The sequence below is a fragment of the Nocardia sp. CA-145437 genome (genome assembly GCF_050956485.1).
In the GTDB taxonomy this organism is placed as follows: domain Bacteria; phylum Actinomycetota; class Actinomycetes; order Mycobacteriales; family Mycobacteriaceae; genus Nocardia.
In genome coordinates, this window is sequence record NZ_CP191204.1 from 1,205,502 (window position 1) to 1,261,316 (window position 55,815).

At 69.2% G+C, this 55,815-nt stretch carries 53 protein-coding genes and 2 pseudogenes (2 of these 55 running past the window's edge); 35 read left to right on the forward strand and 20 right to left on the reverse strand.

Features of this window, described 5'->3' with window-relative positions:
- Positions 1-1,045: the 3' portion of a M20 family metallopeptidase gene (locus tag ACQPYY_RS05280; protein WP_379105700.1), read on the forward strand. 143 nt of this gene lie to the left of the window's left edge; 1,045 of the gene's 1,188 nt are visible here — the last part of the coding sequence; its start codon lies beyond the left edge, outside the window; it ends in the stop codon at positions 1,043-1,045.
- A 206-nt stretch (positions 1,046-1,251) separates the two neighbouring features.
- Positions 1,252-2,370: a M20 family metallopeptidase gene (locus ACQPYY_RS05285; protein ID WP_433594568.1), complete on the forward strand. Its 1,119-nt coding sequence runs from the start codon at positions 1,252-1,254 to the stop codon at positions 2,368-2,370.
- A 93-nt stretch (positions 2,371-2,463) separates the two neighbouring features.
- Here the strand turns inward: ACQPYY_RS05285 and ACQPYY_RS05290 are convergent, their stop codons facing one another.
- Positions 2,464-2,877, reverse strand: a complete 414-nt coding sequence (locus tag ACQPYY_RS05290; protein WP_379105467.1) for a PPOX class F420-dependent oxidoreductase — start codon at positions 2,875-2,877, stop codon at positions 2,464-2,466.
- A gap of 98 nt (positions 2,878-2,975) precedes the next feature.
- Positions 2,976-3,455, reverse strand: coding sequence for a gamma-glutamylcyclotransferase (locus ACQPYY_RS05295; RefSeq protein WP_357282179.1), 480 nt, complete (start codon positions 3,453-3,455; stop codon positions 2,976-2,978).
- A 303-nt stretch (positions 3,456-3,758) separates the two neighbouring features.
- On the opposite strand from ACQPYY_RS05295, the gene ACQPYY_RS05300 reads away from it, so the two are divergent.
- From ACQPYY_RS05300 to ACQPYY_RS05315, 4 genes are all read left to right on the forward strand, one after another.
- Entirely contained in the window at positions 3,759-5,162 is a 1,404-nt protein-coding gene (locus ACQPYY_RS05300) for an NAD(P)H-quinone dehydrogenase (protein WP_433592941.1), read from the forward strand.
- Positions 5,163-5,357: 195 nt separating this feature from the next.
- A complete protein-coding gene (locus ACQPYY_RS05305; RefSeq protein ID WP_433592942.1) occupies positions 5,358-6,578 on the forward strand; it encodes a hypothetical protein in 1,221 nt (406 codons plus the stop codon).
- 103 nt (positions 6,579-6,681) lie between these two features.
- Positions 6,682-7,821, forward strand: a complete 1,140-nt coding sequence (locus tag ACQPYY_RS05310; protein WP_433592943.1) for a hypothetical protein — start codon at positions 6,682-6,684, stop codon at positions 7,819-7,821.
- A gap of 133 nt (positions 7,822-7,954) precedes the next feature.
- Complete coding sequence (locus ACQPYY_RS05315; RefSeq protein ID WP_433592944.1) at positions 7,955-9,136, forward strand: PLP-dependent aminotransferase family protein; 1,182 nt, start codon at positions 7,955-7,957, stop codon at positions 9,134-9,136.
- On the opposite strand, the gene glpK is transcribed toward ACQPYY_RS05315, so the two are convergent.
- Complete coding sequence (gene glpK, locus ACQPYY_RS05320; RefSeq protein WP_379105480.1) at positions 9,121-10,617, reverse strand: glycerol kinase GlpK; 1,497 nt, start codon at positions 10,615-10,617, stop codon at positions 9,121-9,123. The genes ACQPYY_RS05315 and glpK overlap by 16 nt on opposite strands.
- A gap of 93 nt (positions 10,618-10,710) precedes the next feature.
- Between glpK and glpD the strand changes: the two genes are divergently transcribed.
- Positions 10,711-12,459 (forward strand): glycerol-3-phosphate dehydrogenase, encoded by a 1,749-nt coding sequence (gene glpD / locus ACQPYY_RS05325; RefSeq protein ID WP_379105482.1) that lies wholly within the window; start codon positions 10,711-10,713, stop codon positions 12,457-12,459.
- A gap of 50 nt (positions 12,460-12,509) precedes the next feature.
- On the opposite strand, the gene ACQPYY_RS05330 is transcribed toward glpD, so the two are convergent.
- From ACQPYY_RS05330 to ACQPYY_RS05345, 4 genes and pseudogenes are all read right to left on the reverse strand, one after another.
- On the reverse strand, positions 12,510-13,148 hold the full coding sequence (locus ACQPYY_RS05330) for an NADPH-dependent F420 reductase (RefSeq protein WP_379105484.1): 639 nt from the start codon (positions 13,146-13,148) through the stop codon (positions 12,510-12,512).
- A gap of 104 nt (positions 13,149-13,252) precedes the next feature.
- Positions 13,253-14,023 (reverse strand): DNA-formamidopyrimidine glycosylase family protein, encoded by a 771-nt coding sequence (locus tag ACQPYY_RS05335; protein WP_433592945.1) that lies wholly within the window; start codon positions 14,021-14,023, stop codon positions 13,253-13,255.
- A gap of 174 nt (positions 14,024-14,197) precedes the next feature.
- On the reverse strand, positions 14,198-14,941 hold the full coding sequence (locus tag ACQPYY_RS05340; RefSeq protein WP_433594569.1) for an Lhr family helicase: 744 nt from the start codon (positions 14,939-14,941) through the stop codon (positions 14,198-14,200).
- 531 nt (positions 14,942-15,472) lie between these two features.
- Positions 15,473-19,303, reverse strand: a pseudogene (locus ACQPYY_RS05345) (ATP-dependent helicase); the annotation flags it as partial.
- Between the two features lie 112 nt (positions 19,304-19,415).
- On the opposite strand from ACQPYY_RS05345, the gene ACQPYY_RS05350 reads away from it, so the two are divergent.
- A complete protein-coding gene (locus ACQPYY_RS05350) occupies positions 19,416-19,958 on the forward strand; it encodes a histidine phosphatase family protein (protein WP_357282165.1) in 543 nt (180 codons plus the stop codon).
- Here the strand turns inward: ACQPYY_RS05350 and ACQPYY_RS05355 are convergent.
- Entirely contained in the window at positions 19,906-20,541 is a 636-nt protein-coding gene (locus ACQPYY_RS05355; RefSeq protein ID WP_379105490.1) for a TetR/AcrR family transcriptional regulator, read from the reverse strand. The two genes, ACQPYY_RS05350 and ACQPYY_RS05355, sit on opposite strands and share 53 nt — an antisense overlap.
- Before the next feature lie 69 nt (positions 20,542-20,610).
- Between ACQPYY_RS05355 and ACQPYY_RS05360 the strand changes: the two genes are divergently transcribed.
- Together ACQPYY_RS05360 and ACQPYY_RS05365 are read left to right on the forward strand one after the other, a co-directional pair.
- Complete coding sequence (locus tag ACQPYY_RS05360; protein WP_433592946.1) at positions 20,611-21,570, forward strand: patatin-like phospholipase family protein; 960 nt, start codon at positions 20,611-20,613, stop codon at positions 21,568-21,570.
- Positions 21,567-22,412: an SDR family oxidoreductase gene (locus ACQPYY_RS05365; protein ID WP_433592947.1), complete on the forward strand. Its 846-nt coding sequence runs from the start codon at positions 21,567-21,569 to the stop codon at positions 22,410-22,412. Before ACQPYY_RS05360 ends, ACQPYY_RS05365 begins: the two co-directional genes overlap by 4 nt.
- On the opposite strand, the gene amaB is transcribed toward ACQPYY_RS05365, so the two are convergent.
- Complete coding sequence (amaB, locus tag ACQPYY_RS05370; RefSeq protein WP_433592948.1) at positions 22,413-23,942, reverse strand: L-piperidine-6-carboxylate dehydrogenase; 1,530 nt, start codon at positions 23,940-23,942, stop codon at positions 22,413-22,415.
- Positions 23,943-24,001: 59 nt separating this feature from the next.
- Between amaB and ACQPYY_RS05375 the strand changes: the two genes are divergently transcribed.
- The 6 genes from ACQPYY_RS05375 (at position 24,002) to ACQPYY_RS05400 (ending at position 30,275) form a co-directional block, all read left to right on the forward strand.
- The gene (locus tag ACQPYY_RS05375; protein WP_040855781.1) at positions 24,002-24,454 is read left to right on the forward strand and encodes an Lrp/AsnC family transcriptional regulator; all 453 of its coding nucleotides are present in this window, start codon (positions 24,002-24,004) and stop codon (positions 24,452-24,454) included.
- A 100-nt stretch (positions 24,455-24,554) separates the two neighbouring features.
- Positions 24,555-25,895, forward strand: a complete 1,341-nt coding sequence (lat, locus tag ACQPYY_RS05380) for an L-lysine 6-transaminase (RefSeq protein WP_433592949.1) — start codon at positions 24,555-24,557, stop codon at positions 25,893-25,895.
- A 193-nt stretch (positions 25,896-26,088) separates the two neighbouring features.
- Positions 26,089-27,279, forward strand: coding sequence for a hypothetical protein (locus tag ACQPYY_RS05385; RefSeq protein WP_433592950.1), 1,191 nt, complete (start codon positions 26,089-26,091; stop codon positions 27,277-27,279).
- Positions 27,280-27,531: 252 nt separating this feature from the next.
- On the forward strand, positions 27,532-29,169 hold the full coding sequence (locus tag ACQPYY_RS05390; RefSeq protein ID WP_379105503.1) for an acyl-CoA carboxylase subunit beta: 1,638 nt from the start codon (positions 27,532-27,534) through the stop codon (positions 29,167-29,169).
- Positions 29,170-29,315: 146 nt separating this feature from the next.
- Positions 29,316-29,627 (forward strand): acyl-CoA carboxylase subunit epsilon, encoded by a 312-nt coding sequence (locus ACQPYY_RS05395; protein WP_433594570.1) that lies wholly within the window; start codon positions 29,316-29,318, stop codon positions 29,625-29,627.
- 6 nt (positions 29,628-29,633) lie between these two features.
- Positions 29,634-30,275, forward strand: a complete 642-nt coding sequence (locus ACQPYY_RS05400; RefSeq protein ID WP_357098483.1) for a Maf family protein — start codon at positions 29,634-29,636, stop codon at positions 30,273-30,275.
- Here ACQPYY_RS05400 and ACQPYY_RS05405 read toward each other — a convergent pair.
- Positions 30,201-31,016: a helix-turn-helix transcriptional regulator gene (locus tag ACQPYY_RS05405; protein WP_379105507.1), complete on the reverse strand. Its 816-nt coding sequence runs from the start codon at positions 31,014-31,016 to the stop codon at positions 30,201-30,203. The two genes, ACQPYY_RS05400 and ACQPYY_RS05405, sit on opposite strands and share 75 nt — an antisense overlap.
- 166 nt (positions 31,017-31,182) lie before the next feature.
- Here ACQPYY_RS05405 and ACQPYY_RS05410 point away from each other — a divergent pair, with 166 nt between their 5' ends.
- The 6 genes from ACQPYY_RS05410 to ACQPYY_RS05435 all read left to right on the forward strand — a co-directional run bounded on the left by ACQPYY_RS05410 (position 31,183) and on the right by ACQPYY_RS05435 (position 36,263).
- Positions 31,183-32,082, forward strand: a complete 900-nt coding sequence (locus tag ACQPYY_RS05410; protein ID WP_433594571.1) for a sulfurtransferase — start codon at positions 31,183-31,185, stop codon at positions 32,080-32,082.
- Positions 32,083-32,278: 196 nt separating this feature from the next.
- The gene (locus ACQPYY_RS05415; protein ID WP_357282153.1) at positions 32,279-34,072 is read left to right on the forward strand and encodes a biotin carboxylase N-terminal domain-containing protein; all 1,794 of its coding nucleotides are present in this window, start codon (positions 32,279-32,281) and stop codon (positions 34,070-34,072) included.
- Between the two features lie 65 nt (positions 34,073-34,137).
- Entirely contained in the window at positions 34,138-34,563 is a 426-nt protein-coding gene (locus ACQPYY_RS05420) for a DUF1707 SHOCT-like domain-containing protein (RefSeq protein WP_379105511.1), read from the forward strand.
- The gene (locus tag ACQPYY_RS05425; protein WP_379105513.1) at positions 34,563-34,907 is read left to right on the forward strand and encodes a hypothetical protein; all 345 of its coding nucleotides are present in this window, start codon (positions 34,563-34,565) and stop codon (positions 34,905-34,907) included. Before ACQPYY_RS05420 ends, ACQPYY_RS05425 begins: the two co-directional genes overlap by 1 nt.
- Before the next feature lie 245 nt (positions 34,908-35,152).
- A complete protein-coding gene (locus tag ACQPYY_RS05430) occupies positions 35,153-35,398 on the forward strand; it encodes a hypothetical protein (RefSeq protein WP_433592951.1) in 246 nt (81 codons plus the stop codon).
- A 64-nt stretch (positions 35,399-35,462) separates the two neighbouring features.
- A complete protein-coding gene (locus tag ACQPYY_RS05435; protein WP_433592952.1) occupies positions 35,463-36,263 on the forward strand; it encodes a biotin--[acetyl-CoA-carboxylase] ligase in 801 nt (266 codons plus the stop codon).
- A gap of 32 nt (positions 36,264-36,295) precedes the next feature.
- Here the strand turns inward: ACQPYY_RS05435 and ACQPYY_RS05440 are convergent, their stop codons facing one another.
- On the reverse strand, positions 36,296-37,705 hold the full coding sequence (locus ACQPYY_RS05440; RefSeq protein ID WP_433592953.1) for a protein kinase domain-containing protein: 1,410 nt from the start codon (positions 37,703-37,705) through the stop codon (positions 36,296-36,298).
- Positions 37,706-37,764: 59 nt separating this feature from the next.
- Positions 37,765-38,718, reverse strand: coding sequence for an acyl-ACP desaturase (locus ACQPYY_RS05445; protein WP_433592954.1), 954 nt, complete (start codon positions 38,716-38,718; stop codon positions 37,765-37,767).
- 151 nt (positions 38,719-38,869) lie between these two features.
- On the opposite strand from ACQPYY_RS05445, the gene ACQPYY_RS05450 reads away from it, so the two are divergent.
- The 6 genes from ACQPYY_RS05450 to ACQPYY_RS05475 all read left to right on the forward strand — a co-directional run bounded on the left by ACQPYY_RS05450 (position 38,870) and on the right by ACQPYY_RS05475 (position 44,091).
- On the forward strand, positions 38,870-39,391 hold the full coding sequence (locus tag ACQPYY_RS05450; protein ID WP_379272303.1) for a PH domain-containing protein: 522 nt from the start codon (positions 38,870-38,872) through the stop codon (positions 39,389-39,391).
- Positions 39,392-39,424: 33 nt separating this feature from the next.
- Positions 39,425-40,102 (forward strand): response regulator transcription factor, encoded by a 678-nt coding sequence (locus ACQPYY_RS05455; protein ID WP_040805082.1) that lies wholly within the window; start codon positions 39,425-39,427, stop codon positions 40,100-40,102.
- Between the two features lie 87 nt (positions 40,103-40,189).
- Complete coding sequence (locus tag ACQPYY_RS05460; RefSeq protein ID WP_379105526.1) at positions 40,190-41,500, forward strand: sensor histidine kinase; 1,311 nt, start codon at positions 40,190-40,192, stop codon at positions 41,498-41,500.
- A gap of 113 nt (positions 41,501-41,613) precedes the next feature.
- Positions 41,614-42,021, forward strand: coding sequence for a hypothetical protein (locus ACQPYY_RS05465; RefSeq protein WP_433592955.1), 408 nt, complete (start codon positions 41,614-41,616; stop codon positions 42,019-42,021).
- Positions 42,022-42,058: 37 nt separating this feature from the next.
- Positions 42,059-42,751, forward strand: a complete 693-nt coding sequence (locus ACQPYY_RS05470) for a response regulator transcription factor (RefSeq protein ID WP_433592956.1) — start codon at positions 42,059-42,061, stop codon at positions 42,749-42,751.
- Between the two features lie 623 nt (positions 42,752-43,374).
- Complete coding sequence (locus ACQPYY_RS05475) at positions 43,375-44,091, forward strand: sensor histidine kinase (RefSeq protein ID WP_433594572.1); 717 nt, start codon at positions 43,375-43,377, stop codon at positions 44,089-44,091.
- On the opposite strand, the pseudogene ACQPYY_RS05480 reads toward ACQPYY_RS05475, so the two are convergent.
- Positions 44,072-44,605, reverse strand: a pseudogene (locus ACQPYY_RS05480) (GtrA family protein); the annotation flags it as partial. The gene ACQPYY_RS05475 and the pseudogene ACQPYY_RS05480 overlap by 20 nt on opposite strands.
- Before the next feature lie 138 nt (positions 44,606-44,743).
- On the opposite strand from ACQPYY_RS05480, the gene ACQPYY_RS05485 reads away from it, so the two are divergent.
- The 4 genes from ACQPYY_RS05485 to ACQPYY_RS05500 all read left to right on the forward strand — a co-directional run bounded on the left by ACQPYY_RS05485 (position 44,744) and on the right by ACQPYY_RS05500 (position 48,475).
- Entirely contained in the window at positions 44,744-45,949 is a 1,206-nt protein-coding gene (locus ACQPYY_RS05485; protein WP_379105532.1) for a 5-(carboxyamino)imidazole ribonucleotide synthase, read from the forward strand.
- Positions 45,942-46,445, forward strand: coding sequence for a 5-(carboxyamino)imidazole ribonucleotide mutase (gene purE, locus ACQPYY_RS05490; RefSeq protein ID WP_357097664.1), 504 nt, complete (start codon positions 45,942-45,944; stop codon positions 46,443-46,445). The genes ACQPYY_RS05485 and purE overlap by 8 nt, the downstream gene beginning before the upstream one ends.
- Positions 46,446-46,480: 35 nt before the next feature.
- Complete coding sequence (locus ACQPYY_RS05495) at positions 46,481-47,176, forward strand: TetR family transcriptional regulator (protein WP_379105535.1); 696 nt, start codon at positions 46,481-46,483, stop codon at positions 47,174-47,176.
- A 141-nt stretch (positions 47,177-47,317) separates the two neighbouring features.
- Positions 47,318-48,475, forward strand: coding sequence for an acyl-CoA dehydrogenase (locus ACQPYY_RS05500; protein WP_357097668.1), 1,158 nt, complete (start codon positions 47,318-47,320; stop codon positions 48,473-48,475).
- A 104-nt stretch (positions 48,476-48,579) separates the two neighbouring features.
- Here the strand turns inward: ACQPYY_RS05500 and ACQPYY_RS05505 are convergent, their stop codons facing one another.
- Positions 48,580-49,104, reverse strand: a complete 525-nt coding sequence (locus ACQPYY_RS05505; RefSeq protein ID WP_433592957.1) for a hypothetical protein — start codon at positions 49,102-49,104, stop codon at positions 48,580-48,582.
- A gap of 318 nt (positions 49,105-49,422) precedes the next feature.
- On the opposite strand from ACQPYY_RS05505, the gene ACQPYY_RS05510 reads away from it, so the two are divergent.
- Positions 49,423-49,743 carry a hypothetical protein gene (locus ACQPYY_RS05510; RefSeq protein ID WP_357097672.1) on the forward strand — a complete coding sequence of 107 codons (321 nt, stop codon included), beginning with the start codon at positions 49,423-49,425 and terminating at the stop codon, positions 49,741-49,743.
- A 4-nt stretch (positions 49,744-49,747) separates the two neighbouring features.
- Here ACQPYY_RS05510 and ACQPYY_RS05515 read toward each other — a convergent pair whose 3' ends face one another.
- Together ACQPYY_RS05515 and ACQPYY_RS05520 are read right to left on the reverse strand one after the other, a co-directional pair.
- Complete coding sequence (locus ACQPYY_RS05515; protein WP_379105541.1) at positions 49,748-50,038, reverse strand: GNAT family N-acetyltransferase; 291 nt, start codon at positions 50,036-50,038, stop codon at positions 49,748-49,750.
- Positions 50,039-50,083: 45 nt separating this feature from the next.
- Positions 50,084-51,403, reverse strand: a complete 1,320-nt coding sequence (locus ACQPYY_RS05520; protein WP_433594573.1) for an FAD-binding oxidoreductase — start codon at positions 51,401-51,403, stop codon at positions 50,084-50,086.
- Positions 51,404-51,527: 124 nt separating this feature from the next.
- Here ACQPYY_RS05520 and ACQPYY_RS05525 point away from each other — a divergent pair, with 124 nt between their 5' ends.
- Positions 51,528-51,848, forward strand: coding sequence for a GroES family chaperonin (locus tag ACQPYY_RS05525; protein WP_379105543.1), 321 nt, complete (start codon positions 51,528-51,530; stop codon positions 51,846-51,848).
- 1 nt (position 51,849) lies between these two features.
- Here ACQPYY_RS05525 and ACQPYY_RS05530 read toward each other — a convergent pair whose 3' ends face one another.
- Both ACQPYY_RS05530 and ACQPYY_RS05535 read right to left on the reverse strand, forming a co-directional pair.
- Positions 51,850-52,638 (reverse strand): oxidoreductase, encoded by a 789-nt coding sequence (locus ACQPYY_RS05530; protein ID WP_379105545.1) that lies wholly within the window; start codon positions 52,636-52,638, stop codon positions 51,850-51,852.
- 72 nt (positions 52,639-52,710) lie between these two features.
- Positions 52,711-53,286 carry a TetR/AcrR family transcriptional regulator gene (locus ACQPYY_RS05535; protein WP_379105547.1) on the reverse strand — a complete coding sequence of 192 codons (576 nt, stop codon included), beginning with the start codon at positions 53,284-53,286 and terminating at the stop codon, positions 52,711-52,713.
- A 41-nt stretch (positions 53,287-53,327) separates the two neighbouring features.
- Here ACQPYY_RS05535 and ACQPYY_RS05540 point away from each other — a divergent pair, with 41 nt between their 5' ends.
- Positions 53,328-54,035, forward strand: coding sequence for a polysaccharide deacetylase family protein (locus tag ACQPYY_RS05540; RefSeq protein ID WP_433592958.1), 708 nt, complete (start codon positions 53,328-53,330; stop codon positions 54,033-54,035).
- 55 nt (positions 54,036-54,090) lie between these two features.
- On the opposite strand, the gene ACQPYY_RS05545 is transcribed toward ACQPYY_RS05540, so the two are convergent.
- The gene (locus ACQPYY_RS05545) at positions 54,091-55,506 is read right to left on the reverse strand and encodes an NAD(P)(+) transhydrogenase (Re/Si-specific) subunit beta (RefSeq protein ID WP_379105551.1); all 1,416 of its coding nucleotides are present in this window, start codon (positions 55,504-55,506) and stop codon (positions 54,091-54,093) included.
- A gap of 3 nt (positions 55,507-55,509) precedes the next feature.
- A protein-coding gene (locus tag ACQPYY_RS05550; RefSeq protein WP_379105553.1) for an NAD(P) transhydrogenase subunit alpha crosses the window boundary here: on the reverse strand, positions 55,510-55,815 show its 3' portion. The gene runs 36 nt beyond the window's last position; 306 of the gene's 342 nt are visible here — the last part of the coding sequence; its start codon lies off the right edge, out of view — the gene reads right to left on this strand; it ends in the stop codon at positions 55,510-55,512.

Consider the following 55,815-nt stretch of genomic DNA (forward strand, 5'->3'; position numbering starts at 1 on the left):
ATTCCGCATCGAATCGGGTGTGGCGGATCTGCCGACCGCATTCACCGCGGAATTCGGCAGCGGTGAACTCGTTGTGGGTATTTGCGCCGAATATGACGCTTTGCCCGAAATCGGTCACGCCTGCGGCCACAACATCATCGCCGCGTCCGCGGTGGGCGCGGCGCTCGGGCTGGCCGCCGTCGCCGACGCCTGCGACATCACCGTGAAGGTGCTGGGCACCCCGGCCGAGGAGTCGGGCGGCGGCAAGGTGCTCATGCTGGACCGCGGCGTGTTCGACGACCTGGCCATGGCCATGATGGTGCACCCGGGCCCGGAGGACATCGCCGGCGCGCATTCGCTGGCCCTCGCCGATCTCTCGGTGGTCTACAGCGGCCGCGAATCGCATGCCAGCGCGGCGCCCCAATACGGCCGGAACGCGCTCGACGCCGTCACCGTCGCGCAGGTTGCCCTGGGTTTGCTGCGTCAACATCTCCTCCCCGGGCAGCAGCTGCACGGTATAGTCGGGTCGGGCGGCGTCGCCCCCAATATCGTGCCCGGTCACGCGGAACTGCTGTATTACCTACGTGCGGTCGACTCCGCGACCCTCGACGATCTGATGCAACGAGCATCGGCTTGTTTCGAGGCAGGTGCCCTGGCAACCGGATGCACCCACGAAATCCGGAAGCTCGCGCCGACATATACCGAGCTCACTCCCGATAGCGCACTACTGTGTGCCTATCGCGAGCAGATCACCGCGCTCGGCCGCGAGCCCATCGCCCCGGAATTCGAGGCGGCACGGCCGCTGGGCAGTACCGATATGGGCAACGTCACCAACGTCATCGCCGGTATTCACCCGGTCATCGGCATCGATGCCGGAGGCGCGGTGACCCATCAGCCCGCCTTCGCGGCGGCCGCGGTCAACGCCTCGGCCGACCGTGCGGTGCTGGACGGGGCAACGGCGTTGGCCCGCACGGCGATACATATCGCAGGCGACAAAATGCACAGGGACAGGTTGTCGGAGAGAGTCGGTCAACGGCAGTTTCAGCGACAGGAGGACATTCGGTGAGCACAACCGGCCGGTCCCGGGCGGGAGCGTCAGGCCCGGAGGCGGCAGCTCGCGCGACCACACAGGGCCCCGCGAGCGCCCCGACGTACGCCGCGCGGGTCAACGGGCCACTCGCGGCGTCGTGCGTGACCACGCAGCCGCCGTCGGGCGTCGCGGGCGAACCGGTGTCCGGGCACGAGGCGGTGGAGTCCTGGCTCGCCGAGCACATGGACGACCTGATCGCGTGGCGTCGCCACATCCACGCCAACCCGGAACTGTCCCGAACCGAGTTCGCCACCACCGAATTCGTGGAGTCCTGGCTGGTCAAGGCCGGTCTCGAACCCCGCAAACTACCGAGCGGCACCGGCCTGATCTGTGACATCGGCCCCGACGGCCCGCGCATCGGCCTGCGCGCCGACATGGACGCGCTGCCGCTGCAGGAGTACACGGGCCTGCCGTTCGCCTCCACCGTGCCGGGCGTCTCGCACGCCTGCGGGCACGACGCGCACACCACGATCCTGCTCGGCACCGCGCTCGCGCTGGCCGAGATCGAGGACCTCCCGGTCGGCGTGCGGCTGGTGTTCCAGCACGCCGAGGAGGTCATGCCCGGCGGCGCCGTCGACATGGTCGCCGCGGGCGCCATGGAAGACGTCTCGCGCATGTTCGCGCTGCACTGCGACCCGCGGCTGGAGGTGGGCCGGGTCGGCATCCGGACCGGCGCCATCACCTCGGCCGCCGACACCGTCGAGCTGGTGCTCGATTCCCCCGGCGGCCACACCTCCCGCCCGCACCTGACCAGCGACCTGGTCTACGCCATGGGCACCGTCATCACCGGCCTGCCCGGCCTGCTCTCGCGCCGCATCGACCCGCGCACCAGCACGGTCATGGTGTGGGGCGCGGTGTCGGCGGGCAAGGCGCCCAACGCGATTCCGCAGACCGGCATGCTGACCGGCACCGTCCGCACCGGCGATCACGCCACCTGGTCCCTGCTCGAGCCCATGGTCCGCGAGATCGTGGAGGGGCTGCTCGCCCCGACCGGCGTGCGCTACCAGCTCAACTACAAGCGCGGCGTGCCGCCGGTGGTGAACGACGAACAGGCCGTGCGCATGTTCGAGGACGCGATCCACGGCCTCGGCCCGGACGGACTGGCCGACACCCAGCAGTCCGGCGGCGGCGAGGACTTCTCCTGGTACCTGGAGGAGGTGCCCGGCGCGATGGCCCGGCTCGGCGTCTGGTCCGGTTCGGGGGAGCAGCTCGACCTGCATCAGCCGACCTTCGACATCGACGAGCGCGCGCTCGCGGCGGGTGTCCGGGTGTTCACCAATATCGTGCTGAACGCCCGCTGACTTCGGGCGTTGCCGAAACGTTGAAGCCGGTCCGCACTGAAAAGTGCGGCCCGGCTTCATGTTCGGAGACTGCCGCGACCGCGCACGGCCGGTTTACTCGGCCTTGGCCGCGATGTCGCCCCAGGCGTGCCAGCGGTCGATCTCGATCCAGACCGAGACGCGCTTCTGATCGCGGACCGGGTACTGGCCGCCGGTGTAGTGCTCGGCGATGCGGTCGATGACCGAGGAGTCCGGGTCGTTCTCGATGGAGGCGATGCGGCCCTGGATGCTGACGTGGCTGTACCAGTTGTCGCCTTCCAGCACGGTCAGCGTGACCCGCGGGTCCTCGCGCAGGTAGTCCAGGCGCTTGCGGAAGTCGGCCAGGTTCACCAGGATTCGGCCGTTCTCGTACAGGTACCAGGTGGCGACCGACACCGGCTGCCCGTCCGGGCGGTTGGAGGCGAAGACGGCCGGGTTGGGGCGGGCCAGGAATTCGGCGATCGGGGCGGGGACGGGCGTGGCGGGCATCGGCTTCCTCTTTCGACGGTTCGAAGATCGTTCCGATTCCCGCAACACCGCTGCCGCGCCGAATCTTCCGGCACGGTGCGCGGCGCCCGATCGGATACTTACATACCGAAGGTGCCGGGGCCCACGTTCTTGCTGTTGCGGGTGCGTAGCGCGTGCACGTAATCGCCTGGCGCGCCCGCCTTCTCCGCGGCGTCGGAGATGACGCCGATGTAGCGCGCGGACGGCAGGCCGCCCTCGTAGGCGTCCAGGACGTAGAGCCAGGCCAGGACCGGTGTGGGCGTGGGGCCCTGGTTCGTGGTGACGCGCAGGCGGATCTTCTTGTGGATACCGAAGTCCGAACCCTCCCAGCGGTCGAGGCTGAGCTCGTCGTCGTCGGGCACGTCGTAGAGGACTACGAAGACGCGTTGCCCGGGCTCTTCGACCACCGTCGCCAGCGGTCCCTCCCAGCCGATGTCGTCCCCGGCGAAGGTGAGTCGCCACCCTTCCAGCCAGCCGGTTCCGTACACAGGGGAGTGCGGACAGCGCTTGAGCATCTGCTCGGGATCCATGTTGGACCCGTAGGCGGCGTAAATCGGCACCATAAGAGCCTATCGAACATTCGCCCTAAGGCTCCCCTGATCCCGATCACAAGGCGGTTCGTCCCCGAATGACCGATTGCCGCGCGATCGCCGGATTGCGTAAAACTGCCGTTCGGAGGTGATTCACCGGGCTGCCGCATCGGGTTCGCGCGACTCTCCGGCCATGACGGCCGACGTTCACGAATGGGATGCGCCACAGTGACAAAATCATCCGGAGATGCGGTGATAGCGGCACGGAGCTGGGCGGATAACGTTAAGGACCGGCATCGGAGATCCCGAGGCCGGAGCTCGAGCGGAGGAACAATGACCCGCATTGCGATCATCGGTGGCGGTCCCGCCGGTTACGAGGCGGCACTGGTAGCGGCGCAACACGGCGCGCCGGTCACGCTGATCGACAGTGACGGCATCGGCGGCGCGTGCGTGCTGTGGGATTGCGTGCCGTCCAAGACCTTCATCGCCTCCACCGGTGTGCGCACCGATCTGCGCCGCGCCCGGGACCTGGGCATCACGGTGCATCCCTCGCAGGCGCAGGTGCGTCTCGCCGAGGTGAACTCCCGGGTGAAGGCGCTGGCGCAGGCGCAGTCCTCCGATATCCGCGCCAAGCTGATGACCGCGGGCGTGACCGTGCTGTCCGGCTACGGCGAACTCATCGACCAGGCCCCCGGGCTGGCCACCCATCTGGTGAAGGCCACCCTCGAGGATGGTCAGCAGCGGGTCATCGAGGCCGAGGTGGTGCTGATCGCGACCGGCGCCAGCCCGCGCGTGCTGCCCGGCGCGGAGCCCGACGGTGAGCGAATCCTGAACTGGCGTCAGCTCTACGACCTCGAGGAACTGCCCGAGACCCTGGTGGTCGTGGGTTCCGGTGTCACCGGCGCCGAATTCGTCTCCGCCTATACCGAGATGGGCGTGCAGGTGAAGGTGGTCTCCAGCCGCGACCGCGTGCTGCCCGGTGAGGACGCCGACGCCGCGCTGGTGCTGGAGGAGGCGCTCGCCGAGCGCGGTGTGGAGCTGGTCAAGCATGCCCGCGCGGACGCGGTGGAGCGCACCGCCGAGGGCATCGTGGTCAAGCTGTCCGACGGCCGCACGGTCACCGGCACCCACGCGCTCATGACGGTCGGTTCGGTCCCGAACACCAACGGGCTGGGCCTGGATCGGCTCGGCATCGAACTCGACAAGGGTGGTTTCCTGCGCGTGGACCGGGTGTCGCGGACCACCGCGCCGGGCGTGTACGCCGCCGGCGACTGCACGGGCTTGCTGCCGCTGGCCTCGGTGGCCGCCATGCAGGGCCGCATCGCCATGTATCACGCGCTGGGTGAGGGCGTGCAGCCGATTCGCCTGAAGACCGTTGCCTCCGCGGTGTTCACGCGCCCGGAGATCGCGACGGTCGGCGTCGCGCAGACCGCCATCGACGAGGGCGAGGTCCCCGCGCGCACGGTCATGCTGCCGCTGAACACCAATCCGCGGGCCAAGATGTCGGGCCTGCGACGGGGTTTCGTGAAGATCTTCTGCCGTCCCGCCACCGGTGTGGTGATCGGCGGCGTGGTGGTCGCGCCGATCGCGTCGGAGTTGATCCTGCCGATCGCGCTGGCGGTGCAGAACAACCTCACGGTGAACGATCTGGCGCAGACCTTCTCGGTGTATCCCTCCCTCACCGGATCGGTCACCGAGGCCGCGCGGCAGCTCATGCGGCACGACGATCTGGACTAGCCGCAACGTGTTTCGCACCCCTTTGTCACCGGCCCGTCTTGCTGCCTTGTCTCCCTTGTGATTAAGTTCGCGGCGGAAGCGATCGGCAGGGCGGTCGCGAGTGTTACGTATCGGGGGTGATCGTTTCCCTCCGTTCGGTGCTCTTCGATGCCCAGGCTGATCGTGCCGCCGAGGGACGAAGGAATTGAGCGAAACGTGAAGCACCGCAAGCCGAGTCGGATCAAGGCGAGCACCTCCCTGACGCTGGCCGGTGCGGCCGCGGTGGTGTCGCTGCTGTCCGCGCCCGCCAGTGCCGCCCCCGCCGACCCGGGCGCCGTACCGGCCGATCAGCAGCAGCCCGACGGCGCGCAGCCGCCCGCCGACACTCCCACCCCGGACCCGAAGGCGCAGTCGGTTCCCGCGCCGAAGCCGGAGAAGACGCAGCCGGGCACCACCAAGCCGCAGCAGAGCCAGCCGGGCGTCACCACACCCACCACGCCGAACAACTCCGCGCCGGACAACGGTGCGGACAAGCCGGATTCGGGTCAGCCGCAGGGCGCGACCCAGCCCGACGGCACCACCACCCCGAAGCCGGACGCCAACGCGCCCAAGCCGGATGCCAACGCCCCCAAGAACGATCCGGGCGCGCAGCCCGCGGGCACCAACCCGGGTCAGCCGAAGTCGGTGCGCCCGTCGCAGCCGGGCGTGACCGTGCCGCGTGTGGCGCCGCTGCCGGTGCCGGGCCAGTCGACCCCGGCCCAGCCCGCGGTCGTCACCCCGCAGCAGGACGCGGCCACCCCGCCGTCGACCCAGCCGGGCACCACCGTGCCGGCGCAGCCGGGCACCCAGCCGGTCAAGCCGAACGACCGCAGCGCGGACCCGGCGGTCACCACCCCGGCGCAGAACCCGGACGCCGACACCATGACCGGCCCGCAGACGGTCACCCCGCAGGCGAAGCCGCAGTGGCAGTCGCCCGCGGTGGACGCGGCTCCGGCCGCCCCGGTGGTCGCCATGGCCGGTCCGCACTCCGAGCTCGGCGTCAACCTCGACGGCGGCGCGGTGCTGCCGGGCTGGGCCGCCAACACCCACCACTTCAGCAACCTGGACGGCTACGTCGGCACCATCGGCTACACCACGCCGGGTGGGCTGGGCGAGGCCGGCATGTCACTGGACTTCACCACGGTCAACCAGATCAAGGTGACGGCGTTCGCGGGCAGCGGCCCGGACAACGACCAGAAGGTCGAGTTCGTGCTGGACACGGCCGCGGCCAATGCCGCCAAGGCCAATGCCGAGAACTTCATCCGCCTGCTCCCGGGCGGAGCCACGGTGCTCGAGGCCGCCGCTCAGATTGGTAGGCTCCCCGAAGGTGACCGGCCGTCGCAGTCGATCGACATCGGTGGCGTGACCGCGCAGACGGGTGGTTCGGTCCAGTACTGACCGGCCGTTCGAATACACCGGGAACGGTGCCGGTAGGAGCAGTGTCGTCGCGTGGGGCGGTCGGTAGCGACCGCCCCACGCGTCTGTGGCGAAAGGACGGGTGATGGTTTCGGGCAAGGACGAACCCGCGGACCGTCAGGCATCCGAGGGGGGAGCGCCGGAGTCCGAGTTCGGGCCCTCGCTCAATGATTTCGGGCCGTCCCTCAACGATTTCGGTCCGGCCCCGGTCGCCGACGGCCCGGGTTGGAGTCCGGCCCCGGGTCCGCAGAGTCCCGATCTGGCCTGGCGCCCCGCGGGCGCGCCGCCGCAGTATCGGGCCCCCGACGCGTGGCAGCCCGCCACCGGGCAATATCCGGCGGCGACCGGACCGTCCACGGGCCAGTATCCGGCCGTGAACCCCGCGGCGCAGGTTCCCGCCACCCCCGACGTCGAAGAGACCGTCAAGATCCCGGCCGGCGGGCCGCAATCGGCCGCCGTGGACGTGGAGCGGACGACCAGGATCCCCGAGGCCGATTCGGTGGCCGCGGAACGGAATTCGGCCCCGGCCGAGACCGACGGGTCCGCCGACTCCTGGTGGCGGTCCGCACCCAGCGGTTTCCCGCCCGCGCCGCCGGCGGAATCGGCCGCGGGGCAGGAGGAGTCGCTGTCCTGGGCCGACGATCCGATCGCCAAGGCGCTCGCACCGAAAACTACTGTCCCGCAGCGTAAACCGGAACCCGAGCCGCGGTCGTGGCGCAAGATCGGGCTGATCGCGGGAGCGGCGGTGACGGTGCTCGCGGTGGCCGGCGGCGTCACCTTCGCGCTGACCCGGGGCGGCGCCGACACCGCTCCGACGGCCGGGGTCACCACCGGCAAGCCCTCGCCGACCGTGGCGGCGCTGAGCTGTCCGGCCAAACGGGACGGCAAGCTCACCATCGGCAACGGCGCGGGCGGCACCGGCAGCGGCGTGGACGCGATTCTCGGCTTCCAGTACGCCTTCTACGTGGACCGCAGCGGCGCGAAGGCGCACTCGTTCGTGGTGCCCGGCGCGACTACGGTGGCGCCCGCCGAGGTCATGCAGGCCAAGGGCATCGATCCGCTCAAGGCCGGCACCACCTACTGTCTGAAGATCGTCGAGACCGGCCCGGAGGCCTATGACGTGGACATCACCGAGCACCGGGTGGACGGCACCACCGAGGTGTACGTGGAGCACATCAGAACCACGGTGGTCGACGGCAAGCATCTGATCCAGTCGATCGAGTAGGCCGGGGCCGGCCGGGTCCAGGCCCTGGAAACTGGACCCGACGTCTCAATATATGGGATATCGATTTCATATCCTGGTCGCCGTGTGACATGGTGGGATTTCGCATACCCCGGCGTTCCCTCGGAGGTGGTTCATGTCCGCGACCTTCCCGCCCCTCGCGCGGCGGCTCGACGGCCTGCAGAGCTCGGCGATCCGTGACCTGCTCAAACTCACCTCGCGCGCGGACATCATCAGCTTGGCCGGAGGTCTGCCCGACGCCGAACTCATGCCCCGCGACCGCATCGCCGCGGCCGCCGACGCCGCCCTGTCCGACCGCGCCCGGTTGCAGTACACCGAGTCGCCCGGCTGGGGTCCGCTGCGCGAGGTGCTGGCCGTCCGCGAGTCCGCCCGGCTGGGCCGTCCGGTGCCGGTCGAGGAGATCTTCGTGACCCACGGCTCGCAGCAGGCGCTGTCGCTGCTGTCGGAGGTGCTGCTGGATCCGGGTGCGCTCGTCGTGGTCGAGGATCCCGCGTATGTCGGTGCGCTACAGGTCTTCCGGGCCGCCGGGGCTCGCATCGAGGCTGTTCCCTTGGATGCCGAGGGCATGCGCATCGACGCCCTGCGTGAGCTCCTGGACGCCGGTGAGCGGCCCGCCGTGGTGCACACGGTCAGCAACTTCCACAACCCGGGCGGGGTCACCCTGGTCCCGGAGCGCCGCCGTGAGCTGGCGGAGCTGGCCGAGCGGTACGGCTTCTGGATCATCGAGGACGACCCGTACGGCGAGCTCTGGTTCGATCGGCCCTCACCCGCGCCGGTCGCGACCTACTCGCCCAACGTGATCCGCCTGTCCAGCGCGTCCAAGATCCTGGCCCCCACGCTGCGCGCGGGCTGGATGATCGCGCCGACCCAGGTCTGCCGCGCGGTGGAACTGCTCAAGCAGGGCGCGGACCTGTGCGGTTCGGCCCTCACCCAGCAGATCGCCGCCGATCTGCTCGCCGACACCGATTGGCTTGCCGCCCATGTGGATTCGGTGCGCCAGGTATACGGCGCCCGGGCCGAGGCGCTGGTCGGCGCGGTGCGGTCCCGCTTCGGGGACCGCGTGGTCAGCACCGACGCCTCCGGCGGCATGTTCGTCTGGGTCGACTTCACCGACGGCACCGACACCGCGGCCCTGCTGCCGCGCGCCCTGGACGCGGGCGTCGCCTACGTGCCCGGCAACGCCTTCGCCGTCTCCACCGACTACACCCGCTCGATGCGCCTGTGCTTCACCACCTCCGGGGAAGCCACCCTCGAGCAGGCGGTCGATCGGCTGGCGGCGGCTCACGCCCAGTCGTAGGTGCGCTCCACCGCCTTGTTCCACTCGCGCAGCAGGTGGTCGCGGTCGGCGGCCGGCATGTTCGGGGTCCAGCGCTTGTCCTCGGCCCAGTTGGCCCGGATGTCGTCGGTGGAGGACCAGTAGCCGACGGCCAGGCCCGCCGCGTAGGCCGCGCCCAGCGCCGTGGTCTCGGTGACCACCGGGCGCACCACCGTGGCGTCCAGGATGTCGGACTGGAACTGCATGAGCAGTTCGTTGGCGACCATGCCGCCGTCCACCTTCAAGGTCACCTTCTCGACGTCGAGGCGCTGCGCGTCGGCGTCGGCGCGCATCGCGTCGATGACCTCGCGGGTCTGGAAAGCCGTGGCCTCCAATACCGCTCGCGCCAGATGACCCTTGTTCACGAAGCGGGTCAGGCCCGCCACCACGCCGCGCGCGTCCGGCCGCCAGCGCGGGGCGAACAGGCCGGAGAAGGCGGGCACCACGTACGCGCCGCCATTGTCGGCGACGGTGCGGGCCAGCGGCTCGATCTCCTCGGCCGAGGAGATGATGCCGAGATTGTCGCGCAGCCACTGCACCAGCGAACCGGTGACGGCGATGGAGCCCTCCAGCGCGTACACGGCGGGCTGGTCGCCCAGCTGATAGCAGACCGTGGTGAGCAGGCCGTGCTCGCTGAACACCGGGGTGGTGCCGGTGTTCATCAGCATGAAATTGCCGGTGCCGTAGGTGTTCTTGGTGTCGCCGGGGGACAGGCAGGCCTGGCCGAAGGTGGCGGCCTGCTGGTCGCCGAGAATGCCCGCCACCGGGACCCCGGCCAGCGCGCCGGCGGTGATGGGCGCGTAAACCTCTGAGCTGCTGCGGATCTCGGGCAGCATGGCCATCGGGATGTCGAACTCGGCGCAGATCCGCGGGTCCCAGCGCAGGGTGCGCAGATCCATCAGCATGGTGCGCGAGGCATTGGTGACGTCGGTGATGTGCTCGCCGGTCAGGTTCCACAGGATCCAGCTGTCCATGGTGCCGAAGCACAGTTCCCCGGACTCGGCGCGCAGCCGGGCGCCCGGCACGGTGTCCAGGATCCAGCGCAGCTTGGGTCCGGCGAAGTAGGTGGACAGCGGCAGTCCGGTGCGGTCGGCGTACCGGTTCGGGCCCTGGTCGCCGGCCAGCAGGGTGGTCAGGTCGGCGGTGCGGGTGTCCTGCCAGACGATGGCGTGGTGGATCGGCTTGCCGGTGGCGCGTTCCCACACCACGGTGGTCTCGCGCTGATTGGTGACCCCGGCGGCCGCCACGTCCGACGCCCCGATTCCACAGGCCTGGAGGGCCTCGGCGATCACGGATTCGGTATTGCGCCAGATGGATTCGGCATCGTGCTCGACCCATCCGGGTTTCGGGAAGATCTGCTCGTGTTCCCGCTGGGCGACTCCGGCGATTCGGCCCTGCTGATCGAAGACGATGCAACGACTCGACGTCGTGCCTTGATCGATGGCGGCCACATAGCGACGCATTGATCGAGGCTAACCGACGACAGCCCGGCCGCCGGGCTAGTGTGGGCTACGGTAGCGCTGGGTAGCCGAATATTAGCCCGGAGGAGTCTCCGTATGACGAATCAACCGCGATCGCAGTTCCTCGGCCCCGAGCAGCGCGAAGCTGCGTGGGGACAGCTCGGCAAGGACACCTTCGACGTCATCGTGATCGGCGGCGGCGTGGTCGGCGCGGGCATCGCCCTGGACGCGGCCACCCGGGGGCTGGAAGTCGCTCTGGTCGAGGCCCGCGACCTGGCGTCCGGCACTTCCAGCCGGTCCTCGAAGATGTTCCACGGCGGCCTGCGCTACCTGGAGATGATGGAATTCGGGCTGGTCCGCGAGGCGCTGAAGGAGCGCGAACTGGCGCTGTCCACCCTCGCGCCGCACCTGGTCAAGCCGCTCAAATTCCTCTACCCGCTCACCCATCTCGGCTGGGAACGCCCCTACGTCACCGCCGGTCTCGTCCTCTACGACACCATGGGCGGCGCGAAATCGGTTCCCGGACAGCATCATCTGACCCGGTCCGCGGCCCTGCGCCAGGCGCCCGGCCTGAAACGGGACGCCCTCACCGGCGGCGTCAACTACTACGACACCGTCGTCGACGACGCCCGCCACACCATGACCGTGGCCCGCACCGCCGCCCACTACGGCGCGGTCATCCGCACCTCCACCCAGGTGGTCGGATTCCTCAAGGAGGCCGACCGGGTCGTCGGCGTCAAGGTGCGCGACAGCGAGGACGGGCGCACCGCCGAGGTGCACGGCAGCGTCGTCATCAATGCCACCGGAGTCTGGACCGACGAACTCCAGGCCCTCGCGAAGCAACGCGGGCGATTCCATGTGCGAGCGTCCAAGGGCGTGCACATCGTGGTGCCGCGCGACCGCATCGCCAGCGACACCTCCATCATCCTGCGCACCGAGAAGTCCGTGCTCTTCGTCATCGCCTGGAGCACCGACCACTGGATCATCGGCACCACCGACACCGACTGGAACCTCGACCTCGCGCACCCCGCCGCCACCAAATCCGATATCGACTACCTGCTCGAACGCATCAACTCGGTGCTGGTCACGCCGCTCACCCACGCCGACATCACCGGCGTGTACGCGGGCCTGCGGCCGCTGCTGGCCGGGGAGAGCGACCAGACCTCCAAACTCTCCCGCGAACACGCCGTCGCCCGCATCGCGCCCGGCCTGGTCGCCATCGCGGGCGGCAAGTACACCACCTACCGCAATATGGCCTACGACGCCGTAGACGAAGCGGCACAGTATATTCCGCGCCGGGTGTCGCCCACCATCACCGAGAAGGTGCCGCTGCTCGGCGCCGACGGCTACCACGCGCTGATGAACCAGACCCCGCACCTGGCCGAGAAGTACGGCGTCCACCCGTACCGGATCCAGCACCTGCTCAACCGGTACGGCTCCCTCATCGACGAGGTGCTCGGGCTGGCCGCCGGGAAACCCGATCTGCTGCAACCGATCACCGACTCACCCGGCTACCTGCGGGTCGAGGCCGTCTACGCGGCCGCCGCCGAAGCCGCCCTGCACCTGGACGACATCCTGGCCCGGCGCACCCGGATCAGCATCGAATACGCCCACCGCGGCGTGGATTCCGCCGACGAGGTGGCGCGGCTGGTGGCCCCGGTGCTCGGCTGGTCCGAGGCCGACATCGAACGCGAGGTGAGCGTGTACCGGGCCCGGGTGCGGGCCGAGGTCGAATCCCAGACCCAGCCCGACGACGCCTCCGCCGACGCGCTGCGCTCGGAGGCGCCCGAGGCGCGGCGGGAAGTGCTCGACCCGGTGCCGATCAACCAGCCCGAGTCGGTCTGAGCCCGATCGGATGAACCGGCGCCACGGATTCCGCGGCGCCGGTTCGCCGTTCAGCGCATCAGTTTGTAGTTGAACTCCGTGGTGCCCAGCGCGCCCATGAGCCGCACCCACAGCGGCAGCATCATCTCGGTGCCGCGGGCGGTGGTGATGTCGCCCAGATCGACGATGTCGTCCCAGCCGAACTCGCGCAGCAGATCGGTGACGACGCCCTTGGCGGCGGCATCGTCGCCGGACAGGAAGATGGTGTGGTCGCCGCTCGCCACCCGCTCCGGATGCACCATCACCTCGGCGGTGACGGTATTGAGCGTCTTCACCACCCGCGCCTCGGGGAACGCCCGCTGCACCCGCTCGCCGACCGAATCGGTATTGCAGACCGCGAGGAACGGCGGGAACCCCTCCGAGAAGTCGAGGGGGTTCGACACGTCGATCACCACCTTGCCCGCCAGATTCGAGGCCCCCGCGCCGTCCAGGGCGACCACGCTGGCCTGTCCGGCGGTCGCATTGATGATCAACTCCGCGCCCGCGGCCGCCTCCGCCGCGGTGGCCAGCGGGGCCGGGAACGGATCCTCCGACCGCGCCTCGGTGGCGGCCACATCGCGGGTGCCGATCACCACATCGTGTCCCAGCTCTGCCAACCGCGCCGACAGGGTGCGCCCGACCGCCCCGGTACCCAGGATTCCGATTTTCATGCCGCCCACCCTAGGCCCGGAAGCCCAGCCCGGGAACACCTTTCGGGGCCATTGAAACCCGGTCGTCACAGTGCGCGCCGGGTCACCCGCCCGGTACGAGCTGGTCAGCTGTCCGGTGGGAGCTGGCAGCGGGGACAGAAATAGATGCCCCGTTCGGCCCGATCGGCCCGCGCGTCGTCACCGAGCAGATGCACGACCAGGTTGGTGCCGCAGCGCCGGCACGGGCGCCGCTGACGACCGTAAGCCAGTGCCCGCCACGGCGGTTCGTGCGCCGCCTTCGTCAGCACCCGATGCGCCTCGTCGACCAGACCGGGCAGATCGTCGACCGCGCCCACCGGCGTCACCGGGTGGACGCGCCGCAGAAAGCAGATCTCGCTCCGGTAGATATTGCCGATCCCGGCCAGATTGGTCTGATCCAGCAACGCCACCCCGATCGGTGCCGAGGGCTCGCGCAGCAACCGGCGCACCGCCTCGGCGGCATCCCACTCCGGCCCGAGCAGATCCGGCCCGAGATGGTCGGTGACGGTGTGCTCCTCACCCCGCCGCAGCACCTCCACCAGCCCCAGCGAGAACCCGACCGCCTCCGCGTCCTCCGTGCCCAGCACCAGCCGCGCCGTGAACCCGGGCCGATTCCACCGCTGCCCGGGCGTGAACACCCGCCACTCACCCTCCATCTTCAGATGCGTGTGAATGCTCAGCTCGGGTGTCCGGACGAACAAATGCTTGCCGTAGGTTGCGACGCTCTCGACCCGCTGCCCGCGCAGATCCAGCGTCGCGTACCGGGGCACCCGGAAGTCACTGCGCGTCAACACCTTGCCGTCGAGCGCCTTCCGCAGCCGTGCCGCGGTGAGGAAGACGGCATCGCCCTCAGGCACGGCCGACCCCGCCGCGGTCCGAGGGCGGCGTGTGGTCGCCCGGGGTGGGCACAACCGGGCACGAAGCTCGGGCTGTGGCGGCGACCGAGGCCCCACGCCGGGTGTCCGATCGCCGTCGGAGGGCTGCCTTCCGCCGCCGGACCGCGGCCCGCGGTACGCGGGGCGACATGCGACTCACGGTCGGCTCCGGAGCCGGAAGCCCTTCGGCGTGGCGGCGAAACCGGCCTCGGCCAGGAAACCGGCGAAGGTGTTGCCGTGCACCGATTCGCCGTTCACCCGGTCGATGACCAGCGAATCGACGCGGCGATCGTGAACCAGCCCGGCCAGCGCGGCGGCCGCGGCCGTCCGCACAGCCGGATCCTCGGTGAAGGTCAGCAACGTCTTGCCGCCGCGTTCCAGATACAGCGCCAGCTCGCCGTCCACCAGCACCACGAGTGCGCCCGCCTTGCGACCCGGCCGATGTCCCGCGCCCTCGGCCGCGGCCTTGGGCCAGGGTAGCGCCGCGCCATAGGGATTGGCCGGATCGCAGGAGGCCAGCACCACGGCCTTACCCACCGGCTCGTGCGAGAAGCCGTCTCCGACCGACCGATTCCGATCGGTGTCGAACGACCGCAACCGATCGACCACATCGGTGGTCGAGAACTGCGCACCGCCCAGCGAATCCACGAAGTAGCCGCGACGGCAACGCCCCCGGTCCTCGAACTCGGTCAGCACCCGGTACATCAGCGCGAACCCGCCCGGCACCCCTTCGCTCTGCACCGAACCTCGAGTCAGCACGCCGTAGCGCTCCAGCAGCACATCCGCGGTGGCATGCGCGCGAACCGTCGGGTCGGCCACCCGCTCCGGCAGCAATGACCAGCGCCCGGCCACCTGCGGGGAGGACGTGCGCGCGGGCATTCCACCGCGCGGCAGGTACATCCGGCCGCGTGGCGCGCGCCGGGGAGTCCGATGCGCGGTGGTGGTGCGAGCGGTCCCCGCCAGCAGGGCGCGCACGGGGGCGAAGGTGTCGCCGCCGATGTGACCGGCCCACACCAGATCCCACAGCGCCGCCGTCACCGCGGCCTCCTCGACGCCGCTCGCCGAATCGAAACCACCACCGGGACCGACATCGCCGCCGGAACGAATGAGGCCACGGTCGCTCGCACCCCGGGGGCCGATGCCACCGGCCGACCCCGCGGAGCTGACGCTGTCCAGCAATTGCCGGAAGAAGTACGCGCCCCCGGTGCCGCCCGCGACGACCTGGTACTCGCCCTTCGGCAGCGCGACGCCGATCGGCTCGGAGTCCTCGCCGCCGACACCTGCACTGTCGCGGTGGCCGGACACATTGTCGTTCGCACCGGCGGCGGTGGTCGGGTCGTCGCGTCCGGCGTCGTCCGGGCTCGCCGCACCGCGCACACCGGCACGGCCCGCTGAGCCTCCGGCCGGGGGCAGGGTGCCGCCGATCACCGTGGCGCCCAAGGCCGTCAGCAGGCTGATGTGCCGGTCGGACAGGTCGATGTCGTCGGGCGGGGGCAGGGTCAGGCCCGCGTGCTCGGCGGGGTGCAGCGCGATCCAGCCGTCCTTGGCGGTGATGGAGCCGTGGCCGGACCAGATCACCTCACCGGTGGCCATGAGTTCGTCGAGCATGGCGGGGGAGTAGTCGCGGACCCGGAGCGGAAGGATGAGGGATTCCCAGGCGGAGGCCGGGATCGGCACGCCCGCGAGCTGTTCCACCACGGCCGCGACGCCGTCCACGCCGCGGAGTTCGCCGGTGCCGACGTGCTGCCAGGACGGGAGGAAGCGGCCCAGGGCGGCGGTGGCGACCGGTTCCACCTCCTTGCGGGCGGCGGCCAGGGAGCGGCGGCGGAGGCGGCGCAGGACTTCGCTGTCACACCACTCGGTGCCCGCCGCGCCGGGCGTGAATTCGCCTTCCACCACACGCTTTTCGAGGGCCAAGCGGTGCAGGGCGGTCGCCGCCACAGCCGGACCGAGACCGAAACGGTGGGCCGCCTGGGTGAGGGTGAACGGTCCGTGGGTGCGGGCGTAGCGGCCGATCAGGTCGCCCAGCGGGTCGGCGACGGGCTCGATGAAGGCGGCGGGGACGCCGATCGGCAGCGGGACGCCGAGGGCGTCACGAAGGCGGGACGCGTCCTCGATGGCCACCCACCACCGCGATCCGGCGAAGGAAACCTCCAGCGCGCGGCGTGATGTCACGAGTTCGGCGAACCACTTCCGGGGATCGTCCACGCACCGCTCGGCGGCCTCCTCGGCGGTCAACGGCCCGAGCAGCCGCAGCAGGTCCGCGAGTCCTTCCATGTCCCGGGCGTGACGCTCGGGCGTGAGCCGCTGCAACTCCCGCTCGGTTTGTTCGAGGACGGCGGCATCGAGCAGCTCGCGCAGCTCGACCCGGCCGAGCAGCTCCGCGAGCAGACTGGAGTCCAGCGACAGTGCGGCCGCGCGTCGTTCGGCGAGCGGGCTGTCGCCCTCGTACATGAACTGCCCGATGTAGTCGAACAGCAGCGAGTTCGCGAACGGCGACGGGGCGGCGGTCTCCACCTCCACCAGCCGGATCTGCCGCCGCGCGACCCGGCCCAGCAGATCCCGCAGCGATGGCAGGTCGTATACGTCCTGCAGGCACTCGCGGACCGTCTCCAGCAGGATCGGGAATTCGGGGAACTTGCGCGCCACGTCCAGCAGCTGGGCGGCCCGCTGCCGCTGCTGCCACAGCGGCGCGCGTTTGCCGGGGTCGCGGCGCGGCAGCAGCAGCGCCCGGGCCGCGCACTCCCGGAAGCGAGACGCGAAAAGCGCGGAGCCGCCGACCTGTTCGGTGACCAGGTCGTCGATCTCGTCGGTCTCGAAGACGAACAGTTCCGCGCCGGGCGGATCATCGGTGGTGTCCGGGAGCCGGACCACGATCCCGTCGTCGGACGGCGTGGGCGCGGCATCCACCCCGAACCGCTCCCGCAGCCGCGCTCCGACCGCCAAGGCCCACGGCGCGTGCACCGGCAGCCCGTACGGCGAGTGCAACACCACCCGCCAGTCGCCGAGCTCATCGCGGAAGCGTTCCACGACCAGCGTCTTGTCCGTCGGCAACTGCCCGGTCGCCTCCCGCTGTTCGGCCAGCAGCGACACCAGATTCCCGGTGGCGTTCGCATCCAGGCCCGCCACCCGTGAGACCCGCTCCAGCTCTGTCTCCGGTGCGGCCTTGCGACCGGTGGCACCGGCTTTCGAGGCGCGTGCCCGCGCGACACCGGTTGTCGAGGAGTCCGCCGCCGTCGCCTCGGTGTCGTGCTCCGCGGCGAATTCGGTCAGCGCCCGGGCCAATTCGACGGGCGCGCGCCCTTCGGCCGTCGCGGCGGTGGCCTTTCGCGCGGTGGCCTTTCCCGCGGCCGCGGTCTTCACCTCGGCCGCGGTTCGAGCGGGTGCGCGGTGTTGTTCGACGGCCTGCCCCGCCTGTCGCACGAATTCGCCCAGAGCCGCGCCCAGTTCGGCGGGACGGCCCAGGGAATCGCCGTGCCAGAAGGGGAGACGCCCGGGTTGGCCGAAAGCCGGCGTCACCAGTACCCGGTCGAAGCTGATCTCCTCGATGCGCCAGCTCGTCGCGCCGAGGGCGAAGACGTCGCCCACCCGCGACTCGTAGACCATCTCCTCGTCGAGTTCGCCGACCCGGGACGCCTTTTCGCCGACCATGAACACCGGGAACAGGCCGCGATCCGGGATCGCGCCGCCGGAGGTCACCGCCAGCCGCTGCGCCCCCGGACGGCCGGTGAGCGTCCCGGCGTCGCGATCCCACACGATGCGGGGCCGCAGCTCGGCGAACTCGTCGGAGGGGTAGCGGCCCGCCAGCAGATCCAGCACCGATTCGTAGGCCGAACGGGGCAGCGCCGCATAGCTTCCGGTGCCGCGGACGGTGTCGAACCAGGCGTCGGCGTCGATGGGCTCCAGCGCGCAGGCCGCGACCGTCTGCTGCGCCAGGATGTCGAGGGGATGCGCGGGGACCTGGAGCTGTTCGATCTGCCCGGCCACCATGCGCTGCGACGCCACCGCGCAGTGGATGACGTCGGTGCGGTGCTTGGGGAAGATGACGCCCCGCGAGATCTCGCCCACCTGGTGCCCGGCCCGGCCGACCCGCTGCAGTCCGGACGCCACCGAAGGCGGCGCCTCGACCTGCACCACCAACTCCACCGCGCCCATGTCGATGCCGAGTTCGAGGCTGCTGGTGGCGACCACGCACCGCAGCCGCCCGGTCTTGAGGTCGTCCTCGATGAGCGCCCGCTGCTCCTTGCTCACCGACCCGTGGTGGGCGCGCGCGAGAAGCGTTGTCGCGCCGTGGATCACCTCGGTGGACGCCCCCAGCTGCGCGGGCGGCGCGTGCTCGGTGTCCACCGATTCCCCGATGCGCGCCGCGTACGCCTCGTTCAAGCGAGCGGTGAGCCGTTCGGAGAGCCGCCGCGAATTCGCGAACACGATCGAGGACCGATGCTCCAGCACCAGATCCACGATCGCCTCGTCCACGTGCGGCCAGATCGAGCCGGGTTGATCCGAATCCTCCGCTCCCGCACCGGGTTCGGTCATATCCGCGACCGGCACCCGCACCGACAGGTCGAAGGTCTTGGGCGCGGGCGGCGCGACGATGGTGATGGGCGCGCTCCCCACCAGGAACCGCCCCACCTCCTCGGGCGGCCGCACCGTCGCCGACAGGCCGATCCGCTGGGCGGGCCGCGCCGACTGCTCCGAACGCAGCAGATCCAGCCGTGCCAGCGAAAGCGCAAGGTGCGCACCGCGTTTGGAGCCCGCGATGGCGTGCACCTCGTCGACGATGACCGTGTGCACCCCGCTCAGCGTCTCCCGCGCCGCCGAGGTCAGCATGAGGAACAGCGATTCCGGCGTGGTGATCAGAATGTCCGGCGGCGTGCGCTGCATGCCCCGACGATCCGCCGCGCTGGTATCACCCGACCGCACCCCCACCCGGATCTCGGGCGCGGCCACCCCCAGCCGTTTCGCCGTCTGCGTGATCCCCACCAGCGGCGCGCGCAGATTCCGCTCCACGTCCACCGCCAGCGCTTTCAACGGCGAGATATAGAGGACGGAGGTCTTGCGCGGCCCCGGCTCGGGTTCCCGGGCGGCCAGCCGGTCGATGGCCCACAGGAACGCCGACAGGGTCTTGCCCGACCCGGTGGGCGCGATCACCAGCGTGTGCTGCCCCGCCGCGATGGATTCCCAGGCCCCCAGCTGGGCGGCCGTCGGCGCGGGGAAGGCGCCGTCGAACCACTCTCGAGTCGCGGGCGAGAACCGATCCATCGTCCCAGTCTGCACCCGCCCACCGACAGAGCCGGCGAACCGGTGCGCGGGCGCGGAGCGAAGGGCAGGCAATCCCGCCGCGGCCCCCGGCCCCGCGCGTAGGCTTCGGATCGTGCAGAAGGTGCTCCGGCTGGACCTGGTCAGTCACGGTATGACCGAGGCCATGCGCAAAGCACGATTCCCCGTCGACGAACCCCTCACCGAAGCCGGGCGCCGCGCGGTCTCCTCCTGTGGGCGGCTGCATGCCGCGCGCGTCATCACCGCGCCGGAGCGCCGCACCGTCGAGACCGCCACCCTCATGGGCCTGATGGGTGACGAGGACGACCGATTACGCGACCTCGACGCGGGGGCGTGGCGCGGTGGTGAGCTCATGTCCGTCCCCAAGGAGGACCTCTATCTCTGGCTCACCGATCCGAACTTTCGCGGCCACGGCGGCGAGGCGGTCGTGGACGTCATCGAGCGCACGGGGGAGTGGCTCGCCGACATCGCGCTCGACGGTGAGCCGACCATCGCCATCACGCACCCGGCGGTGATCCGCGCCGCACTGCTCGTCACCCTGGACGCGCCCGCGAATTCGTTCTGGCGCATCGACGTTCCGCCGGTCAGCGTGACCCGGCTGCACTATCGCGGCGAATGGACGCTGCACTTCCGTTAGCCAGCACCATGGCCCGCACGGCGTCGGTGATCAGCCGGGCGGGCAGGCTCGGATCGATGGCGCGCTGAATGCCCAGTCCCAGACCGAGACTCAGCACCGCCGTGGCGGCGTCCTCGGCCGGCATCGGCAGCGCCAGGCCCGTGGAGTCGGCCAGCGCCTGCAATTGCGCCGCGACCGTGCCGCGCACCAGGCTCAGGTTCGACACCAGGGCGGCCTGCAATGCCGGGTCGTCCCGGGCCACGATGGCGAACTCGAATTCCAGCATGGTCCAGCCGACGTCGCCGAGGGTGTGTTCGGCCCAGTCCTGGAAGCGGTCGAGCCGGGTCTCCAAGGTGTCCTCGCCCGCGAGCAGTTCGCTGACCTCCCCGAACTTGGTCTCGTGTATGAGGGCGAGCACCTCGAGGCAGAGCGCCGACTTGGTCCGGAAGTTGGAGTAGACCGCGCCTTTGGAGTACCCGGCCTCCTCGGCCACCCGTTCCAGGCTGGTCTTGGCGTAGCCGTCTGTCAGGAACATGTCGCGCGCGGTGGCCAGCAGGTCCGCGCGGGTGCGGGCCTGGCTCTCGGTCCTGGTCAGTCGTGCCATGACTGAGATTCTAGGTTCTCCCAGATTTGGGATACCGACGGTATTTGAAAACTGCTAGTGTGTGAAACCATGAGTACTAGGAACGGGTCACAGCGACGTGGCCTGGCCATCGGCTGCGGCGGCACCGTCGGGATGGCCTGGATCGTCGCCGCGCTCGCCGCCGTCCAGGACGTCCTGGACTGGGATCCCCGCACCGCCGACGTCATGATCGGCACCTCGGCGGGCGCGGAAGCGCTCACCATGCTGGGCAGCGGGATCGCCGTCGACGAACTGGTCGCCATGCAGCGCGGCACCTCGACCAACCCGATCCTCACCGCCCACATGCGTTCGGAGCCCGGACGATTCCCGCCGCTGCCGCGCCCGCGCCTGGGCGCACCCGGCCGCGCGGTCCGAGAACTGCTGGCCCGCCCCGGAAACGGGCACGCCCTGCTCACCGCGGGCAGCGGGTTGCTGCCGCTGGGGGGCGGCAACCCGGCCTGGCTGCAGTCCCTGGCCGAACGTCTCGAGCCGGGCCGCGACTGGGTCCAGCACCCGGCGACCTGGCTGGTGGCCATGGACAATGCCAGCGGTGAACGCGTCGCGTTCGGATCGCCGTCCGCGCCGGACACGAATCTCGGTGCGGCCCTGCGGGCTTCGTGGGCGGTGCCCGGCTGGTTCCCGGCGGTCCCGATCGCGGGCCGGCAGTTCATCGACGGCGGCGCGGCGTCCACCGCCTCGGCCGACCTGCTCATCCCGGCCGGGCTCGACGAGGTCGTGGTGATCACGCCCATGGCCTCCACCGGCCGCCTGCCCGTCACCAGTGCGGGCCACTTCGTCGAACGGCAGCTGCGAAACCGCATGAGCGAGAAGCTCGATGCCGAGATCGCGTTGCTGCGCGCGAGCGGCGTCAAGGTGCTGCGCATCGACGCCACCGCCGATGACCTCGCGGTCATGGGCCCGAACTTCATGGACGGCCGCCGCCGTCTGCCCACCTTCGAACACGGCCTCGGCAGCCTCCGCGGCCGGGTCGAGCAGGGAGTCTTCGCATGAGCCTCTTCGGAAACGGTTACCCGGCCATCGATCTCGCCGGCGCGCGAGTCCTGATCACCGGCGCGGGCCGCGGCATCGGCCAGTGCACGGCCGAACTGTTCGCGAGCAAGGGCGCGCAGGTCGCCATCGGCGACGTGGACACCGCCGCCGCGCAGGCCGCCGCGGCCGCGCTCGACGGGCGGGCGTTCGAGCTCGACGTGCGCGATCGGGCCCGGTGGGACAAGGTCGTCGCCGACTTCGGCCGCGTCGACATCCTGGTCAACAATGCCGGCGTCATGCCCGCCGGCGCCTTCCTCGACGAGGCGGACGCGGTGGGGCACACCACCATCGACGTCAATGTCTGGGGACTCATCCACGGCATGCGCGCCGTGGTCCCCGGCATGATCGAGCGTGGCCACGGCCATGTGGTGAACGTGGCCTCACTGGCCGGCAAGATCCCGGTCGCCGGTCTGGCCGTGTACAACGCCAGCAAGTTCGCCGCCGTGGGCCTCTCCGCCGCGACGCGTCTGGAGTTCGCGCCGCGGGGCGTCAGCGTCAGCTGCGTCATGCCCTCGGCCGTGCGCACCCGCTTGTCCTCGGGCCTCGCGCTGGGCGGCGGCATGCCCACCGTCGACCCGGAGGACGTGGCCGAGGCCATCGTCGGCACGGTCCGCAGCCGTCGCGCCGAAGTCGCCGTCCCGAACTACCTCGGCCCCATCGACGTCGCCCTGGCCGCCGCGCCCGAGCCCGCGGTCCGGCTGGTCCGCCGGCTCTTCAACGGCGACCGGGCCCTGCACCCCGCCGACGAGCAGGCGCGCGCACGCTACGAGGAGCAGGTGCGCGCGATCAACGCCGAGGACTAGTCACTCGAACCGGATGCCCTGCGCCAGTGGCAGTTCGGTGGAGTAGTTGACGGTGTTGGTGGCCCGGCGCATGTACGCCTTCCACGAGTCCGACCCGGACTCGCGGCCACCGCCCGTCTGCTTCTCGCCGCCGAACGCGCCGCCGATCTCGGCCCCCGAGGTGCCGATATTGACATTCGCGATGCCGCAGTCCGACCCGTCGGCGGCCAGGAACCGCTCCGCCTCCCGCTGATCGCGGGTGAAGATCGACGACGAGAGACCCTGCGGCACCGCGTTGTGCAGCTCGATGGCGGTATCCAGATCGTGGTAGGTCATCGCGTACAGGATCGGCGCGAAGGTCTCCTCCCGCACCACCGTGGTCTGCTCGGACATGCGCACCAGAGCCGGGCGGACGTAGAAGGCGTTCTCGTCCGGCCCCTCGAAACGCTCACCACCGCACAGCAGTTCGCCGCCGTCGGCCAGTGCCCGATCGATCGCCGCGCACATGCCGTCGTAGGCCCGCTCGTTGATGAGCGGCCCGACGAGAACGCCCTCCTCGAGCGGATTACCCACGCGCAGTTGCCGATACGCCGCCGAAATCCGATTCAACAGTGGCTCGGCCACTTCGGCGTGCACGATCAATCGGCGCAGCGTGGTGCAGCGCTGACCGGCCGTGCCCGCGGCCGCGAACACGATGCCCCGGGTGGCCAGCTCCAGATCCGCCGAGGGCGCCACGATGGCGGCGTTGTTGCCGCCCAGCTCCAGCAGGCAGCGCCCGAACCGGGCCGCCACCCGCGGCGCGACCAGCCGACCCATCCGCACCGACCCGGTCGCGCTCACCAGCGCCACCCGCGGATCGTCCACCAGCTGCTCGCCGACCGCCGCCGGGCCCTGGATCAACTGGTGCACTTCGGGATCCGCGCCCACGTCGATCGCCGCCCGGCGCAGCAGCGCGTGACAGGCCAGCGCGGTCAGCGGCGTCGTCTCCGACGGCTTCCACACCACCGTGTCCCCGCACACCAGCGCGATGGCGGTGTTCCACGCCCACACCGCGACCGGGAAGTTGAACGCCGAGATCACCCCGGCCACCCCGAGTGGATGCCAGGTCTCCATCAGCCGGTGGCCGGGCCGCTCCGATGGCATGGTCCGCCCGTACAGCTGCCGCGACAGACCGATGGCGAACTCGCAGACATCGATCATCTCCTGGACCTCGCCGCGGGCCTCCGCGCCGATCTTGCCCGCCTCCAGGGTGACCAGTTCGCCCAGGTCGTCCCGGTGGTCGGTGAGCAGCGCCGCCAGCCGTCGCACCACCGCCGCGCGCTGCGGCGCCGGGACCGTCCGCCAGTCCCGGAAGGCCGCGTGCGCCCGGCCGATGGCGGCGTCCACCGCGGCGGAGTCGCTCGCGCGCAGGGTGATCAGTTCACCGCCGGTGATCGGGGTGCGGGCCGAGAGTTCACCCGGCTCGGGCGTGTCGACGCCCAGCCGTCGCAGCAGCGTCTCCGTCCGCTCACGGAGCTCACGGGTCGCGGTCTCGGTCAGTGCGTGAGTCATTACATGCTCCAGGTTGGGTTCCGGCAACCGAGTTCGTTTCGCTGCGTTAGCCTTCGCTGATGGCGGATACACCGGCGAAACTTGTACTCGACGACATCGATCGACTGCTGATCCGTGAGCTGATTGCCGATGGTCGCGCCACCCTGTCCAATCTGGCGGAGAAGGCCAACCTTTCGGTGTCCGCGGTGCAGTCGCGGGTGCGGCGGCTCGAGGCGCGGGGCGTGATTCGCGGCTACACGGCGAATGTCGACCCCGAGGCGCTGGGCCAGATGCTGTCGGCTTTCGTCGCGATCACTCCTCTCGACCCGTCGCAACCCGATGACGCACCCGCACTGCTGCAGCACATTCCGGGCATCGAGGCGTGTCATTCGGTGGCCGGAGACGAGAGCTACATGCTCATGGTGCGGGTGGCCTCGCCCAGACACCTGGAGCAGCTGCTGCAGGAGATCCGCGCTACGGCCAATGTCAGGACGCGAAGCACCATCATTCTGCAAACATTCTATGACAAGTAGCCCCGGTCAAGCCGCAGACATTCGGATGACGACACGGTTACGGACGTAATTATTCCGGAACTTACGGGCATTGCCGTAAATATTCATTTACCCTGAGGGCGTGACCCTCGAACTCGATCGGCTCGGGGCGGCCGCCGAATCCACCGTTGTCACCCCCGCCCGGGTGCATGAGATCCTGTCGGCGAGCATCCTCGCCGACGGCTTCGACCTCGTACTGGACCTGCGCAAATCTCGTGGACTCCGACTGGTCGACGCCCGCGACGGCACCTCCTACCTGGACATGTTCGGCTTCTTCGCGTCCAACACGCTGGGCATGAACCATCCGGCCCTGGTCGGCGACAAGCGCTTCCTGTCCGGCCTCACCACCGCCGCGCTCAACAAGCCCAGCAACTCCGACATCTACACCGTCGAAATGGCGCGCTTCATAGACACTTTCGTGCGCGTGCTGGGCGATCCGCGACTGCCGCACCTGTTCTTCATCGACGGCGGCGCGCTCGCCGTCGAGAACGCCCTCAAGGCCGCCTTCGACTGGAAGTCCCGGCACAACGAAAGCCACGGCCGCCCAGCCGAACTCGGCACCAAGGTGCTGCATCTGACCGGGGCCTTCCATGGGCGCAGCGGGTACACGCTCTCGCTCACCAACACCGATCCGGTGAAGACCGCGCGCTTCCCGAAGTTCGACTGGCCGCGCATCGATACCCCGTACGTGGGCCCCGACCACCTCGACATCGAGGCCGCCGAGCGCCACGCCCTGGGCCAGGCCCGCCGCGCCTTCCATGAAAACCCGCATGACATAGCATGTTTCATCGCCGAACCGATCCAGGGCGAGGGCGGCGACCGGCACCTGCGGCCGCAGTTCCTGTCCGCGATCCAGCAGCTGTGCCACGAGCACGACGCGTTGTTCATCCTCGACGAGGTGCAGACCGGCGTCGGTATGACCGGCACCGTGTGGGCCTACCAGCAACTCGGGCTCGAGCCCGACATCGTCGCCTTCGGCAAGAAGACCCAGGTGTGCGGCATCATGGCCGGCGGCCGCGTCGACGAGGTGCCCAACAACGTCTTCCGGGTCAGCTCCCGCCTCAACTCCACCTGGGGCGGCAACCTCGCCGACATGGTGCGCGCCCGCCGCGTCTTCGAGGTGATCGAGCACGAGAACCTGGTGTCCCGCGCCCGCGACCTCGGCCCCCACCTGCTCGACCGCCTGATCGAATTGTCCACCGCCCATGCGGAAGTCACCGATCCGCGCGGCCGCGGACTGATGTGCGCGATCACCCTCGAATCCGCGGCGCTCCGCAACGACGTGGTGAACCGCCTGCTCGAGCAGGAGCACGTCCTGATCCTCGGCACCGGCGAACGCGGCATCCGCTTCCGGCCGCCGCTCACAGTGACCGCCGCCGAACTCGACGAGGCCGTGGACGCTCTCGACCGCGTATTGGGTTGAGCCGCAAGCCGGATCGCCCGATCCGGCTTGCCCGCATTTGCTGAAAGATGGCTTTTGCCCGAAGCGCGCGGCGCGGCGACATCCAGCGTTGTCGCCGTGAACGTCCGTGCCGCCGCCTACTATTCGACCACATGTCAGCTCACCGCAATGACATGTCAGCTCACCGCAATGTCGGCATGGCACGGTGCACCCTGTGATCGCGCGGGGTGCACGTCTGGGTCTGATTCTCTCGCTGGCGATGCTGTCCGGTTGCTCGAACGGTGACACCGGTCCCGCATCGCCGACCGCCGCACCGTCTTCCGCCCCGACCGGCGCGGCGCCCGCCGCGGCCGAAGCGCCGCATCTCCTGCCCGGCATGCCGCCGCCGCTCTCACCCACCGACGTCTACGCCGCCACCCGGGAACTGAGCCCCGCCGTCGCCGGGCAGCCCACCCGCGTCTACGTCCCCAACAGCGAGTCGCACACCATCACCGTCATCGACCCGGCCACCTTCGAGATCGTCGACAGCTACCCCTCCGGCGGCGCCGAACCTCAGCACGTGGTGCCCGCCTACGACCTGCAGACGCTCTACGCCAACAACGATCTGCCCATCGGTGGCGGCAGCCTGCTGCCCATCGATCCGCGCACCGGCAAACCCGGCGACCCCATCCCCGTCCGCGACCCGTACAACATGTACTTCACCCCGGACGGCAAGTACGCCCTGGTCGTCGCGGAGGCCGACCGCTCACTGGACTTCTACGACCCGCACAGCTGGCAGAAGCTGCACGACATCGCGGTGCCCGAATGCCACGGCGTCAATCACATGGACTTCACCGCCGACGGCCGCACGGCCCTGGTCAGCTGCGAATTCGGCGGGCGCATGGCGGTGGTCGACATCGCGGGCCTGAGCCTGCTGCGCATGATCGACCTGCCCGGCGGCTCGTCCGGCATGCCGCAGGACGTCAAGCTCTCGCCCGACGGCCGCACCTTCTTCGTGGCCGACATGATGGCGGGCGGCATCTACGTCTTCGACGCCCGGACCTTCGACAACACCGGTTTCGTCGAGACCGGCCGCGGCACCCACGGCCTCTACATCACCCGCGACTCGAAGCGGATGCTCATCACCAACCGCGGCGAGGGCAGCATCTCGGTCTGGGACTTCGCCACCGGACAGCTGGCCGACACCTGGCGCATCCCCGGCGGCGGCAGCCCTGACATGGGCAACCTGTCCGCGGACGGACGGGTGTTCTGGGTCTCGGGCCGCAACCACGGCGAGGTGTACGCCATCGACATCGTCGACTGGAAGCTGCTGGCCCGGATTCCGGTCGGCCGTGGGGCGCACGGGCTCACCATCTGGCCGCAGCCGGGCCGGTACTCGACGGGCCACACGGGCGTAATGCGTTGAGCCGTCGCCGGTTCCGGCGGCGGCTCGGTGGAACCGGGGAGTGGCGCGGTGAACCGAAGTGTGGACCCCGCCAAAAGCTTGCCGGGATGACTGGCGAGATCCACTATTGAACATTGTTCGAGTTTGCCCGGTGGAGAAGGCGGATATTGGGCTCTACCTGCGGGTTTTAACTGGCGGGTAGTCAATAACCGTACTCGCGAGTAGCCCCGACTGGATTACGAAGCGGGTCTGGTACTGGTTACACTCCGGGGCATGACGAGTGTCCAGCATCAGCCTTCGCCGGGTCCGGCGGGTGCCCCCGATATCCACACCACCGCCGGCAAGCTGGCTGACCTGCGCAATCGGCTGGAAGAGGCCAAGCACCCGATGGGTGAGGCGGCGGTCGACAAGGTCCACGCCAAGGGCAAGATGACCGCGCGTGAGCGCATCCTCGCCCTGCTGGACGAGGGTTCCTTCGTCGAGCTCGACGCGCTGGCCCGGCACCGCAGTGTGAACTTCGGCCTGGAGAACCAGCGTCCGCTGGGCGACGGCGTGGTGACCGGCTACGGCACCATCGACGGCCGCGACGTCTGCATCTTCTCCCAGGACGTCACCGTCTTCGGTGGCTCGCTCGGCGAGGTCTACGGCGAGAAGATCGTCAAGGTGATGGACCTGGCGCTGCGGACCGGTCGTCCGCTCGTCGGCATCAACGAGGGCGCCGGCGCGCGCATCCAGGAGGGCGTCGTCTCCCTGGGCCTCTACGGTGAGATCTTCCACCGCAACATCCAGGCCTCGGGTGTCATCCCGCAGATCTCGCTGATCATGGGCCCGGCCGCGGGTGGCCACGTCTACTCGCCCGCCCTGACCGACTTCGTCGTCATGGTCGACCAGACCTCGCAGATGTTCGTCACCGGCCCCGACGTGATCAAGACCGTCACCGGCGAGGAAGTCACCATGGAGGAGCTGGGCGGCGCCCACACCCACATGGTCAAGTCCGGTGTCGCGCACTACGTCGCCTCCGGCGAGCAGGACGCCCTGGACTACGTGCGCGACCTGCTCGGCTACCTGCCCAGCAACAACCGTGCCGAGGCCCCCCGCTTCCCGGCCACCGCCAACGCGGGCGCCATCGAGGAGAACCTCACCGAGGCCGACCTCGAGCTGGACACCATCGTCCCGGACTCCCCGAACCAGCCGTACGACATGCACGAGGTCATCAAGCGCCTGGTGGACGACGAGGAGTTCCTCGAGGTCCAGGCCGAGCGCGCGATGAACGTGATCGTCGGCTTCGCCCGCATCGACGGCCGCAGCGTCGGCTTCGTGGCCAACCAGCCCTCGCAGTTCGCGGGCTGCCTGGACATCGACGCCTCGGAGAAGGCCGCGCGCTTCGTGCGCACCTGCGACGCCTTCAACATCCCGATCATCACCCTGGTCGACGTGCCGGGCTTCCTGCCGGGCACCGGCCAGGAGTACAACGGCATCATCCGCCGCGGCGCCAAGCTGCTCTACGCCTACGGTGAGGCCACTGTGGGCAAGATCACAATCATCACCCGCAAGGCCTACGGCGGCGCCTACGACGTCATGGGTTCCAAGCACATGGGCGCTGATGTGAACCTGGCGTGGCCGACCGCTCAGATCGCGGTCATGGGTGCGTCCGGAGCGGTCGGTTTCGTGTACCGCAAGCAGCTGCAGACCGCGGCCGCCGAGGGCAACGACGTCGACGCTCTGCGCCTCGAGCTGCAGAACGAGTACGAGGACACCCTCGTGAACCCGTACGTGGCGGCCGAGCGCGGTTACGTCGACGCGGTCATCCCGCCGTCGCACACCCGCGGCCAGATCGTGTCGGCGCTGCGTCTGCTGGAGCGCAAGATGGTGTCCCTGCCGCCGAAGAAGCACGGCAACATTCCGCTCTGAGAATGCGATATGCGCGGTGTGAGGCGCACACTGTCGAATAGGACAGTGGGACTCGTACCGCGCACGATCGCCTCATCCGGGCAAAGATGAAGGAACGCCGCACCACCCCCGCGGCGAAGGACAGGAGGACTGGCGCTGTGACGACCATGGCCGATGAAGAGGTATTGCGCGCCGCCGAACTGGATCTGGCTGCCGAGGATCTGGCGGACGCCATCGACACCGCCGTCGCGGAGATCGAACCGGCGAGCACCGGTCCGGTCATCCAGGTCCTGAAGGGCAACCCGACCGACCTCGAGCTCGCCGCCCTGGTGAGCGTGTTCGCCGCCGCGTCGGCGACCGCCCCCGCCCCGGCCGACCGTGGCCCGGCGGACATGTGGGGTCGCCCGACCCTGCTGCACCGCGGCAGTTCGCCGTTCTCCCCCTACGCCTTTCCGGCCCTCTCGCACCTGCGCGACTGACGGCTTGTGACCGTCTTCGTACTGGCGTCACAATCTCCGGCTCGGCTCGGCGTCCTGCGCAACGCGGGCGTCGAGCCGGTCGTCCGGGTGTCCCACGTGGACGAGGACGCCGTGGCCGAGGCTCTTCCCCCGGACACCCCGCCCGATCGAGTGGTGATCGAGCTGGCCCGCGCCAAGGCGCTGGAGGTGGCCGGGCAGCTGGCGGGTGATCCCGCCTTCACCGATTCCGTTGTCGTGGGCTGCGATTCGATGCTGCTCGTCGACGGTGTTCTGCAGGGCAAACCCCTGACTCCCGAGGTCGCCCGCGCGCGCTGGGCCGAGATGGCCGGACGCAGCGCTGATCTGCTGACCGGTCACTGTGTGCTGCGGCTGAATGCCGGAGAGATCGTCGGCGAGGCCGCCGACTGCAGTTCCACCACGGTGCATTTCGCCAAACCCGAGCCGGAGGAACTCGACGCGTACATCGCGACGGGGGAGCCGCTGCAGGTGGCCGGATCCTTCACGCTGGACGGCATGGGCGGCTGGTTCGTGGACAAGATCGACGGCGACCCGTCGAGCGTCATCGGTATCGGACTACCACTGGTTCGTCGACTGCTTGCCGAGGTGGGTGTCGGCATTGCGCGGCTGTGGATCGGTGGCCGCGCGTAGTTGCGGCGCGATCCGCCCGGCCGAGGGCGCCAATCTGGGCTCGCCGGTGGCTGATCGGGGTTCGTCGGTCTCGGCCTGACCGTCACGCGCGTCCTCGCCGGGGCGGCCCTGCAGCAATTCCAGTCGCGCCACGCACAATTCGGGCTCCACGAACGGATGCAGGCGCACGTTCACGTTCTCCCGGCCGCCGTTGCGGTCCAGGGCTTCACGCATCAGGCCCAGGTGCACGCCGCACACCACTTCGGAGTGGGTGCGGGCGAGTTCGCGCAGCGGGCACGCGGTCATGCGGATCAAGGCGGATTCGTCGGTCTCGCCGGCCTGATCGCGTTCGGGCGCGAAGCCGAGTTCCGACATCAGGGTGACGGTGAGGTCCTTGGCGTCCTCGAGCGATTCGATGGGCTGGTCGGCGGCTTCGAGTTTCGAGCCCCAGGCCCGGCCCGCGCTGATGGCGGCTTCCGAGCGGCGGCGCGGGTCGCTGCCGAGCTGATCGGCCAGCACTTGCGCCAATTCCTGATAACCCACCGATCGCTGTACAGCGGTATAGCCGATGCGCGGGCGGCCGCGGCCGCGGGGCGGCTGCTGGAATTGGCGGACCAGCGATTCCCGGGTCAGCACATCCAAATGGAAACGCACCGTTGTCACATGCTGTCCGGTGACGCGCGCGAGTTCCTGGGCGTCGAGAGGCTCGCTGGCGCCACGTAGGATCGCCAGCAGTCGCCGTCGCGGCCAAGAATCGGACATAGATCACCCCTCCTCTCCGAGAGACTTTATCGGATGAAGCTGCGCTTAATTCGCCCAATCATCCGATTCGTGATCTGAAACGAGTTTCGTAACCGCCACATGCCTACGATCGGTGCAGAGAATCGAACCACCAATACCTAACCCACCACGCGTGAAGGACCACAACGTGCCTGTCGCTCCGGATCCGCATCACTCATTCGGCTCCTACGCACATCCTCACCGACTAGTAACCACAGAGTGGCTGTCGGCAAACATCGGCACGCCGGGACTCAAGATCATCGAGTCCAACGAAGACATATTGCTATACGACATCGGCCATGTCCCGGGTGCCATCAAGATCGACTGGCGGACCGAGCTGATCGATCCGCGTACTCGCGATGTCGTCGACGGCGCGACCTTCGCCAACCTTATGCGGGTCAAGGGCATCGAACGCGGCGACACCGTGGTCGTCTACGGCGATAAATCCAATGGCACCGCGGCCGCCACCCTGTGGGTGTTCTCCCTCTTCGGGCACGAGGACGTGCGCCTGCTGGACGGCGGCCGCGATGCCTGGATCTCCGAGGCTCGCGACACCACCTTCGAGGTGCCCCCGGCCGGGCGGGGTGAGTACCCGGTGGCCGATCGCGACGACAAGTCGGCGCGCGCCTTCCGGCAGGACGTGGTGGCGCACCTGGGCGGGCCGCTCATCGACTCGCGCGCGTTCGAGGAGTACACCGGCGATCTGGTGGTGCTGGACCGTCCCGAGGAGCAGGCGCTGCGCGCGGGTCACATCCCGACCGCGGTCAATATCCCGTGGACCTCGTCGGTGGGCGCGGACGCCCGTTTCCGGCCCCGGGTCGAACTGGACGTCATCTACGGCGGGGTGATCGAGGGGGTCGCGCCGCTGGTCTACTCGCGGGTGGGGGAGCGGTCGGCGCTGACCTGGTACGTCCTGACCTACCTGCTGGGCGTGGACGGGGTGCGCAACTACGACGGCTCCTGGACCGAGTGGGCCAATGCCGTGGGGGCGCCCATCGTGATCGGTGAAGAACCCGGCGCGGCGCCCTCGGTCGTGGCAAGCTCGTAACGCCCGAACCCCCTTCGGGGGATTCCCTGTGGAGGCTTCCGCGGAGTCTGATAGAACAGGTTCTAAAAATAAGGCCTCGAGAGTCGCACGCCCACTCTCTGGGCCTACTCATTGGTAGCCCTAGCCGGGTTCGGTCATTGTTGGCACGATGCCTACACTGCCGACAGACGAAAGTATCCAGAGCACAGGAGGCTCAGTGCCCAACCATGCCAACGCGCAGATCACAAAGGTCCTCGTAGCCAACCGAGGCGAGATCGCCGTGCGCGTGATCCGGGCCGCCAAGGACGCCGGTATCGCCAGTGTGGCCGTGTATGCCGAACCGGACGCCGACGCGCCGTTCGTGAAGCTCGCCGATGAGGCGTTCGCGCTCGGTGGTCAGACCTCGGCCGAGTCGTACCTGGTGTTCGACAAGATCCTCGACGCCGCCGCGAAGGCCGGCGCCGACGCGATCCACCCCGGTTATGGGTTCCTTTCCGAGAACGCCGATTTCGCGCAGGCCGTGATCGACGCCGGACTGATCTGGATCGGCCCCTCGCCGCAGTCCATCCGCGACCTGGGTGACAAGGTCACCGCGCGCCACATCGCCGAGCGCGCCAAGGCGCCGATGGCCGCGGGTACCAAGGACCCGGTCAAGGACGCCGACGAGGTCGTGGCGTTCGCCAAGGAGTTCGGTGTTCCGGTGGCGATCAAGGCCGCGTTCGGTGGTGGTGGTCGTGGCATGAAGGTCGCGCACACCATCGAGGAGATTCCGGAGCTGTTCGAGTCCGCGACGCGTGAGGCGATCGCGGCGTTCGGTCGTGGTGAGTGCTTCGTGGAGCAGTACCTGGACAAGGCCCGCCACGTCGAGGCTCAGGTCATCGCCGACCAGCACGGCAATGTCGTGGTCGCGGGTACTCGTGACTGCTCGCTGCAACGCCGCTTCCAGAAGCTCGTCGAAGAGGCTCCGGCCCCGTTCCTGTCCGACGAGGTGCGCGGCAAGATCCACGCCTCCGCCAAGGCCATCTGCAAGGAAGCCGGTTACTACGGCGCCGGCACGGTGGAGTACCTGGTGCAGGGCGAGACCGTCTCCTTCCTCGAGGTGAACACCCGCCTGCAGGTCGAGCACCCGGTCACCGAGGAGACCGCCGGAATCGACCTGGTGCGTCAGCAGTTCCGCATCGCCGAGGGCCACGAGCTGTCGATCACCGAGGACCCGACTCCGCGCGGCCACTCGTTCGAGTTCCGCATCAACGGTGAGGACGCCGGTCGCGGCTTCCTTCCCGCCCCGGGCCCGGTCGTCGTCTACCGCGAGCCCGCGGGCCCCGGTGTGCGCGTCGACTCCGGTGTGGTCGAGGGTTCGGTCATCGGCGGTCAGTTCGACTCCATGCTGGCCAAGCTGATCGTGACCGGTGAGAACCGTGAACAGGCGCTGCAGCGTGCCGCTCGCGCGCTGGCCGAGTTCCAGATCGAGGGTCTCGCGACCGTCATCCCGTTCCACCGCCACATCGTCGAGAACCCCGCGTTCATCGGTGACGGCGAGAAGTTCGACGTCTACACCAAGTGGATCGAGAACGAGTGGGACAACCCGATCGAGCCCTACACGGGCGCTGTCGCCATCGAAGAGGACGAAGAGGCTCCGCGCCAGAAGGTCGTCGTCGAGGTCGGTGGCCGTCGCCTCGAGGTGTCGCTGCCGGGTCAGTTCTCGGTCGGTGCCGCCGCGTCCGCCAATGGCGCGGGCGTCGTCCGCAAGAAGCCCAAGGCGCGCAAGCGCGGCGGCGCGGGCGCGGGTGCCGCTTCCGGTGACGCCGTGACCGCCCCGATGCAGGGCACCGTGGTCAAGGTGGCCGTCGAAGAGGGCCAGTCCGTCGAGGCGGGCGACCTGGTCGTGGTGCTCGAGGCCATGAAAATGGAGAACCCGGTCACCGCCCACAAGGCCGGTGTCATCACGGGTCTCGCGGTGGAGGCCGGCGCGGCCATCACCCAGGGCACCGTCCTGGCCGAGATCAAGTAACGCAAGACAATTCGCGAGTGGCCGCTCACCTGCAGGTGAGCGGCCACTCGCGCTAATGTCGTGGCATGGCTGAACCACCGGAGATCCGTATCGGCACCGTCGAGCGCGAGGACGCGATGAAACGGCTGTCGGACCACTTCGCGGCGGGACGGCTCAGCGTGGCCGAGTTCGACGAACGCAGTGGCGTCGTGGCCGCGGCGCTGACCCGCGGCGACCTGGAGCAGGTGTTCACCGATCTGCCGGAACCGGTGGCGGACAAGCCCGCTCCGGCGCCGCGCCGGATGCCGTTCGGTTCGATTCCGCCGGAGCGGATCATGCCGGTGGTGCCGATCGTCGCGGTGATCCTGTTCCTCATCACGCATCAGTGGTGGGTGTTCCTGTTGATCCCGCTGGCGGGCGCGGTGCTGTTCGGGGAGAGCGGCCGGGAACGCCGCAAGCGGGGCGAGCGCCGGGATCGACGGCGGCGGCTCGACCGCGGACAGGAGGACTGATGGAACCCATCGAGATCAACGCGGGCAGCTGGTATCTGCGGGCCCTGCGCGCCGACGAGCGCATCGACGACCGCCCGGCACTGGCCGACGGCGGCATCACCGATCCCGGCTACGTGGACCGCCGCACCGCGGAATGGGCCGACGAGAGCCACTTCTCGTGGGCGGTGTGCGTGCCGACCACCGCCGAACTGGTCGCCGAGATCGGCGTGCACCCCCATGCCGACGGCACCGCGACCGTGACCGGCTGGGCCCGTACCGGATACGACTCCGCCCTCGAGGACGGCTTGGTCTCGGTCCGCCGATTCACCGCCGGCGCGCTCGGCCTGGACCCCGTCGACGCCTGAGATCGTCGTCCGGCTGTCCGGTCCGGAAACCTGATCAACTCCCGAAAACGCTTGTTCACCAGCGGAGATCGTGTTCGTCCGCCGGAAAATCATTCGTGCCAGGCCCCTGTCGTGCGTCAGTCTGGAATCGCATCCGGAACCGACGACCAGGGGAGGCGGTTATGTGGGAATGGAGCAGACACCAGGCTGATCGGGCGGCGGCGGGATCGTTCACCGCGTGGCGGATACGCGACCCGGAACCGACCGTGACCGACCCGGAATTCGACGAGACCGAGGACGAGGGCGGGGAGACGGACGACGGCGCGTACTCGGATGTCTCCGAGCGCGCCCTCGCCGAGCTGTTCACCGCGCTCGCGGGCTATTGCGAGCCGCATGAGCCTGGATGGGACTCCTCGTATTCCGACGTGACCACCGATCTCGTGCCGGTCGGGGTAACTCCGGGGGTACGTCCGAAATCGGTTCGGTACCCAACCGCCGGCCAGGTTGTGTGACTGTCGACGACACGTAGCTGTCCGCTGAAGGCGCGGAGAGGCGGGACGGGTAGCGTCTCGGGTCATGGAGAGGTCGCCGCTGGACGCCGATGTACTGCGCCGGAGCATTGCCGAGTCGCCGGGGCTGGGGTTCTTCTCGGCCATCGAGGTGGTCGAGTCAACCGGTTCGACCAACGCGGATCTGGTTGCGCGGGCCGCGGATTCGAGTGCCGATCGGCTGGTGCTGATCGCCGAGGCGCAGGAGCACGGCCGCGGCCGCCACGACCGGCAGTGGGTGAGCCCCGCGCGGGCGCAGATCGCGATGTCGGTGCTGGTGCGGGTGCGCGGCATCGACCCGGCGGTGCTGGGCTGGCTGCCGCTGCTCACCGGGATCGCCGTGGTGGACGCGGTGCGGGCCGAGACCGGTCTGAAGGCGGTCCTCAAGTGGCCCAACGACGTGCTGGTGGACGCTCGCAAACTGGCCGGCATTCTGGCCGAGATCGCCGCGGTGGGCCCGGATCCGGCGGTGGTGGTGGGCGTCGGCCTGAACGTCTCGCTCACCGATGCCGAACTGCCTGTCCCGCATGGCACCTCGCTGCTGCTGGCGGGCGCGCCCGGTGTCGACCGGACCGCGCTGGCCCAGGCCATGCTGCGCGAGTTCGCGCGGCGCTTCACCGCCTGGGAGGCGGCGGGCTGGGACATCACGGAGCTGGCGGCCGCCTATCGGGAACGCTGCGCCACCCTCGGCGCGCAGGTCCGCGCGGAGCTGCCGGGCGGCGAGGTGCTCACCGGCGTCGCCACCGGCATCGACGAGAACGGCCGTCTGCTGATCGGAGACCGCGCCGTCTCCGCCGGTGACGTCACTCATCTGCGCGCCGAGTACTGAGCGGAAACCGATCTCGCCGCACCCGGATCCGGCTACTGCTTGTTTCCGTGCCCGCGGCGATCGCCGCCCGGCTTCCTCGGAATGGTGTCGGGCCACAGGTCGGGAGCCGGGATATTGCGGAGATCGGGGAGATTGGGCAGGTTCCACGGCACGGTCGGCAGCGGAATGACCGGCATGGCCGGTGCGGGCTGCTCCGGGACCTCGGGCCCGCTCGGCTCCGGCGGCGGGAGCTGCTCCTGCACCGGCTGTTCGGTCGTCGTCGGAACCGATTCCTGGACCGGCGTTTTCGCGATCGTGCCGGGCGCCCGCGTCTGCCGGGGCTCGGGGTCGGCTGAGCTCCCGCCGATCCAGGACGCCCCCAGGGCCAGCACCAGCGCCGCGACGGCGATACCGGCGGCGGCGACCTTGCGCTGTTTCGTCCACCGGTGGATGGGTGGGGGCTCGGCGGTGAGCGAATCCATCGGCAGCGCGACGGTTCGCGTATCCGGGTCGGGTTCGGGCGAATCGGGCTGTCCGGAGGGAATTTTCGCCGCCACCGGCGGGCGGGGCATCGGAATGCTCACGGTCGCCCCGTCATCGGGTTCCGGGTCGGCGACGGTCTCAGGCAGCGCGCACTCGGTGAGCGCGGCGCGGGCGGCGTCCGCGAATTCGCCTGCGGTGGCGTACCGTTCGGCCGGATTCTTGGCCAGGCCCTGGGCGACGACGCGGTCGAGGGCCGCGGGGACGGCCGGGGACCGCTTGGACGGCGGTTCCGGCACGCGTTCCAGATGGGCGCGCATCAGCTGGGCGGGGTTCTTCACCCGGAAGGGCCGCTCGCCGGTGAGGCATTCGTAGAGGACGCAGGCCAGCGAGTACACGTCCGAGCGGATCGAGACGGTGCCGTCGAAGCGTTCGGGCGCCATGTAGGCGGGGGTGCCGATCAGCATGCCGGTCTGGGTGATGGCGGTCTGCCCGTCCTGCAGCGCGGTGCCGAAGTCGATCAGGTAGGCGACGTCGTCGGGCGCCACGATGATGTTCTGCGGTTTGACGTCGCGGTGCACCAGCCCGGCGGTGTGGGCTTCGTCGAGGGCGCAGGCGACCTGCGCGATCAGCCCGACGGCCGCGTCCGGGGCCATCGGCCCCTCCCATTCGAGCAGGGCTTCGATATCGAGGCCGTCGACGAACTCGGACTCGATGAACAGTCGCCCCTCGAGCTCGCCGTAGGTGTGCACCGCGACCACGTGGGGTCCGTGCAGCATCGAGGCGGCCCGCGCCTCCCGTTCGAACCGTTCCCGGTATTCGGGGTCGGCGGTCAGCACGGGCGCCAGCAGCTTCAGCGCGACGGTCCGATCCGTCGCGGTGTCGTGGGCGCGCCACACTTCCGCCGACCCGCCGCTGCCGAGCAGTTCGTCGAGGCGGTATCGGCCCAGATAGCCATCCCCCAACGGAGTTCCTCTCGTCACACTGGGGGACTACCATAGCGAACCGAATTTATTTCACCCGCGCAGCACGCGGGTGACGGTCATGCGGTCTGCAGCACCCCGCGGGCGGCTTCCCGCGCGAGCAGGCGGTCGCGCTGCTCCTCGAACTTGACCACGTCCTTGCCCAGTTTCTCCATGTACGCGGCCAGGGTCTCACGCGCCTGCTCGCCGGCGGGTCCGAAATCGTTGCGTTCGAAGACATTCCAATTCTTCAGCACCGGCGCGACCACCTCGTCCATGTGCTGGCGCAGGTCGTAGATGCCGTGCTTGGCCATCAGCGCGCCGTTGCGGCGGAAGTTGGGCATGCCCGATCCGGGCATGACGAAACTGGTGAGCACCCGGGTGATGGCGTCGATCGCCTGATCCGGCACCAGGTCCAGGCCCGCGCCGCAGAGGGTGCGGTAGAAGATCATGTGCAGGTTCTCGTCGGCGGCGATGCGCTGCAGCATGCGGTCGGCGATGGGGTCGTCGCAGACGCGGCCGGTATTGCGGTGGGAGACGCGGGTGGCCAGCTCCTGGAACGTCACATACGCGACATTGTCGAGGAAGCCGCCCCACTCGTCGGGCGACTGCGCGCCACCGGTCATGTGGATCATGCGGGCCTGCTCCAGAGCCACCGGATCCACACCGCGGGTGACGACCAGGTAGTCGCGCATGACGATGCCGTGGCGGTTCTCCTCGGCGGTCCAGCGGCCCACCCAGGTGCCCCAGGCGCCGTCCTGGGAGAAGTTCTCGGCGATCTCACGGTGGTAGGAGGGCAGGTTGTCCTCGGTGAGCAGATTGGTGATCATCGAGACCTTGGCGACCTCGGACAGTGTGGACTGCGACGGATCCCAGTCCTCACCACCCATGGCGGCGAAATTGCGGCCCTGGTCCCACGGCACGTAATCGTGCGGGTGCCAATCCTTGGCCATCGACAGATGCCGGTTCAGGTTCTCTTCGGCAACGGGTTCGAGCTCGCGAAGTATCTGGTATTGCGTCAACTCTCGGGTCACACACGCCTCCTGTGTCTTGCACACCGGGTGGAGCCTGCTGATGACGAACGGCAAACGCGTGCCGACGATGCTACCGGCAACCGCACGATTGTGCCCCGGTCCCCGGGGCCGCGTGAGGCATTCCGGCATCTCGGCGGGATAGGGTTTCGGCATGGGTTATCCGGAGGAGGCACTGGCCCCCGAAGAGGTGCTGCTCCTACATCGCCATCCGCATTGGAAGATGTTGTTCTGGCCCGCTGTGACTTTCATCCTGATCACGGCATTGGCCGGATTCGGCGCCGGGGTGGCGGCGCGCAATACCGAGGACGGTCTCCGAACCGGTCTGCTGCTCGGCATTCTCGCGCTGTGGGCGGGGATCGTGCTGTGGCGCAGCGTCGCTCCGCTCATCCGATGGAAATCGACGCATTTCATCGTGACCGATCGCCGGGTGCTGATCCGGCAGGGCGTGCTCACCCACACCGGCATCGACATTCCGATGAACCGGATCTCGAATGTGCAGTTCCGCCATGGGTTGTTCGACCGCATGCTGGGCACCGGCACCCTGATCATCGGGTCGGCGTCGGAGGATCCGCTGGAGTACGACGACATTCCGCACGTGCAGCGGGTGCACAACCTGCTCTACCACCAGGTCTTCGATGTGGTGCAGAAGAATCCGAACGGCGGCGGCTTCTAGGGTTCCGCCGGTGCGTACCCGTAGGCTGATGCCGTGACCGCAGTACTGCTGGCCGAAGACGACGAGGCCATCGCCGCGCCGCTGTCGCGGGCGCTGGGCCGCGAGGGCTATTCGGTGACCGTGGAGAGCTATGGTCCCGCCGTGCTCGAGCGGGCTCTGGAGGGCGGTCACGACCTGCTCATCCTGGATCTCGGGCTGCCCGGCATGGACGGGCTCGAGGTGTGCCGTCAGGTGCGGGCCCGCGGCGCGGAGCTGGCGGTGCTCATGCTGACCGCGCGCACCGACGAGGTGGACTTCGTGGTCGGCCTGGACGCGGGCGCCGACGACTATGTGGGCAAGCCGTTCCGGCTGGCCGAACTGCTGGCCCGGGTGCGGGCGCTGTTGCGCCGCAGCGGAATCGGCGACGAGGCGGTGGAGGTCGGCGGTATCCGGCTGGAGCCGGCGGCGCGCCGGGTGCTGGTGAACGGCATCGAGGTGAACCTCGCCAACAAGGAGTACGAGCTGCTGAAGGTGCTCATCGACCGCGCCGGGCAGGTGGTCTCGCGCGAGACCATCCTGCGCGAGGTGTGGGGGGACGCGGATCTGCGCGGCTCCAAGACCCTGGACATGCACATGTCGTGGCTGCGCCGCAAGATCGGTGACGAGGGTCCGGTGGCCGAGCGGCGTATCGTGACCGTGCGCGGCGTAGGCTTCCGGTTCAATACCGACTAGCCGTTCGAAATCTCTGCCGATCGATCTGTTGTGCTGTTCCGTGCGCGTGCGAACCCCGAAGCCCCGGCGAAGCGAGGCATCTCGACGATGAGACGCAGGATCCTGCTGTCCATGGTGGCCGCGCTGACCCTCACCACCCTGGTTCTCGGTGTGCCGCTGGCGTTCACGGCCTGGAAGTGGGTCGAGGACATCAGCCGCAACGAACTGCGCAACCGGCTCAACAGCATCTCCGAAGAGGTGATGCGGCAGGAGCACGACGGCATGGTGTACGGCGAGCTGGACACCAAGGCGGTGCGGCTGCTGATCCCGGCCAACGGCAAGCTGACGATCATCTATCCGACCCAGTCGGAGAACAACAAGAAGATCGACATCGGCGCGGAGACGGTGGTCGATCCGCTGGCCGAGTCCTGGTCGATGGGCATCAACGGCTCGCTGCGCCTCGAGATCCCTTCCGCGCCCATGCATTCCATGCAGCGGCAGGCGCTCGGCGCGGTGCTGGGCCTGGTGCTCATCTCGCTGGGCGCGGGCATCGCGGTGGCGGTGGTGACCGCGCGCCGGGTAGCCGACCCGCTGCGGGACGTGGCGGCCCGCGCGGCCCGGCTGGCCATGGGCGACTTCCGCGCCGACCCGCGCAGGCACGGCATCACCGAGTTGGATCGCGTCTCCGACGTGCTGGATTCGGCCACCGTGGAGATCGCGGGCCGGCTGCAACGCGAGCACGCCCTGGTCGCCGACGTCTCGCATCAGCTGCGCAGCCGGCTCACCGCGGTGCGGCTGCGCCTGGACGAACTGTCCGCGCATGCCGATCCGGCCGTCGTGCACGAGGCGGAAGAGGCCATGGCGCAGGTGGATCGGCTCACCGACGCCATCGACGAACTGGTGCGCGCCTCCCGCGACGAGGGCGCGGCCGAACGCGATCCGCTGCCCGTGGTGGCCGAATTGCGCAGTGTCGTAGCGGAATGGCGGCATCCCTTCGCCGAGGCCGGGCGCAAACTGGTGCTGCTCGGCGACCCGACCCTGAAAGCGCCGGTGACCGGTTCCCGTCTGCGGGAGGCGCTGGCCGTGCTGGTCGACAACGCGCTCATGCACGGCGGCGGCACCTGCACGGTGTCGGTGCGCACGGTGGCGGGCCGCATGGACGACCGCGAACCGCTGGTGGTGGTGGAGGTCGCCGACGAGGGCGACGGGGTGCGAGATGAGCTGGCGCCACACATCTTCGACCGCGGCTTCTCGGCGGCGGGGTCCACCGGTGTGGGGCTGGCCCTGGCCCGCGCGCTCATCGAGGCCGACGGCGGCCGGCTGGAACTGCAGCGCCGCCGCCCCGCCCTGTTCGCGGTGTTCCTCGGATCGTCGGGGGTGGCGTCGCGACCGATCTCGGTGGGCGCCGAGCCGCGCTGATTCTTCTATCGGTTCTCTAACTCTTCGTTATCCGGCCCTGAGAACTCGGTTCCTACGGTGGGTCCGGTCATCAGGAACCGACGAGCGATCGTCGACGAAGAACAGGAGATCCTATGCCCACGTTCACCGTTCGCCGCACTCTGACCGCCGGTGTCATCGGCGCCGCCGCCCTCACCGTGGCGGCGCTGCCCGCGACCGCGCACGCGGACACCCCGGATTCGATTGCCGGACTGGCGGATACGGGTAGCTCCGGACCGGCCCTGGCCACCCAGCCGGCGCTGCCCCTGGAGCCGGCGCTGCCCGCCCTGCCGGGTGAGCCGACCGGTCCGGGCACGGTGGTGATCAAGGACCGCGACGGCAATATCATCGTGCGGCGGCTCCAGCCCGGCGAGCCGATCGGGCCGGACTCGATTCCGGCGGTCCCGCTGGAACCGGGCGTGGTCCTGCCCGACGGTCCCGTGGTGGCGGTGCCGGACGGCCACTCGCCGTCGCACACCATCGTGTTGAACCCGGCTCGCTGAGAAGTTTTCTCAGTCCGCGCCCGTATCGTCTGATGCCGTGACGGGTCCCCGGATTCTGATTGTGGACGACGATGCCAGGGTGCTGACCTCGGTCGCGCGGGGGCTCCGGATGTCGGGTTTCGAGGTCGAGACCGCGGCGGACGGGGCCGCCGCGCTGCGCCACATCGCGACCGACGCCCCGCAAGCCATGCTGCTGGACCTGAACATGCCGAATCTGGACGGCGTCCAGGTGGTGACGGCGTTGCGCGCGCTCGGCAACGACATCCCGATCTGCGTGCTGAGCGCCCGCGCCGAGGTCACCGATCGCATCGACGCCCTGGAGGCGGGGGCGGACGACTACCTGACCAAGCCCTTCGATCTGGGTGAGCTGGTGGCGCGGCTGCGCGCCATGCTGCGCCGGGCCCCCGCGCCCGCCCACGTCTCCGATGACCGCATCACGGTCGGCCCGCTCACGGTGCTGCCGGGCGCGCGCCGGGCCGCGATCGACGGCACCCCCCTCGAGCTGACCAAACGCGAATTCGATCTGCTCGCCGCGCTGGCCTCGGCTCCCGGACAGGTCTTCTCCCGGACGCAGCTGCTGGATCGGGTGTGGGGCTACGACTTCGAAACCCAGACCAAGGTGGTCGACGTCTTCGTCTCCTACCTGCGCAGAAAGATCGAGGACACCGGGTGCCCGCGTCTCATCCACACGGTCCGCGGCGTCGGTTTCGTGCTGCGGGCCGAGCCATGATCCGGACGCTGCGACGGCTCCCGCCGCGGGGTCGGATGGCCCTGTCCCTGCGGGCCCGAGTGGCTCTGGCGAGTGCCGCGACGGCCGCGGTGGTGGTAGCGGTCATGTCGGTGGTGCTGTTCGCGTTCGCGCCCGCGGAGGCGTCGAACCAGGTGGGCCGCATCGTGAGTGCGATCGCGCTGGCCCCCGCCGAGACGGTGCAGCTGCCGGAACCGGGTGCTCCCGCGCGACCGGTCCCGGGTACTCCGGCGCAACCGCCGACCGCCTTGCCCGCGCTGCCGGCCTCCCCGTCGCCGGGCTTGCTCATCACCCGCGTCGATCCGGGCAATCCGAATGCGGAGTTCTCGCGCACCGTGGCCCTGAACGGTGAGCCGGTCGCGCTGACCGTCCCCACCGAGGTCGCCTCGGATTCGGCTACCCGGCAACGCATCCGGATCGTGCTGATCGGCGTCGCGGGGGTGGCGCTCGCGGCGGTGCTGGGCTGGCTGGCCGCACATCGCGCCGTCGTTCCGCTGCGCCGGTTGACCGCCGCGACGGCCGGACTCGGCGCGGGCCTCGCGGTGGAGACCCCGCGCCATCCGGTGGCCAGTGAGACAACGGAATTGGCGCAGGCCATGAACACCATGTTGGGACGGATCGCCACCGAGCGCCGTCACACCGACGAGGCGTTGGTCACCGCCCGCGATTTCGCCGCCACCGCCGCGCACGAATTGCGCACCCCGCTCACCGCCATGCGCACCGACCTGCAGGTGCTGCGGTCGATGCCGCTGTCCGACACCGAACGCGCGGAGATCCTCGACGACGTGCTGAGCGCGCAGAGCTCGGTCGAGGCCACCCTGCACGCGCTGGAACGGCTGGCGGTGGGCGATCTCACCACCGCATCCGATTGGGCGGATCTGGATCTGGGGGAGGTGGTCGACCAGGTGGTGGACGACGCCCGGCGGCAGTATCCGGGGGTGACGATCGGCACGGAGGGGGTCGAGCCGATTCGCCTGCGCGGCTTGGCCGCGGGCCTGCGCTCGGTGGTCGACAACGCCGTCACCAATGCGGTGCGGCACGGCGGCGCGGATCGGATCGAGATCGCGGCGCACCCGGCGGACGGTCACGCGGTGCTGACCATCGACGACAACGGGAGCGGCATTCCCGCCGCGGATCGCGAGCGGGTCTTCGAACGGTTCTATCGGGCGAGCCCGACACCGGGCAGTGGCCTGGGTCTCGCGCTGGTGGTTCAGCAAGCCCGCTTACACGGCGGAACCGCGACAATCGGGGAAAGTCCGGCAGGCGGTGTCCGCCTGACCATCACCCTCAGCTGTGACCCAGCTGTTCCTCGTTCTCGTTGACGAGGTCCTCGAATTCGTCCTGGAGTTCCTGCATTTCGTCCGGGAAGACCCACTTCTTCATGGACCAGAATCGGAACGCCATTTGCAGCAGGTTGCCGACGATGAAGGCGCTGAAGAAGTCCGCGATGTTCTCGACGGTGAAACTCACATTGGGCTGACGGAGGTCGAACACGTAGCTCGACACCCACAGCGGTAGCGCGGCCAGGCCGACGCCGATACCGCTGACCAGGAAGAACAACAGCGCTTCGTGGTGCTTCTCGCGACCACCGCGCTTGTCGAACGTCCATTCCCGGTTGAGGATGTAGGACACGATGACCGCGACGATTCCCGACATGATGCGGGCCACCGTGGGCTTGGTGTCCATGATCGTCCATTTCAGGACGTAGAAGATTCCGAGGTCGATGACGAACGTGGTCGCACCGACAATCGCGAACTTCAGGAGTTCGTAATGGCGGTCCGCGAGGGCCCGCAGCGGCGCGGGCAGGCGATTGACCACTTCATCGACAAATGACACGGGCCGAGTCTACGTCTCTCGGCTGGGCTGTGTCGGGCCGGTACAAATCGGGGCAGCGGCGTTTCGGGAGACTCGCCGATACCTGTCATACGACCCACGGGCGAGCCGCCGGTGGGTGTCATGACAACATAGTGCAGCGTGAGCGCCCGTTCCTTCGATACCTCCGCGATGCCCACCGTCACCATGATCGGCGGCGGCCAGCTCGCGCGCATGACCCACCAGGCGGCCATCGCGCTGGGCCAGCGGCTGCGCGTGCTCGCCGAACGGCCCGACGACCCGGCCGCGCAGGTCACTCCGGACGTGGTGCTCGGCAGCCACCACGATCTGGCCGCGCTGCGCAAGGCCGCGATCGGTTCCCACGCGCTGACCTTCGACCACGAGCACGTGCCCACCGAGCACCTCGAGGCGCTGATCGCCGAGGGCGTGAACGTGCAGCCGCGGCCGCAGGCGCTGATCTTCGCGCAGGACAAGCTGCGCATGCGCCGCAAGCTGGCCGAGCTGGACGTGCCGATCCCGGCCTACACCGAGGTGAACTCGGTCGCCGACGCCGTCGCCTTCGCCGACGAGCACGGCTGGCCCTTCGTGCTGAAGGCGGTGCGCGGCGGCTACGACGGCCGTGGCGTCTGGATGCCCGCCGACGCCGCCGAGGCCACCCCGATCATCGAGGACCAGCTGGCGCACGGGGTCTCGCTGATGGCCGAGGCCAAGGTGGATCTGAAGCGTGAACTGTCGGCCATGGTGGCGCGGTCCCCGTTCGGTCAGGCCGCGGCCTGGCCGGTCGTCGAGACCGTGCAGCGCAACGGCCAGTGCGCGGTCGTGATCGCGCCGGCCCAGAACCTGCCGACGGCGAAGGCCACCGAGGCCGAGGCGCTGGCCCTGCGGCTGGCCGCCGAGCTGGGCGTCACCGGTGCGATGGCGGTGGAGCTGTTCGAGACCCACTCCGGCGAACTGCTCGTCAACGAGCTCGCGATGCGCCCGCACAACTCCGGACACTGGGGCATGGACGGCGCCTGCACCGGACAGTTCGAGCAGCACGTGCGCGCGGTGCTGGACTACCCGCTGGGCAGCACCAAGCCGCTGGCCCCGGTCACCGTGATGGCCAACATCCTGGGCGCGCCCGAGGCCCCCGAGATGTCGATGGACGAACGCCTGCACCATCTTTCGGCCCGTCTCCCCGAGGCCAAGGTGCACCTCTACGGCAAGGGCGAACGCCCCGACCGCAAGATCGGCCACATCAATGTCCTCGGCGACGACGCCGCCGAGACGCGGGAGAAAGCCGAGCGCGCGGCGCACTGGATGTCGCACGCGATCTGGACCGACGGATGGGATCCGCACCATGACTGACACCGCCCAGGTTGGCCTCATCATGGGGTCGGACTCCGACTGGCCCACCATGGAAGCCGCTGCGGAAGCGCTGGCCGAGTTCGGGATCCGCTTCGAGGTGGGCGTGGTCTCCGCGCACCGCACCCCGCAGCGCATGCTCGACTACGCCAAGACCGCCGCGGACCGCGGCATCAAGGTGATCATCGCGGGCGCGGGCGGCGCGGCGCACCTGCCGGGCATGGTCGCCTCGGCCACGCCGCTGCCGGTGATCGGCGTCCCGGTGCCGCTGAAGTACCTCGACGGCATGGACTCGCTGCTGTCGATCGTGCAGATGCCGGCCGGTGTGCCGGTCGCCACCGTCTCCATCGGCGGGGCCCGCAACGCGGGCCTGCTGGCGGCGCGCATCCTGGCCACCGCGAACCCCGAATTGCGTTCGCGCATGGAGCGATTCCAGGCCAACCTGGAAACCCTCGTCCTGGAGAAGGACGAAGCGCTGCGGACCAAACTGCTGGGCTGAGCCACCGGGCTCCCGCGCCGGGCTACCGTTGGCGGATGCCCAACGACCAGCCCGCGCGGCCGCGCGCCGACGCGGATTCGACCGAACGCCGATTGACGGTGGTGGACCAGGCGCTGCGGTTGTTCGCCGAGAAGGGTTACGAGGCAACGACGGTCGACGAGATCGCGGAGGCCGCGGGAATCTCGCGGCGTACCTTCTTCCGGCAGTTCCGGTCCAAGGAGGATGTGGTCTTCGCCGATCACGAGTCGCAGCTGACGCAGGCGCGGGCCTTCCTGGAGGCCGCGCGCGGGGATGCCTGGGATGCCGTGTGCGAGGCCGTGGTCGAGGTGTTCGAACGGTTCACGCAGTGGCGTGACCTCGCGGCCCGCCGCTACGGGGTGGTGCGGCAGGTGCCGACCCTGCGCGAGCGCGAGATCGTGACGGTGTTCCGCTACGAGCGGTTGTTCACCGATTACCTGCGCCGGACGCTGCCGGGGACTTCGGATCTGGCGCTGGTGCAGTTCACCGCCGCGGTGACGGCGACCCACAACTATCTGCTGCGGCGCATGGTGCGCGGCGAGTCCGCGGCCAGTCCGGAGGATCTGCGATCGGCGCTGGCGGCGATTCCGCGTGGGGGAGCGGGCCGCGAGGCGGCGGCGGGTTCGGATCAGATGGTGGTGGCGGTGTTCCCCCGTGATCTGGCGCCTCGGCAGGTCGCGGACCTGCTGGCCCGTCGTCTCGATACGCTGTGAAGTAACCGCGGTGCAGTATTTGACACTGCGTGCCACAGCGTTGTGACGAAGTACCTGCACGTGGCCGCGATATCGCGGCGTATAGTTGGCTGCAAATGGCACTCAGTGCCGCAACGTTGGCGACGACCAGGAGACAACCCCATGGCGGGCAACCCCGATTTCAACCTGTTCCAGCTCGAGGACTTCCACCATGAGCTGCGCGAGGCCATCCGCGGCCTGTGTGAGAAGGAGATCGCCCCCTACGCGAAGGACGTGGACGGCAACGCCCGCTTCCCCGAGGAGGCGCTGACCGCCCTCAACGCGGCCGGCTTCAACGCCGTGCACGTGCCCGAGGCGTACGGCGGCCAGGGCGCCGACTCGGTCGCCACCTGCATCGTGATCGAGGAAGTGGCCCGCGTCTGCGGTTCCTCCTCGCTGATCCCCGCCGTCAACAAGCTCGGCACCATGGGCCTGATCCTGAACGGTTCCGAGGAGCTCAAGACCAAGGTGCTCGCCGACATCGTCGCGGGCAAGATGGCCTCCTACGCGCTGTCCGAGCGTGAGGCCGGCTCCGACGCCGCCTCCATGCGCACCCGGGCCCGTCAGGACGGCGACGGCTGGATCATCAACGGCTCCAAGTGCTGGATCACCAACGGCGGCAAGTCCGACTGGTACACCGTCATGGCCGTGACCGACGCCGACAAGGGCGCCAACGGCATCTCCTCGTTCATGGTCCACAAGGACGACGAGGGCTTCGTGGTCGGCCCGCTGGAGCACAAGCTGGGCATCAAGGGTTCCCCGACCGCCGAGCTGTACTTCGAGAACTGCAAGGTTCCGGGCGACCGCATCGTCGGCGAGCCGGGCACCGGTTTCAAGACCGCGCTGCAGACTCTGGACCACACCCGCCCGACCATCGGCGCGCAGGCCGTGGGTCTGGCGCAGGGCGCGCTGGACGCCGCGATCGCCTACACCAAGGATCGCAAGCAGTTCGGCAAGGCCATCGCCGACTTCCAGAACACCCAGTTCATGCTGGCCGACATGGCCATGAAGGTCGAGGCCGCCCGCCTGATGGTCTACACCTCGGCCGCCCGCGCCGAGCGTGGCGAGAAGAACCTGGGCTTCATCTCCGCGGCCGCCAAGTGCTTCGCCTCGGATGTGGCCATGGAGGTCACCACCAACGCCGTCCAGCTCTTCGGTGGCGCCGGCTACACCACCGACTTCCCGGTGGAGCGCATGATGCGCGACGCCAAGATCACCCAGATCTACGAGGGCACCAACCAGATCCAGCGTCTGGTCATGTCCCGCCAGATCCTGCGCTGATTCGGCTCCGGACGGCGTGACGAACACCCGGAGGCGGCACCGACTTTCGTTCGGGCCGCCTCCGGTCGCTTCGGTCCAGGGTTGGGCTGGACCGAAGTTCGCGTCTACTGGGCCGAGAGGCTGCTCAGCAGATTGCTGATGATGCTGCCCAGCGGCGTCAGCGTCGAGCTGCCGGTGCTGGTCTGCGGCAGGCAGGTGGTGCCCTGCGGCGCGGTCTGCACGACGGTGACCGACACCGGTCCGAGCGCGGTCGCCGCGACGTGCGCCTCGGTGATGTAGAGGCTCCAGGTGCCGGTGGCGGTCCCCGAGGCCGGGATCGACTGCGACGGCGTCCACTGGAAGGTCAGGTCCTGCCCGGAGACCGAGGCCTGCGCGGCCGACCACCAGGTGACATTGGTGCTGGTGTTGGTGGCCTGCAGCACGAAGTTGTTGTCCCCGTACTGGCTCGCCATGGTGGCGGCGTCGGCGGCGGGCAGCGTGACGGTGTAGGTGGTGTCGGCGCAGTAGGCCGTCGAGGTGGTGATGGCGATCTGGGCCGAGGCGGCGGGGGCCATCGCGATGGTGACGGCGGCGGCGGCCGCGGCCCCCGCGATTCCGGCGCCCGATCGAGCGAGAACCGACTTCTTCATAAGGACTGTGTCTCCCGAGTTGTCGAAAACCCCTGTGTCGAGGGGGCTTCGGGACACTAACCCGCCTGGTGAAATGTAAATACTTCACACAGCATGGAATCTGCTGTGAATCGCTGTGGACGAATCAGCGGTTGCCCGGATGACGCGCGGGATCGCGGCACGTCGAAAACTCTTCAATAGCTGGAGAATTGCTCCGGGAAACGGTTCGCCCTCGATGTGCGGCAGGGGGGTTCGCCAGAGTTTTTCTTTCCCGCTTCCTCAGGTGAAGCACGGATTCGAGGGCTGTTCGGGCCGGGATGCTGGGGGCACTATGGAGCCATGTCCGGAGTCGAAATCAACGACACCTTCGTGCGGCGGACACTGGCCGACGGGCGGGTGGAAGAGGTCGCGTGGACGGAGCTGGCGGAAGTGCGCATCATCACCGCGGCGGACGGGCCGTTCGCCGGGGACGTGTTCTTCGTGCTCATCGGGGCGACCGGAAAGGGATGCGTGGTGCCCTACTCGGCCGCCGACACCGTGTTCCTGACGAAGCTGCAGTCATTGCCGGGGTTCGACGACGCGAAGGTGGGGGAGGCGATGGTGGGCAGCGCCGACCGGCACTTCCGGGTCTGGCAGCGCCGGCACCACCGCGCCAACTAGCGAATCAGGCCACCAGGTCGGCGTATTCGGGGTGCTCGCCGATGTACTTCTCCACATACCAGCAGGTGGGGATGACCGAGAAGCCCTCGGTGCGGGCGTCCCGCAACGCGTACTCCACCACTTGCGCGGCCACGCCGCGGCCCCGGAACTCGGGAAAGGTCATGGTGTGCTGGATATCGCGGACCTTGACGTCGCCGTCGACCCGCTCCGCGTAGTCGGCGTAGCCCGCGAGAGTGCCGTCGAGGTAGATCTCGTAGCGGGTCGCGTCGGCATTGTGTTCCAGCTTGGTGCTCATGACCTGTGTGAACTCCTCTGTGATGCTGATTGTTCCTGAGGGGGTTCACATCACCGCACCCGGATTGAGTATCCCGTTCGGATCCAGCGCATTCTTGATCCGGCGAGTGAGCCCCATCACGTCGGGGCCGAGCTGGTCGGGCAGCCACGGCTTCTTCAGGCGGCCGACACCGTGTTCGCCGGTGATGGTGCCGCCCAGGGCGATGGCCAGATCCATGATCTCGCCGAATGCCAGATGTGCTCGTTCGGATTCTTCCGGGTCCGCCGGGTCGTGCACGATCAACGGATGGGTGTTGCCGTCGCCCGCGTGCGCGATGACGGAGATCAAAACCTGGCGGTTTGCCGCGATCTCCGCGATCCCGTTCACCAGATCCCCCAGCCGGGGCAGCGGCACCCCGACATCCTCGAGCAGCAGCGGCCCCTTGCGCTCCACGGCGGGGATGGCGAATCGCCGTGCCGCGCAGAAGGCTTCGCCCTCCTCCTGATCGTCGGTGCGGAAAGCCTCTGTGGCCCCGGCCTTCTCGCACGCCGCCAGCATGAGGTCGGCCTCGTGCCCGGCGTGTTCGCCCGGGGCGTCGGAGCGCGCCACCAGCAGTCCGGCCGCCTGCCGGTCGAGCCCCATCCGCAGCTCGTCCTCGACGGCGTTGATGGCCACCGAATCCATGAATTCCAGCATGGACGGCCGCAATTGGCCGGTGATGGCCAGGATGGCGTCGGTGGCGGCGGTGAGCGTCGGGAAGCTCGCCACCACCGTGGACTGCGGCGGTTGCGCGGGCAGCAGCCGCAGGGTCAGTTCGGTGATGATGCCGAGCGTCCCCTCGCTGCCCACGAACAGTTTGGTCAGCGACAGGCCCGCGGAGTCCTTGAGCCGCGGCCCGCCCAGTCGCACCGCGGTGCCGTCGGCCAGCACCACCTCCATGCCGAGCACGTAATCGGTTGTGACCCCGTACTTCACGCAACACAGCCCGCCCGCGTTGGTGGCCGCGTTGCCGCCGATCGAGCAGATCTCGAAGGAGGAGGGGTCCGGCGGATACCAGAGCCCCTTCTCGGCGACGGCCCGCTTCACCTCGGCGTTGAGCAGCCCCGGCTGCACCACCGCGGTGCGCGTCACGGTGTCGACGCTGATCGCGCGCATCTTCTCGGTGCTCAGCAGCAGCGCCCCGTTCTGGGCGGTGGCCCCGCCGGAGAGCCCGGTGCCGGCCCCGCGCGGCACGATCGGCACCCGGTGTTCGGCCGCCCACCGCACGGTGGCCGCGACCTGCCCGGTGGTGAGCGGCCGCACCAGCGCGAGCGCGGTCCCGGCGTCCGGGTCCAGCGCCCGGTCCTGCCGATAACCACCCAGGACATCCGGATCGGTCACCACCATGCCCGCGGGCAGTAGCGCCCGGAGGCCGTCGATATCGGAGATTTGGCCCGTCACGGTTCCGAACCTACGCGGTCGGGCGGGCACCGGGGCGGAACCGGACATTCCCGCGCAGTACACTGCCGCGGTGTCCGATGCCAAGCTCGAAATCCACATGCTGCACGACCGCGTCATGGTCAAACTCAGCCCCGAGGCGGGCGAGCGGCGCAGCAGCGGCGGCATCCTCATTCCCGCCACCGCCCAGGTCGCCAAGCGCCTGTCCTGGGGTGAGGTGTGCGGCGTCGGTTCGCACGTGCGCGCGGTGAGCGTGGGCGATCAGGTGCTGTTCAGCGCCGATGACCAGTTCGAGGTGGAGATCCAGGGGCAGGCGTATTACGTACTGCGCGAACGCGATCTGCACGCCGTCGCCAACACCCACCCCGAACACGGCACCGGCCTGTACCTGTAGCTCAGGCCGTCTTCACGATGCCACCGTCGATGACGTAATCCGCGCCGTTGATGATCGCGGCCCGCTCCGAGGTCAGGAACGTCACGAGCGCGGCGATCTCGTCGGCCTCGGCGATCCGGCCCGACGCGATGGCGAACTGTGTCGGGATAGCCGCCAGGAAGTCCTCCTGCGTCACGCCGTTCGCCGCGGCGAGCCGGGCCCCGAGATGGTCGGGCCCACGCCAGATGTCGGTGCCGACCGGGCCCGGTGACACGGTGTTCACGCGCACGCCCCGCGGGCCGAACTCCTCGCTGAGCCGCTTGCCGAAATTGGTGAGTGCTGCCTTGGCCTCGCTGTAGCCGGCGGGACCGGATGCCGGCATCCGCGCGTTGATCGAGGACACGGTGACGATCGCGCCCCGGCGCTCGATCAGGCTGGGCAGCGCCGCGCGGGTGGTGGTGACCACGCCGAACAGGTTGAGGTCGAACAGTTTTCGCCACTGCTCGTCCGGGATGTCGAGGAAGCCGCCCAGGGCCAGTTTGTCGGCGTCGCCGCCGCCGACATTGTTGACCAGGATGTCGAGGCCGCCGAGCTCCTCCAATGCCGCCGTGACCGCGGCGAGTGCGCCCTCAGTGGTGCTGAGATCGGCGGAAATGGTTGCCGCCGCGACTTTTTCGAGCTCGGGAGAGATGGTGCGAGCCACGCCCACCACGCGCACGCCTTCGTCGGCCAGCGCTTCGGCCACCGCGAGTCCGATGCCCCGGCTGGCGCCGGTGACGAGTGCGGTCTTGCCGTTCAGTCCGAGATCCATGATCCGTACCTTTCTTGAACTGTGGGTCAAAAACTGGGGTAAAAGAAAAGGCCGCACGGGTGCGGCCCGGAGTCAGAGGGTGGACAGGGCGGTGTCGATGATCCGGTACAGCGTCTCCGCGTCCGAGACCTTCGTGGTGATGCGGAGTCCGCCAACGGTATTCATCAGGAACTCGCTGTACGCGCGGGCGTCGATCTCGGCCCGGACGTCGCCGTCACGCTGCCCCTGCTCGATGCGTGCGATGAACGCCTCGACCATGTGCTCGACCGCGGCGGTCACCGCGGTGGTCGCCTCGGTGTCGTGCCCGCCGAGTTCCATGGCGGTATTGGCCACCAGGCAGCCCCGTCGTACCGGCCGCGCCAGATCGCTGTCCACGACCAGCCGCATCCACGCCCGCAATCGTTCCTTGGTGGTGCCGGGCTGGTTCAGCACGTCGTTGGCGAGTTCCGTGCCCATTCGGTCGTAGCGGGCCATGCACAGGTCGAACAGTTCCCGCTTGCTCCCGAAGGCGTTGTAGAGACTGCCTTTCGCGACTCCGGTAGCGTCGGCGAGCTGTGCGGGTGAGGTGTTGGCGTACCCATGGGTCCAGAACGCGTCCATGGCGCGGTCCACCACCGTGTCCGCGTCGAAGTTGCGTGGCCTGCCCATGTGATCGAACCTAGCCGTTTTGAACCTGGAGGTCAATAACTATGGGACTCAAGCTGCTCGTCCGGGGCGCGCTCATCCTGGCCGGGCTGGTGCTGATCTCGACCGGTCTGTACGTGCTCATGAACTCCCGCACCTATCAGGTGGCGGGCCGCCTGGTCGCCCGCGTCGACACCACCGACAAGGTCGTCGCCCTCACCCTCGACGACGGCCCCACCGACCGCACCCCCGCGATCCTGCGGGCCCTGGCCGACGCGGGCATCCCCGCCACCTTCTATCTCATCGGCAGCGAACTGGCCGACCATCCGGACCAGGGCCGCGCCATCGCCGATTCCGGCCACGAGATCGGCAACCACACCTACCACCACGAACGCATGATCTTCGTGACCCCCGGTTTCGTCCGCGACGAGGTCGAGCGCACCGACGCCGAGATCGCGAAAACCGGCTACCGGGGCCCGATCACCTTCCGCCCGCCCAACGGTAAGAAGCTGATCGCTCTCCCGTGGTACCTGTCCAAGCACAACCGCACCACCGTCACCTGGGACGTCGAACCCGACTCCGGCAAGACCCCCACCACCGACGAGATCGTCACCGAAACCCTCGCGAACGTCCGTCCCGGCGCGATCATCCTGCTGCACACCATGTATCCCGCCGGCGACCCCTCCCTCGCCGCCATCCCACGCATCGCCGAGGCGCTCCGGGAGCAGGGCTACCGCTTCGTCACCGTCTCCCAGCTGATCGACAAGCCGTGAAACGCCGACGGCCCGCATCCCTTTCGGGATGCGGGCCGTCGCGGTGGAGTCGCGGTTACAGCGCCTTCAGTTCCTCGGTGACCGCACCGACGGACTTCTTGGCGTCGCCGAACAGCATGGAGGTGTGGTCGGCGTAGAACAGCGGGTTGTCGATGCCGGCGAAGCCGGAGTTCATCGAGCGCTTGAGCACGATGACCGACTTGGCCTGGTCGACGTTGAGCACCGGCATGCCGTAGATCGGGGACGTGGAGTCCTCGCGGGCGGCCGGGTTGGTGACGTCGTTGGCGCCGATGACCAGGGCGACATCGGTGCGGCTGAATTCGCCGTTGATGTCGTCCATTTCCTTCATGGCGTCGTAGGAGACCTCGGCCTCGGCCAGCAGCACGTTCATGTGGCCGGGCATACGACCGGCGACCGGGTGGATGGCGTATTTGACCTCGACGCCCTTGGCCTCGAGCAGGGCCGCCATCTCCTTGACCGCGTGCTGGGCCTGGGCGACGGCCATGCCGTAACCCGGGACCACGATGACCTGGTTGGCGTAGGCCATCTGGATCGCGGCGTCGGCCGCGGAAGTGGCCTTGGCCTGCTTCTGCTCGCCGCTGCCGCCCGCGCCCGGAGCCGTTCCGCCGCCACCGAATCCACCGGCGACGATCGCGGGGATGGACCGGTTCATGGCCTTGGCCATCAGGTTGGTCAGGATGGTGCCGGACGCGCCGACGATCATGCCCGCCACGATCATGGCGGTGTTGTTCAGCGCCAGACCCGCGGCCGCGGCCGACAGACCGGTGAGGGCGTTGAGCAGCGAGATGACGACCGGCATGTCCGCGCCGCCGATGGGCAGCACGACCATCAGGCCCAGGATGCCGGCGAGCACCAGCACCGCGATCATCCAGTACTGCGGCACACCGTCATTGGTGGCGCCGATGCCGATGACCACGGCCGCGGCGATCGCACCGGCGAGCAGCAGCAGGTTCAGCGGCTGCTGCAGGCGGCCGACGGTGATCGGGCGGCCCGACAGCAGTTCCTGCAGCTTCGCGAACGCGATGCAGGAGCCCCAGAACGAGACCGAGCCGATGATGGCCGCGAACAGCGAGGCGATCACGATGTGAACCGACGGCTGCTCGTGCACCTGGGAGAAGCCCTTGGTGTCGAGGAACTCGGCCCACGCGATGAGCGCGACCGTGCCACCGCCGACGCCGTTGAACGCGGCCACCAGCTGCGGCATCGCGGTCATCTTGGTGAACTTGGCGGGCGGCACGCCCAGGCCGATGCCGACCACCAGACCGGCGACGATCAGGATCCAGTTGTTGGTGTGCCGGATGGAGATGAGCGTCGCGACGACCGCGATGCCCATGCCGACCGCGGCGATCCAGTTGCCGCGCACCGCGGTCTTGGGGCCGGTGAGGCCCATCAGACCGTAGATGAACAGCGCGAACGCGGCGATGTAGAGAACGTTGACCAGATTGTCCATGACTTAGTGGCCCGCCTTCGCAGTCTCATCGCTTCGCTTCGCTTCGCCCGCAGCAGGCTTCTTCGCCTTGAACATGCCCAGCATGCGGTCGGTCACGACGAAACCGCCGATGACGTTCAGGGTTCCGAACACGACGGCGACGAACAGGATGATCTGCATCAGGACCGAGGGGTGCTCGATCTTGCCGAAGACCACCAGCGCGCCGAGCACCACGATGCCGTGAATGGCGTTGGTGCCCGACATCAGCGGGGTGTGCAGGGTGTTGGGCACCTTGGAGATCACGGCGAAACCGACGAACCCGGACAGCAC

What these genes read in the sequence shown, in the direction of transcription:
- ACQPYY_RS05495 (WP_379105535.1), top strand. Translation starts at nt 46,481, where the DNA reads ATGCCCAACGACCAGCCCGCGCGGCCGCGCGCCGACGCGGATTCGACC.
- ACQPYY_RS05285 (WP_433594568.1), top strand. Translation starts at nt 1,252, where the DNA reads ATGGACGACCTGATCGCGTGGCGTCGCCACATCCACGCCAACCCGGAA.
- ACQPYY_RS05290 (WP_379105467.1), bottom strand. Translation starts at nt 2,877, where the DNA reads ATGCCCGCCACGCCCGTCCCCGCCCCGATCGCCGAATTCCTGGCCCGC.
- ACQPYY_RS05355 (WP_379105490.1), bottom strand. Translation starts at nt 20,541, where the DNA reads ATGGCACGACTGACCAGGACCGAGAGCCAGGCCCGCACCCGCGCGGAC.
- ACQPYY_RS05315 (WP_433592944.1), top strand. Translation starts at nt 7,955, where the DNA reads ATGTCCGCGACCTTCCCGCCCCTCGCGCGGCGGCTCGACGGCCTGCAG.
- ACQPYY_RS05425 (WP_379105513.1), top strand. Translation starts at nt 34,563, where the DNA reads ATGGAACCCATCGAGATCAACGCGGGCAGCTGGTATCTGCGGGCCCTG.
- glpD (WP_379105482.1), top strand. Translation starts at nt 10,711, where the DNA reads ATGACGAATCAACCGCGATCGCAGTTCCTCGGCCCCGAGCAGCGCGAA.
- ACQPYY_RS05475 (WP_433594572.1), top strand. Translation starts at nt 43,375, where the DNA reads ATGTTGGGACGGATCGCCACCGAGCGCCGTCACACCGACGAGGCGTTG.
- ACQPYY_RS05515 (WP_379105541.1), bottom strand. Translation starts at nt 50,038, where the DNA reads ATGAGCACCAAGCTGGAACACAATGCCGACGCGACCCGCTACGAGATC.
- ACQPYY_RS05360 (WP_433592946.1), top strand. Translation starts at nt 20,611, where the DNA reads ATGAGTACTAGGAACGGGTCACAGCGACGTGGCCTGGCCATCGGCTGC.
- ACQPYY_RS05530 (WP_379105545.1), bottom strand. Translation starts at nt 52,638, where the DNA reads ATGGATCTCGGACTGAACGGCAAGACCGCACTCGTCACCGGCGCCAGC.
- ACQPYY_RS05375 (WP_040855781.1), top strand. Translation starts at nt 24,002, where the DNA reads ATGGCGGATACACCGGCGAAACTTGTACTCGACGACATCGATCGACTG.
- ACQPYY_RS05395 (WP_433594570.1), top strand. Translation starts at nt 29,316, where the DNA reads ATGGCCGATGAAGAGGTATTGCGCGCCGCCGAACTGGATCTGGCTGCC.
- ACQPYY_RS05435 (WP_433592952.1), top strand. Translation starts at nt 35,463, where the DNA reads ATGGAGAGGTCGCCGCTGGACGCCGATGTACTGCGCCGGAGCATTGCC.
- ACQPYY_RS05390 (WP_379105503.1), top strand. Translation starts at nt 27,532, where the DNA reads ATGACGAGTGTCCAGCATCAGCCTTCGCCGGGTCCGGCGGGTGCCCCC.
- purE (WP_357097664.1), top strand. Translation starts at nt 45,942, where the DNA reads ATGACTGACACCGCCCAGGTTGGCCTCATCATGGGGTCGGACTCCGAC.
- ACQPYY_RS05310 (WP_433592943.1), top strand. Translation starts at nt 6,682, where the DNA reads ATGGTTTCGGGCAAGGACGAACCCGCGGACCGTCAGGCATCCGAGGGG.
- ACQPYY_RS05545 (WP_379105551.1), bottom strand. Translation starts at nt 55,506, where the DNA reads ATGGACAATCTGGTCAACGTTCTCTACATCGCCGCGTTCGCGCTGTTC.
- amaB (WP_433592948.1), bottom strand. Translation starts at nt 23,942, where the DNA reads ATGACTCACGCACTGACCGAGACCGCGACCCGTGAGCTCCGTGAGCGG.
- glpK (WP_379105480.1), bottom strand. Translation starts at nt 10,617, where the DNA reads ATGCGTCGCTATGTGGCCGCCATCGATCAAGGCACGACGTCGAGTCGT.
- ACQPYY_RS05330 (WP_379105484.1), bottom strand. Translation starts at nt 13,148, where the DNA reads ATGAAAATCGGAATCCTGGGTACCGGGGCGGTCGGGCGCACCCTGTCG.
- ACQPYY_RS05340 (WP_433594569.1), bottom strand. Translation starts at nt 14,941, where the DNA reads ATGTACCTGCCGCGCGGTGGAATGCCCGCGCGCACGTCCTCCCCGCAG.
- ACQPYY_RS05500 (WP_357097668.1), top strand. Translation starts at nt 47,318, where the DNA reads ATGGCGGGCAACCCCGATTTCAACCTGTTCCAGCTCGAGGACTTCCAC.
- ACQPYY_RS05520 (WP_433594573.1), bottom strand. Translation starts at nt 51,403, where the DNA reads ATGGTGGTGACCGATCCGGATGTCCTGGGTGGTTATCGGCAGGACCGG.
- ACQPYY_RS05450 (WP_379272303.1), top strand. Translation starts at nt 38,870, where the DNA reads ATGGGTTATCCGGAGGAGGCACTGGCCCCCGAAGAGGTGCTGCTCCTA.
- ACQPYY_RS05510 (WP_357097672.1), top strand. Translation starts at nt 49,423, where the DNA reads ATGTCCGGAGTCGAAATCAACGACACCTTCGTGCGGCGGACACTGGCC.
- ACQPYY_RS05420 (WP_379105511.1), top strand. Translation starts at nt 34,138, where the DNA reads ATGGCTGAACCACCGGAGATCCGTATCGGCACCGTCGAGCGCGAGGAC.
- ACQPYY_RS05505 (WP_433592957.1), bottom strand. Translation starts at nt 49,104, where the DNA reads ATGAAGAAGTCGGTTCTCGCTCGATCGGGCGCCGGAATCGCGGGGGCC.
- ACQPYY_RS05460 (WP_379105526.1), top strand. Translation starts at nt 40,190, where the DNA reads ATGAGACGCAGGATCCTGCTGTCCATGGTGGCCGCGCTGACCCTCACC.
- ACQPYY_RS05465 (WP_433592955.1), top strand. Translation starts at nt 41,614, where the DNA reads ATGCCCACGTTCACCGTTCGCCGCACTCTGACCGCCGGTGTCATCGGC.
- ACQPYY_RS05300 (WP_433592941.1), top strand. Translation starts at nt 3,759, where the DNA reads ATGACCCGCATTGCGATCATCGGTGGCGGTCCCGCCGGTTACGAGGCG.
- ACQPYY_RS05365 (WP_433592947.1), top strand. Translation starts at nt 21,567, where the DNA reads ATGAGCCTCTTCGGAAACGGTTACCCGGCCATCGATCTCGCCGGCGCG.
- ACQPYY_RS05405 (WP_379105507.1), bottom strand. Translation starts at nt 31,016, where the DNA reads ATGTCCGATTCTTGGCCGCGACGGCGACTGCTGGCGATCCTACGTGGC.
- ACQPYY_RS05540 (WP_433592958.1), top strand. Translation starts at nt 53,328, where the DNA reads ATGGGACTCAAGCTGCTCGTCCGGGGCGCGCTCATCCTGGCCGGGCTG.
- ACQPYY_RS05535 (WP_379105547.1), bottom strand. Translation starts at nt 53,286, where the DNA reads ATGGGCAGGCCACGCAACTTCGACGCGGACACGGTGGTGGACCGCGCC.